Source organism: Sphingobacterium sp. MYb388 (assembly GCF_037479535.1).
Classification (GTDB): Bacteria; Bacteroidota; Bacteroidia; order Sphingobacteriales; family Sphingobacteriaceae; genus Sphingobacterium; species Sphingobacterium anhuiense.
Genome location: NZ_JBBGYV010000001.1, coordinates 1,095,755 through 1,153,425, shown reverse-complemented (window position 1 = coordinate 1,153,425; position 57,671 = coordinate 1,095,755). Strand labels below are relative to the sequence as shown.

The following is a 57,671-nucleotide window of genomic DNA, read 5'->3' as shown; positions in this document are numbered from 1 at the left end:
AATGCTGCCCTGCAATATCAACACAACCGTTATTTCATCCGTGTTTACTCGGCTGCCGAGCGTGACTACATTGTTGCCAAGGCAAACGGATCAGGACAAGTTGAAGGCTATGAAAACAAAGCCTCCTACCTCACACATGACAACGGGATGTCCTCACAAGCACATATGGTCTACAGCCCCGAACATCATAAGCTGTTGCTAGTGCAGAAGATGTCCAACCAGATTCGCTGTCTTGATACTAATCTGAACCTTCTGTATGCAGCCAAGACCATCGATACATTTAGTCTAGCCAATATAAAGGAGGTCATCAAGGAAGAAAAAAACAGTAAAGTTGGTACGCAGTCCGCACCTCCGCGCTATACCAATTATGCTGTGGCGATATCAGGTAACCAACTATATTGTTACTCTAAGCTTACTGCAGATAATCAACCCGACAGGCTTGCCACTATAGATGTTTATTCAATCGGCAATGGTAACTATGAGTACAGCTTTACCTTACCCCAAACCGAAAAACAAAACCTAGTTGATTTTAAGATTTTTGAAAATCGTCTGGTTGCATTGGTCGGCAATGGTAAAAAGATATTGACTTATGAAATCAAAGAACAAAGTTTAGCAACAATAAAAAATTTATAGGCCATATAAATATCAGGAACAGCCGAACACCTGTAGAAAACAGTAGGCAATATCTATTCACCCTAAGAACCATTTACCTTGTAAATGGTCGATAGTACGTTCTTTCTTTTTTAAACAAACAAAAAACAACTATTATGAAATCCAACAAATTAAAAATCGGATTCGCCGCAATGGCATTTGCTCTAATCGGAGCAGGATTTACAAGCGCTCAAGCTGATGAATTTTGGAGACCGGATAAAGAAGATCCTAGTGCAACACAAATCCAGCTAAATCAGTGCACAACCTCAAATCCAAATTTGTGTGCCACCCGATACGCAAATGGAAGTGATCTACCAATTGCTGAAATCCACGCGGTTTTTGTACCATAGGTAATACAATTGTATTTACAGAAAGAATAAACAAGGATGTCAAATTCTCTTTGACGTCCTTGTTTTAAAACTAAAAATCAACATCACTTCTTACTACTAGAACAGGTACTATACGCTTTTCCTTTTTTAATTCAATACCAAACTTTAATAGTGCGTTCTGCACTTCCTCAAAATTTGTCATTTTGCAATCAAGTCTCATATTAATTGGGCCATAATAATTAGTTTCGTCTATTAATGGATCATCGAGTTGCAAAGAATACCATAGCGCTTTTTTAAGATTCAACATTCTAGAGTCTTTTAAAGTTATTCCCAAATTTCCTGGAACGTTTTCTGATTTACTGTAGATTTCTTCACTACAAATCTTAGTTTTATCCTTTATTTTTAAGACATTCGTATTTTCTTCCCTTGGAATAATTGCTGAATAAAACCCAGTCCATAACTGTAATTCCTTTTTCATTATATTACTAATAATAGTGTTTAGTTCTAGCTTCGTCCAATCATACTTTGGGCCATTGTAATAATCATAAAATACTAGTTCAAAACAAAATTGATTTTCTGCATAAAATTCTTGCATTAAATCATTTTCTTTTGGAACATCATAAAACGTATTGATTCCTACTTCCCATTTTAGTTTATTATTAGGAAAAGGTGTTAAATATTCTCCGGAAGCAAGGTTGTCATATTTATAAGCACTTTTAAAAAGATTTTCCAAAATTGTATTTGTTGCAATCACTCTTCCTGTGAAAGTTTTAATGATGCTGGTCAACCCGGGAACTTTTTTTGTAATAATCGTTTTGTATCTTATTCCCCCATCAGTAACACTCTCATTTACGTAGATAGGTTTGGCGACTTTTTCAAGAAAAAAAGGTTCATCAATATTAATGTCATTACGAGTATTTCTATCGATTTTAGGTTTTAAATTAACAACCTTCCTTTCTAAAATTTTTGTTATGTTTTCTTCAGTTAATTCATTAGACTCAGTTATCGCTATAACTTTCCGATCTTCACTTATCCATACCAGATGAGAAATCGTTTGGTGTGGGAAATAGTTGGCCAGCACATTATCATCCGTTTCCGTAGGAAAAACTAAATTTAGATTTTGAATTTCGACTCGCTGTTTATAGAACGTCTCAATCAATTCAACCTTTTGGTCTGTTACCCCAATAATCTGAATTTTATCTTGAAATTTCTTTTGTAATTCATTTAGCTTAGGTAAGGCTGCAACACAAGAGCTGCACCAAGTTGCCCAGAAATCCAGAATTATCAATTTTCCTTTAAAGTCCGACAGTTTCAATGATTGCTTTTTAGCATTAACTAAGGAAATAAACTTTAAGTCAGGAACTTGTTCTCCTTGTTCCAGCGCTTGAACTTGCTTAGATAATGAGTCTGTTCCTGAAAAGCTAACATTAGCGATCAACCCAAAAGGATAACAAAATATATAGTTAACCAAAATCAATATTTTACACATTTTCATAGGGCTTCAGGATTAGAATGTAATAGTTGTAACATATTTGGGGATTGGAAAAACATAACTCGGATCATTTGGCTGTAAGGTGTAAGTTTGTCCATTTAATTCTCTGGTCAAAGTGACTTCAAAGCGCGAATCCTTATTCAATCGTCGTAAATCTGTCCAGCGCAAACCTCTAAAGAGCAATTCCTTTCTGCGTTCCAACAACACTCTCCTTAATAAAACCTCTTGATTGGTTATATTTAGAGGAACAAAAGATGTATTTTTATATCGTTTTTTTAGTAGTTTATTTAAACCTTCTAGAGCCAATGAAATATTATTTTTACGGGCATTGCATTCTGTCTGTACTAATAATATTTCATCAGTTGCAATTCCTCCGAAAATTGAATTTATCTCTACACCGTTGTAATTCCCTTTAAAGCCGAAGCTTCCATCATCTCTTTTAAAAAACAGGATATTCCTTCTTAGATCATTTGATTCATATAAATCAAGTAAAGAACTATTAATTCTCAATACGTTTCTTGAAAGCAAATGATCGTAAGAAATACTACCTTGAAATAAAACTTCTTTATTGAATTGATTAATTGGATAATCTGAATTTTCATTTAAATCATTAAAATCCATTAAATCGGATTTCATAGAAAGACATGAATCCGCATATATCAATGCATTTGTATAATCACCCTTTGCTAAAAACACTCTTGCTAACAATGCATATGCCGCTGGCTTCGACGGTCGTGTTTTGTACAATTGACTTTCAGGAAGGAGGGCAGATGCAACCTTGAGATCGTTAATAATAAGTCCGTAAGTATCACGAACAGAACTTAAGGGGTAATTAATGTTGATATCAGAAGATGTACGCAATGGGAGTGCTGGTTTATCCAAATTTGCCTCGTCATAAACTTGTGCGAACTCTTCAGCTAACATAAAAAAACTATGTGCTCGATGAAACAATGCCTGCCCTTTGACATTTTTAAAAGGTTCATTACTTTCTAAAGTACGATTAGAAATTAACCCATCCAAAACAATATTACACTGAAGAATTCTTGAGTATGAAGTATTCCAATCAACAAAGTATGGGTCGTTTAAATCTTTAATATTCCATACATATACTTGAGATGTCAAGGGCGTAAAATTCGATTGATAATCTTGATAATCAATATGGTAGTCGGCACAAGCAATTTCGCCATAATTAACATATGATACGTTGAATATTCCATCTGTATTATCTAATAATCCTTGAAAATCATCAAGAGTTGACGGCACAACACGTGACAGATCAGGTTTAATATCCAATTTGTTACATGACTGAAATAAACAAAATAAAATTATTGTGTATTTTATATTTTTCATGATTCTAATCTTAAAAGTTACACTGTAAACCAACGGCATAGGTAGTTGGATTTACAAATCTGTTAGACACAAAATCTGGATCAATTTTGGTATCGGTACTTCTCCAAAGTATGCCCACATTATTAATGTAGGTATATAGATTAATACTTTTTATACATCTTAACTTTCCGACCGGAACATCGTAAGCTACCCGAATATCCTGCAATCGAATATGATCCCCTTTTTCTACTAATATTTCAGAACCACTAAAAAAGTTATTTCTATTGACATTTAAAGGATAGGTAAAAGACGGAATATTAGTTTTGTTCTCGTCTCCAGGATGTTGCCACCGCTGGTTATAATCGCCATGTCCTAGCCAAGAGGCTGCAAGCGATGTATAATTGATGGATGGCCTCCGGAAATAATAATTAAACTTGTAGGTCAAGTTTACCGACAATGAAATTCCTTTGTAAGCTATGGTATTTCGAAACGCCCCAAAGTGTGTAGGACGGGCATTTCCATGATACACCAAATTAGAGAAGTCTGTAGATGAAAACAACAGACTGTAATCCTTATTGGTTCCATCTGTAATTTTAACCAACGGATCTCCATTTTCGGGATCTAAACCGCCCCATGGATAACTGTAAATACCATAAATCGGTTGTCCTACAATTGGTGTAAAAGTACTGTTGGTTCCTAATTCCCCAGCTGCACTTTGCATATATGTACTCAGATTAACTTTTCTATCATATTCTGACACCTTATCCTTGGCAATACTAAGTAGTAAGTTACTTGTCCATAAAACTATTTTGCCTTTCCTGAAAGTTAGATCTACATCTAATCCATTACCAGTAATATTTGCTACATTTCCTTTAAATTGATCCATACCAACTGTCGGATCTATTGCGGCATAACCTAACATATCTTTTCCTCTCCGATTATAATACTCTAAACTACCTGAAATCATCCCTTTAAATACCGAAAAGTCAGTTCCTATATTCCACATAGCAATACGCTCCCATCGCAGTTCAGGATTAGGCGGCGTCTGAAGCCAAACAAATGGAACATTATTTAAATAGCTTGTTGCATAAACTCCCGTGGCATAAGCAGATACCGTTTTATCAATATTGCCATTGTAACCAAAAGTGCTTCGTACTTTCAATAATTCAATCCAATCATTTTGCAGAAAACTTTCTTTGCTAGCTATCCAAGCTCCACCAATAGACCATAACGGAACTGATTTTTGATTTGTATTTACACCAAATAGGTTACTTTGATCAATACGTGCGCTACCTGATGCTGTATACCGACCCTTGTAGGTATATGCCGCATTCGCGAAGTAGGAAAAATAGATATCGGTCAATTTATTGTACCGGTCCAGATAAGGTATTCTTCCAGAAGCTGCGAGATTACCATATTTTGGATAATTCATTTCATAGTTTACTGCCGTGGACGTACCTGTCTGTTCCTTAAAGCCATAAAGCCTCCAAAAGTTTATATCCGTAACCACCTCTTTTCCATCAATACCTGCTATAGCAGTTACTTCGTGATCATTCCCGAATTTTCTATCGAGATTAATCTGCACACGGATAGACTGGCTGGTCATATCGTTGCTACTTTGGTCTAGGATACTGCCTTTGGGCACACCATAGGTAAAGGCACCGCCAGTTCCGACCTGCGTATTTAGGTTAATCAGGTTGCGTGTAAAATAGCTCTGTTCATTTTGCAGATTAAACGTGCTGGCGTTTTGCTTTTCTAACTGGTATCTTGCTTCTACACTCAAGCCCGGTATAAAGGTAAACTTCAAGCTTGTGTTCAGTCTTGTATGCATGCTCTTACCTGTATTGTCCGCATTGTTGAGTTCATCAACAGGTCTGTATTGCCAGTCCAGCAATCCTGTATTTGATAAACTTTGTATGTGACTTAGTCGATAATCTTTTGGCAATGCCAAGCTATTGCCTTGATCATCTACCATACGGGCATAGGGATAATAGGTGTTTCTGCTGATGGTCGTGATGTTGCCCGGATTATTGTTCTTGTTGTTACCTATAATGTGCATGATACCTACTGTCGCTTCCAACTGTTTTATAGGGCGGAATATGGTATTGCTGTTCAAGCTGATCCGCTTGTAACCGTTTCCCACATTCACAGATGGTGCATCATCATAGCCTGCCGAAAAGTAATAGCTCACCTTATCTGCGCCTCCGCTCAGATTCAAGGCATACTGCTGCGTACCTGTACTACGATAAAAATATTTGGAGAGGTCGTCCCTAAAGTCATTATTGCGGTATACGTCCATCTGCGCGTTTGCTTCGGCTTCCGTTATTACATTATTCCGTTTGTTGAGTAGTATTTCGACTATAGGCGACAGTGTTGGTTTGCGGACATTTGTTATGTTTGAATTATAATAGCCCTTATCGAACAGGAACTGCTCGGCATCAATAAAACTGGAGGCGTCCAGAAAATTCTGTCCGTAAAAGATATCAGGCTTTGTGGTGTAGGTAAAGTTGGAATTAAAGCTGATGTTCATCGGCTGGTTCATTCCGCCTTTCTTTGTGGTGATAACAATGACTCCGTTACCTGAACGTGCACCCCAAATTGAAGATGCTGCCGCATCTTTTAAGACTGTGATATCCTCTACATCGTTCGGGTTGATATTGGACAGGTCACCATCGAAAGGGAAATTGTCCACAATAATCAATGGCTTGGTATCGGCAAAGATGGTACTTAACCCACGCACATTAAAAGGAGAAGAGTTGGCTCGGTCTACATAGTTACCGTTAAACATCAGACCACTCGTCACACCTTCCAACCTGTCGAGCACATTCGTCCCTACCCTGCGGTTGAACAGCTCGTTGTCCACTTTTGTGAATGAACCTGTAGAACGTTCCTTGTTCATGGTCTGAAAACCTGTATTGACCGTTACGTCCACTTCTGCAATTTCATTGATCGTATAGTGCATGGCCACATTGACCTGATCACTGGTCACGACCGCTTCAAAAGGACTATGACCTAGGTACCGAAACTGCAGGGTGTTACCTATGGATGCCAGAACTTCAAAGCTTCCGTACTGGTTTGTACCAACAGTTATACCTGTTTCCATTACAATTACGGTTACACCAGCCAATGGATTACCCCCGGTATCCCTGACCGTTCCCCTTATCGGTTGTTGGTTGTTCGTAGTGGGTGCTCCAATCCTATTCTGTGACCTTGGTATTATTGCTCCTGGAAAGTCCGTAACCACAATGGTTTTGTCCTGAATTTCATACCGCAAAGGCTGTCCTTTAAATATCTGATTCAGAGCTTCCTTTAGTTCCGTATTCCTGAGCTTAAGGGTAACAGGCAGAGCCTTGTCCATCAGTTTTTGCGGAAAGACAAAAGCATAATCACTCTGTTTCCTCAGTACCTTAAAGACGTTAACCAGTTTTTCATTTCTGACATCAAGGTTGACCTGTTGCGCTGAGACCATACCAGCAAAGCCCAGAATTAAAACGGTCATGGTAAATAGTTCCCTACTTTTCGGAAGCATGGAACAGTCCGGCTTTATCAAAGGCCTCAGGAGCCGCTTAAATAAAGGGAGTAGATGAATGTGTACATTCATAATTTTAGGGTTAGCGGTACGCTCCTAACCATTCTTCGCTACTTGAAATTGAAGCAAATAATAGTTATGTTTGTACCGTTGGTTAAAAAAATATTAGTTGTCGAGATTAAAATTTTGGAACCTGACACCCGCCAATGCTGCGCTAACAGCATTGGCATTTTTATTGGTGTCCGGCCAACATAAGAAACATCTTACTTTAAAATAGAGACCCTCCTTCCTTCGATTTTAAATTTGAGTTTGTTGAACTGGCCGATGGCTTTAAGTATCTCGGACAGCTTACGGTCACGTGGTAGCTCCGCATAAAATTTTTCCGTCCCGACCTGTGGCGGATAGGTAATTTCTACATCGTACCACCGTTCCAGTTGTTTGATTATTTCGGATAGCGGCAGTTCGTTGAACACAAATGTATTTTGTGTCCATGCTGTATATTCTGTCGCATCTACATGTCTGATTGTGAACCCACCATTTTGCAGACTGGCCTGCTGGTTGGGTTTTAGGACAATTGGATTCGTGTTGTCTTTGGCACTGTTCAGCTTTATGCTCCCTTCTGCCAGTGTCGTTTCTGTGCGTTCATTGGGATAGGCCTGTACATTGAAATGGGTACCCAATACGGTTATCGTCTGTGTACCACTTTCAACCATGAAAGGTTGCTGCGTATTCTTAGCTACCTCAAAATAGGCCTCACCTTCCAGCTTTACGGGACGTTCTTTTCCTGTGAACTTTGTCGGGTAGGTAATAGATGATGATGCGTTCAGGACGACTTTCGTCCCGTCCGGTAGCGTTATGCGGTACTGTCCGCCGTTTGGTGTTGCCACCGTTGCCATAGTTGCATCCTGCACCTTTGCAATAACACTTCCGTCGCCATACTGTATGCCCTGTCCATTGACGTTTATACCGTCCTTGTTATCGTTCAGCTCATAGCGGCTTCCATCGGACAAGGTAATGGTTGCGCGATTTGTTCCTGGCAATACGTCGTTGCCGTAGGCACTATATAAATCTGTGGAATTATCTTGCTGCCTTAAAATGAAATACGCCGACAACGATACTAAGACAAGGATACAGGCCGCTGCATAAGGTATCCATCTTCTTATGATAGGCTTCCTTCTGGTTTGGATTTTCTCTCTTAACCTAAGTTCCACTGCATCCGATATATCTATAAGGATTGTTTCCGACACATCGCTTTCTAAAGCATCTTTGCTCATGGCCTCGCGGAACATCCGACGAAACTCTTCGTCATCTGATTCTATGGAATACTGCAGCAGCTCCTCGTACTCCTCCTTTGTGGTGGAATTTTCCAGATACTTGCTGAACAACGAGCGGATATGTGGGTTTACTGCCAAAGCGTTTTTATTGATATGACGCCCGGCTCTATAATTCCAATAGCTGTGTATGTGAATAAATTTTTAAGTGGCTGTATTTCAGTTATTTTATTTTTCAAAATATACCACCTAAAAAGGAGGTAGCGCTAGGAAAGGACAGACATAATGCAGTTATTCGCCAGCACTATGACTTGAGAGCTAAAAATATAGACAGCATTAAAGGTGCGACATGTGCATAGTTTGTTTTCAGGAATTTATTTGCCTTCGTGATGTGGTCGTTGACAGCTGCTACAGATATGCCCAGCAAGGTACTGACCTCGTTATAGCTTTTGCCCTCCAACTTGCACAGCATAAATACCCTTCTGCGTTGGGCTGGCAGATTGTCGATCAGGCTGTACAGTGCCCTATCGACTTCTTCATCTGCAACCCCTTCAAAGGGATTATAGGTGGTCACCATATTTTCCCATACATGCCCGGCCAGTTTCTTGTCCCTTGCCATCTTACGGAAGTAGTCATAGGCCAGGTTTCCAGCCACCCGGTGCAGGTAGGATTGTAGGGACTGTTCTATATAGATGCTACTATGTTGCTCCCATACTTTCAGGAAAAGGTCCTGCAAAGTTTCTTCTACAAGTTCCCTTGATTTTAATATCCTGAAGAGATTAACTGAAATGGGCTTACTGTAACGTCGGTAGATAATTTCGAATGCCGCATAATCCCCGTCCCGCAGTTTAACCAGCAGGTCCTTTTCATCATATAGGGGTAATAAGGTCATTGTATATTGGTCGTTACAATTTCATATAAATATAATGATAATTTGTATAATCTGCGAATTTGTTTCCTTTTCTTGTTGAATTGTTCCAGAAGCATTAATATCGTTCCCCAAACAGATAAATAAAGACCTTTATGAACAAAGCAGATTTGATTACAGCCATAGCCGAGGCATCGGGCATTACCAAGGTACAGGCCGAGTCGGCCCTTAATGCATTTACCGATTCGGTTGGGAGTTCCTTGAAAAAGGGTGAACCTGTGACACTTGTAGGATTTGGGACTTTTTCGGTTGCTGAACGTTCGGCACGTACCGGTCGCAATCCACAGACAGGTGAGCCATTGAAGATCAAGGCCAAGAAACTTCCGAAATTCAAGGCAGGTAAAGGTCTTAGTGAAATCGTTGCTAAGGCAAAGATGCCAAAGAAATAGCCAGGGCATTAGTATTACTTATGGGCATAATATAAAAGGAAGCCATCGAGCTTCCTTTTATAATTTCATATTTGCAATAAACCAAATTGGCATCAGCAATCTATTTACTACCCTAGCCAATGTCACAGCCTCTTTCGGCAATTTCTGCAATGGAAGAATGGAAAGAAAGAATATTGACGAATGTGGCTGTACCGTTTCCGCCATTTGTATTTCACCTACGCTGGAGGTGGTATGCCAATGGCAAAGCTAAAAGCTTATACGAATCACATTAATACCATAATCAACGCCGCAGCTTCTTTCGGTAATCTCTGTAATGGAAGTATGAAATGTAAGAGGATTGACGAATGTGGCTGCACCTTTTCCGCCATTTGTATTTCACGGACGAAGGAGGTGGTATACCAATGGCAAAGCTAAAAGCTTATGCTAATCGGAGGTGATACCATAATCAATACCACAGCCTCTTTTGGCTAATTTTGTGGGTGCATTGCTGAGTAGGAAATTTGGCGAATGTGGCTGTACCATATCCGCGAGTCAATTATTCCGAAGCTATGAGGGGTTATTGGCGAGCCGCCCGCGATGGCTGTCAGGCGACTTTAATAGGCTGGGCATTGAAGGTTTGCAGGTTTAAGAAGAAGCCCCTGTACTCGGTCATTCCATTGCGGAACAGATTCCATAACAGTGAGCAACCCATCTGAGCAAGTGATGAATTGATAAACAAGTCCTGCTTGTCCAAAGCTTCCGCCAGACTACAGCTCGGTGTGTCGTCCTGCTGTTCTGACTGCTTCAGTAGTTCTCCGTACTCGTCCGTAATCAATGGTAGATTAGCGACAGTAACATACTTTTCGGATTCGGGTTGTTTTATGGCTCTTACTGTGGACAGTATGACCTGCCCTGTATCACGGCTGTTACCAAAGTCAAGGGCATAGCTTGGACGGTGCAGGTAATAACTACCGCTCTCCAACTGCTTTAGTATATCAGCAATGGCGAACCTAGACTGCACACTGTCCACACACGAAATAAAAATAGATGCACTTGCACTATCGGGCATCTTGTCCAAACTGTTCTTTTCAAACTTTACGCTTTCGGCTTTCCAGTCCGTACCAAAAAAGCGGTTGGTACGGTTTATCAAGGCTACGGATTTGTAAAGCCCTAATTCGCTTTCCGCAAATAACTGTCTGCCCAGATTGGCTTCCATCACTTTATCGTTGTCCCATAGCCGCACCTGCAAACCTGCGTGTTCCAAGGCTACTAGAGCATGGTTCATCCGTGCCAAGGCTGTCAGGACCTGAGAGCCTGTGCCCCCTGCTCCGATAAGGTTTACAGTAACGGGATTGGTAGGATTTAATAGGTAATTGTCCGTAAAGTGCACGGCTGTTTTTATGGTGTTCATAGCAGTTGATTTAAGGTTGTCGTACTCCGTTTCAATACGTCCATAGGAAAAGGTAAGTGCGTATTTACGAGGCTGTCCCATAGCAGTACACAGTTGCCCTCAATAGGATTGTAGTTCTGCATCAGATGGCTGAAATAGGAGTTAAAAAAATTCTGCTCCCATGCTGATGTGAATACATTCAAGGAAGAAGATTTTTTAATGGCTATATCCACATTGCCCATACATACATTGCCGTTTTCGTAGACATTGAAAAATGGTGCGTTGTACAGCTTTGTGGTCTGTGTTGGTCTGCGGTTACTTCGTAATCCAAATACATAAAGCTGCTGTCGCGTAGCTTTCCACAGCATAGGCGGGACATTAGCCAGACCGTTGGCTATGCCCAATTTTTCCGTAAAAAACAGTTCCCTACGCATGGCTTTGGTAAACCATAATGCCTCACCCTTTTTTGGGTCAACATGTAAGACGTTGTTTGATAGAATACCTTCCATTTTCAGGAAAGGTTCGTCCTTCTCCCTTACTGTTATTAGGGATTTGGCAAGTCGGTTTGCTTCCCTTGTCGTCAAGGGATGGGCATTGATGGGTATACCGTTTTTGTCCATATCAAAATGCTCTACATAGACTTCTCCCTTTGTTCCTTGCGCTTCATAGAAAACTAAGGCAGACTTCGGACTAAAAAGGTTCGTGTAAATGCTTGTTATATCTTTCATCGTTCAAAAGTTTATAGGTCGTTCACTATACAAATAAGTTCTTCAATCAAGGGAAACAGAAGGCTTTCAAAATCAAGACTTTTATACGCACTTTCGTTACCATCAAACCGTTTGCTTATTGTTGGCTCCTGCATTCCTGCACAGTTTTGGAACTCCAGGTTGACGGACTCAAAAAGCTGTTCGAAAAGTTTGCCATTACTGTCCGCACAGAAAGAAATATATTTTGCCATTGCTATTATTCGTTCGCTGTCGTCTTCTTCAAAATCATCGTCGTCGTCATCATCATCTTGTATACTAATCGGTATACTTCTAAACATTGTTTCATTGGGGTATTGTAATAGCAGTTGGTAGAAATTGTTGGCTATATCCCAACATGCTTTGTCCGTATCCCCTTTGATTTTGAAATTGTCCAAGCGATGCTTAAATCTGTCCAAATTGTGGTGGCTGTACAGCTTGCGTTCTATAAACTCCCCTATATAAACTGACTGCTCTATTTCCTGCAACAGCTCTGCTCCTTCCTCCGTTTCTTCGTCATCTGTCACCCAATCCTTCAACATTTCGTACGTCCGATAGAGGTAACTATTTTCATTTCCGTGGTAGGGAACAGCAGCTACATGATAGAGGTAGGCATAAACCGACAATAGTAATTGTGCGGTGTGTTTGCATTTTGGACCTTTTAGCAATCGGAATAAAGGTGCAACGGGAATATACAGGAGCGTTGTCCCCATACTATAACATTCAGTTGTTTCCAGATACGATCCCCTACTGTCCTGTAGGAAACTTAACTGTTCCCAATTGCGCACTTTATCTTTTAACTGTTGCTGTATATCATCCAAAGCCAATGCGATATTGTAGGGATAGCCGTAGGATTTGGAGTGCATGGGATGCAGGTTATAATGCTGTGCCAAGTGGGAAAGGGAATTATAAAAATCCCTTTCCGTTCTTTCTGTTCCCTGATAAGCCTGTACCGCTTGTCCTGCTTCCTGCTTCGGAAGAAACTTACAGCTTAGAAAACCATCGGTAACTGGTCTATTGGTACGGACTTCTTTTTGTCCTTCCTTATTTCCCCTGCATCCTTGGGGCGCTTCAAGAAATGGATAAATTCGTCCAACTGTCGGTATAGCACCTGTTGCTTTGGCTCTTTGGGTAATTGGAAAGTGCCCGATATGATATGGTGTTGCATAGTTCATTGTTCTTGATTTTTGATTTATCCTTTAGTTCCTATCACGCTCTCAAAACGGTACTGTACCTTATCTTCCTTTATAACTGGTGCAGATACTTTTGCGGTCGTCAGTATGGGATAGGTGTTGGCATAAAAATTCAGTACCGCCTGTACGCTCCATTTCGGCTCGGGGTCTGTCAATCTTCTCTCCTGCCCTTTATCCTCAAAGAGGAATAGTCTGTCTAATTGTGTTGCTACTAACATGATTGCTCTATTTTAAAAATTAATACGGATTGTTATCGTCTTCTGCATATTCATCATCAAGCTCTTCCTGCTCCATTTCTTCATCATCGACATTTTCATCTGCCATTGCTGAAAGTGTATGTCCATCAAGGTTTCCGCTTGTTGGTAGTTTTTCCTTTATGGGTACATTGACCGCCATTCCAAAAAGGTCGGGTGCAAATTTCTCAGATAGTCCTGCTTTACGCCTGCGTATCTCTTCCGCCTTATCGGGATGGTCTGTAGTCTCGGGTACTTTCATCCATGCGTCACGGTGCCTGCCTTCCTTTTCCAATTCGTCCACCTTTGTCATGGCATCCTTGTATTTCTTGTCCTTGGCTTCACGCTCCTTGTTCTGCTTGTCGGTTCTGCCCTTCTCCATTACGGACTGCTTCTGCGCTTCATCAAGCTGTCTTACAAAAGCTTCCATATTGTCCATCAGTCCCGAAGCCTTTTCTATCGGTGTTGTGATAGTCGCTATATAACCTTCATCCAATTCCTGCGCTGTACCTCGGAGCAAAAGCGGTACTATCAGTTCTTTTGCCTTATCTCCGCACATCGGATTTTGTAGGAGCGTGGATACAATCCATACATTGTCCTCACCCTTTGCGATTACAATTTGTAAATCCCCTGCAAATCCAACCTGCTCTATCTGTTTAAAAAAATTCGTGTCCATTGTTTCTGTTTTTAAAAGTTTTTAAAATGATTGTTTACTCTTTATTATTGGTTTTATTTCCCTGCTCTCCTACATGAAAGCCAAGCCCAACAAGCCCCACACGATTAGTGCGTATGCTATGCAGTTCAATACCCATTCCACGAAAAGAGTAATCAATCCGATGAAGTAATTAGAGAAATGCTGTAAGCCCCCTATTCCTCGGCGGTTAAACTTCCGCATACCGATGATAAGGCGTAAGGCTATACCCATCAGCAATAGTCCTATGTACGGTGGGTTCTGTATGATGTTCGTTATAATATCCATGTCAATTTTGTTTCGTTCTTAACCGTAATAGTTTTTTGTGTATGTCCTGCCAATATGCTTTCTGTTTCTTGTCGAAATCGGCAAAATATTTGTCCTCATGGTGATATTTCAAAAAACGTGAGGCTTGTCCTATGGCTTCATCAAGGTCTGTCACCTCGATAGAGCAACCGTTTAAATCTGTAATGCTCAACATGTCTATGATTTTAATGGTTAGTCTTTTAAGTATTTGTCCATTGGTTGGATAAGCTCCATATTGTCCCATACGTAGTTGAAAATTTGCTGTATCTCGCTGTCCGTAAGCTTTCGCATTATCAGCGTATGGCGGTACTGCCCATCTATAGTTACCTCACGATTTGGGAAATGGACTGTTGCTATTTTACATGCGGTTCTCCTGCTTCTGATACATAGGTGCAATACCGTATCGTTCCAACCTTCCTGCCCTAACAGAAGCGTTTCTTCTAAAGGAACTGCTCCTGCTACCTCCTTGTTTATGCCGTTGTCGCCGAAAGAAACTCGGGCAATGCGGTTGAAGGAATTTATCCCTAAATGTTCTGCCATCCGATTGGCAAACAGAACATGTTCGATTGCTCCTTTCGGGTTTTCGATACCGTACAACAAGCTTTCGACTTGGAATGTGAATTGATTTTTCATGGATTAGTTTTCTAGGGTTATGGATAGGATTTGTTTATCTCCGAAAAGCAGGTGTATAGCCTGTTTCAGATTTTGGTTACATGCTTCTTGGTCTGAAAATTTGATAAGGCTATAGATAAGGAACAAGGCGTTATATCCGTCGAACAATTGGTCAGAAAATACACGGGGGCTTTTGTGCAACATGACGTTGTTACGCTTTATCACGCCTTCCACATTGTCCAATAGATTATACCAAAAATCAGCTGTAATAAAAGAGCCTGTCCAAATGCTCCGTATATGCTTTTCCTGTTTTCTAAACCGCCCTGCTTCCTCCACTGTAAAGGCTATCAGCTCTTTGAGGTTGTCGGGAAACAGCTTGGCTAACACATATGCCTTTTCAACGTTGTTCATTTCTTCCAATGCTTTCATGGTATTTGATTTTAGTGATTAATAAAAATTGTTTCAATTCTAATGGAACTGTTGATTTTCCTTGAAGCCTTACAGTTCAATTTCTTGAGTTGTCATATACCCTATCTATCAGAATGGAACTTCATCTAAATATCCCTGCCGTTCAATATCCTTTAGCCATTTGTCAGCAGCCCTTAGCTGTCCTTCTTGCAAGCCCTTGTCATATTCGCAGAGCCAACCGTTTTCTATAGGTATGCCCACCTGCATGATTTTCGAAACTGTTTTATGGAACTTATAGGGAAAAATCCTGACCAAAGCCCAAGCCATAGCATCACCTTTGCGGTTATCGACTATTATAAAAAACATTTCAAGTAGTATCATCAGGTCTTCATCCTGTTCGTAACCGTGTCTTAGGCTGTACACTTCAGCAGTACCATGTGGCGTTTTTATGTCCCTGCCAATCCTTTCGAGAACAAGGTTTAGAAAAGGCTTATTCTCGATTTCCAAACAGTCCGAACCATACATGATATCAATCAGTTTAAAAAAGATTTTCTTTGAGGCATTGTTAAGTGATTTCATATCCGTTGTTTTTTGTAGGCAACCACCCTAAGGTGGTTGCCTAGTTGTCATTAGTTAAATGGGAAAATGGCTGTACCTTCTTTTGCAAAGTCGGTGCATAGGTCAAAGGCTTTCTGCGCCCTGCCCTGCGCCGTTCCGCCCATGACGATGGACTGAAGTTTGGCTTCATCGTCCCTGAACTTCCGCACATTTTGGTAAAAGCCCGTCACCGCATTGTATGCGCCGAACAACTTGCCCTTGGTGGTGTCCATTTGCTGTGTATCACTTGTCATTGCATAGGCAAATGCATCCTCTACCGTATTGGTAAACACGCTCGACAATTGGTCTGTCTCACCTTTGCGCAATAGCTCATACGTTTCCTTGTTGGGGCAAAGTGCCAATTGGATTAGCTTTTTAACATCCTTGTCCGTAATGTCCACCTTAGCCCATCGGTTGAATATCCCTTCTAGTTCCATGCTGAGGGTATTGGCAATGCCCATCACTTTATGGGCATCTGCCAAACGTTGTTTAGCACCTGTGGTATGTTTGATGCGTACCACATTGCTCATGCTCCTCAAGGATGCGTTGAGCGTATTTTGGCACACGATACGGATGGGTGTAAATGCCGCCGTGATGCTTCCGCTACCATCGTGCGATGTGGTGAGGAAGATATACTTCTCTGTTACGTCCTCGCCATTACCCACACGTATATAACCCGGTAGCTTGGCAGTAATGAAGATGCGTTCGCCCTGTCCCAATGCCCCTGCCGTTTCGTAAAGAATGCCGTCAGCGTTACCGACTATGGCATCGAAAAATGAGAACGCCTCGTTGTTCTGTACGATTTGGTAGTCCTTGCCCACCACACCCAATACTGTATTGTTATCGCTACGGATGTTTGCAAAATTGTTAGGTACTTCTATTTCTGAACCGTCCATGACCGTACCGTCCTCTGCTATGCCCATGCCCTGCGCCCTTGTAAATAGTGGAGTTTTAATGACCTCATAATCCAATCCTGCGTGGATGATGGCTTCTTTACTTGTCGGGTAGTCCGTTACGATTTGTCCCAAGCCGTGCCATGCCTTTTCCTGCACGCTAAAGAAAGAATACTTTCCTGTCCTCTCGTTGAAATTTAGATTGTGTCCCATGATATTTGTGTTTTTGATTAAAGAATTGTGTGATTGAAAATTGCCCGTGCAGTGATTCCCTTAAAACTTAAAAAGGTAAATCGTCTTCTTCCCTGCTGTCGCTGGTTTTGCTTGAACTGTTTTGCGTGTTGCTCTTTGATGGCTCTTCTGTGAAGGACTTTTTTCCGCTGTCGTGGAACTTGATTTTTTCGGTACGGAGTTCCAAGTTGGTGCGTGTTTCACCGTCATTGCCCGTCCATGCCCTTGCATCTACCCTGCCCGTCAATTCTACCAAACGCCCCTTGGTCAAGGCTTTGGCAATCTTGTCGGTAATCCAATAGGCACAGCGGTAGAATGTTGCCCGCTTGACCCATTCGCCCGTCTGTCTGTTCTTGTAGTCGTGGTTTTCCGCTACCGTGAAATTGACAACCTTCCTGTCGTTACCAAGTGTGTGGACCTTTGCGTCCGCTGTAATTCTGCCGATGATTTGCATAGCTTGAATTTTTAAATTGTGCATAATCTGTTTCGTTTCCCTTCCCTGCCAAAAACTATTTTCCAAAAGAAAAAACGGCAAAAAAGAAAGCAATGAAATAGTGGGGCGATAGCGAAGAGCCAAAAGGAAACGGAATAAAGGAAGGCCATGTGCGGTGGGAGAAAATGCCCATTCCGCTGAAAAGAAAATAAAAAAATAAATGGGCATTGTGTTTATGCCGTAGTCTTTTGGCTGGCCATGTGCGGTGGCCGCCACACTACATTAGCTGCCTTTTTAGTCCGTTGTTCTTCCCGGAAAATGAGCTAACAAAAAGCTCAAGATTTTAAAGAAGCTTAGGTATATAAGAAGGGCTTGAAAAAAACGGCAGAGCAAAAAAAAAAGCCTGCAGTATGGCAAGCTTTATAGAAGGTCCTAAAGATCACTTTGGATGGGAACAACATGTCTATTATCAACACATCTGATTTGTCGAATCCTCGGAGCATTAGGAATAGGGATAAAAAAGAAATAGCCGGCCTGAATACAGACCGACTATAGAAACCCTATCATCATGAAAGCATAAATGTATCTAAACGTATTAAGTATTAATCCAGAATAAGCCTGCTTAACAATTCAATAACTGGCTTAAGAAAATAATAAGTTAATGAAAATAGCCAAAACAATTCCACAAGAGATGGCAGCGGCATCCTTTTCCTTTTCGGAAAAGATATAGCGAACAGCTCGGTCCTACTTTAGGAGGATGTGGCAATATTTTGTAATTTTGTGGTACACAATAAATTATAATCCATGAAAACACTAGCAATTGTAATTGGCAATAATAATTATCAGGCAAATGATAAGCTTACAAATGCAATTAATGATGCGCAATCTCTTGCAACAGTCTTTAAGCGACTTAATTACGACGTAATTGAAAGGACAGATCTAAATAATGAAGGATCAGGGAATCTTTTGAATGAATTCAGCGAAAAAATTTCTCAGTACGATGCCACTATTTTTTTCTTTGCTGGCCATGGATTCGAGTTAGATGGTGAAAACTACCTAACAAATGTTGAGTGTCAAATTCCACCATCCAATCCTTATTATGCCAGAATGAATAGCATAGGCATGTCCGAACTACTCAAATTATACAAGAATCATCCCAATAAGATTAATATCCTAATAGTAGATGCTTGCCGCAAATCATTTGGAAGAGGTGGCGTTAATACATTTGCACCAGTGAAAGCGCCTAAAGGAACGCTCATAGCTTTTTCGACATCGCCCGAAGATGGTGCATTTGACACAGGGCATTATCCCGAAAATAGTATTTACACCGGTACCTTATTGAAGTACATCGGCAGAGAAATGCTTTCAGTTGAAGAGCTATTTAAGAAAGTTCGCAAAACTGTGCATTACTTATCTAATGGAAGGCAAACCCCTTGGGAACATACTTCACTTATTGATGACTTCTATTTTAACGATGGTCAGTTGGTCCATTCTATTTCTATTCCTTATAACGAAGAAGTAGTGAAAGATGCGAATTTCCAAGGTAAGCAAGATGAAATCAGCCAATGGATTCGCGAAGTACGCATAATTGATTGGAACAGACAAAATCCTGCATTCAACTGTTTGTTGACCATGAATCCAATTAGCCTTGATAAAAATCAGCAATTTATTCTTGGACGCAATTTGTTACAGGCTGGAGATGCGGCTTATGAAGCGGTGGGATTTTTCGAGAATATTAATGATAATCTCTCCCGTTATAATGATGCAAATGGAGAAAATCATGTTTTAAATGGTATTCTATTTGAAATCTACTTTAATAACCATGGCGAATTCCGTAAAGAAAATTTCAAAATGCATAATTTTGAGAAAATAATTACGCTTCGAAATAATCCAAAATATGATAAATCATTTGAATTCATTAAGCAATTATTAAAGAATTATATGGAAATACGCCCGTTCTGGATCCCAGAGCGAGAAGCAGGACCAATTGATGTAAATGTTAATGTCACTCAACATAGCAGTACAGACTTTCTTGGGAGGCCCTTACAATTCGACATTATAAATTCTATTAACGCTATGTCACATGAACTTCTTGAGCCGCTACAGAGATACCATATAATAGGCTATGGAGAACCTGCCCTGAAGAATGCATTAGCTAATTATCTTGCTGCCCCAATTGGTTTAATTGAAATTCATTCATCAAAACCCATAAACAATATTGCTTTCCCTATAAAAGAAGAGTTAGAAACTTCTTTTGATATTTAAAAATGTTTGGGGAGTTATAGCGATTATCTCCCCAAACATTCACAATGTAAATTACCATAGCTATTTGCAGCAGACATAATTTCTTATAGCTACTTTCTTCAATTGTTCAAGATTGACAATTGACTAGCGAGTACATGTTTATTTTACTTTAGTGGAGATAGTAAATGCAAGATTTAAACCAACGTCAACATTGATAATTTGCATTTAAATTGTGCGCCTATTATTTGTTTTACAAAATCTAGTTAATCACTTTGTTGCTTATCACCAGATATGCTACTATCCATAATGCTAACATTAATATTTGGTACCAAGCCTTTGCTGAATGTTCCTTACCTAACCACAACTCATGCAATATTACCAAGCTAACTACTATAAAGGTAAAAAACGCAATCAATGGTCCTGTGCTTGTAAATAATGTCGTTATGAAAATAATCAAAAGAGGTTGAAGACTCCATTCTGTTAATAACTGCAAGAACTTGGGCATCTTATGTTCATAAGACGTATCTAACCAAATGTCAATATCGCCTATTGTGTCATTTCCTGCTGCAGCCTGTTTTTCTAATTCAGCCCGCTTTTCATTTCTCTTGTAACCTTGTTTTCCGAAAATTATAATCACCGGCAAGATTATAGAGAATAATCCTCCGATAAATAGATACAGAGTTTCCTGATGGTACCAAATCATATTTTAAAATCTATTTATTGACCAATTTCTGATTCTAATATCTCTCTCTTGTATTATTTTCCTCCATAAATAATAAGAACTTTTTTTATTGAGATTATTATCCTCAAATTCAAATAATTCCTTTGAAATACCAGGCTGACTTAACGGGGTAAAATAGGAAATAATTTCGTTATCCCGATACGGGAAAATGGAAATTTTACATAATAAATTAATCTTTATTAAATGTTGCAAGAGGTCATCATTACTAGCAACAATGTGATCCTGCTTTATTAAATAAATGTCTTTTTGTGATTCTGGCCGATTCGTCCAATCAACAACAAAATCATCATAAAATGTCTTATTTATATCTATTTCATCAAATTCTTGATTCAATAAAGGAATATGAAGCCAATTAAAAAGTAAAAAAAGAGATTTTACAGAGTTAAATGAAAATTCGTTTAAATCCCGAATGCACTCGTAAAAACCTGCGGATACTTTAATATTTTCTTTATTTAATGCATTTATAAACGAATCCTTCGATGCCCCTCGAATTCTTTCACTAAAATCGTTCAATGACCCAATATCTGGCAATAAAAGATAATTTTGCCTATCGATTGATATCTGAATATTGTCATTTGAATTATAATTAAGGTCACCCTTTAATTCAACTTCTAAATTTTCGAAAGAAGCATTTTTATAATACAAAAATTTATTTGCGTTAATCTTTATCTCCATAATTTTACTTTACAATTTCATAAAAGCTCTGACAACCTGTGTCAGGCTATAGAAATTGAATGATTGCTAAATTAAGTAAATCTTTTACAATTAATGAACAGTGATTAAATGTAATTTGCAATCAATATTATATTATTAGATCCTGGTCGCTAATAAACTATCAGCATCACTCACTTCTCGGGTCCTGCTTCAATGGCATCTTCCCGCACTTGGATATCGTAATCGAAGGGCATCCAAATTCATTGTTGACGACACCTTCCAGCAGATAGAGACCAGCACCTCGTAAAGGATATTGTTTTAGCGATGGTGGGAAGTGCACCGTATCAAAGAATACGCCATGTTCGTCCAGAAAGGTACCGAACTTCATATAGTCACCATGCTTTGTTCTAACAGTTTTATCCGCAACAAAATCACCTACCATCCTTACCGTACGCCCGACATACTGCAAGAGGTCCTTTGCCGCAATGTCCCCACGGTATGGACTTCTGGCCAATTCAAACAGGTTCTTTGTAACAGGAAAACCGATCAGTTCTATTTCGTCGTACAGGTCTTCCAGTACCGATGTCTCCAGTTTGGGCAGTACCGGTTTGCGTGTCCCACTTTCAAATAACTGACCTTCGTTGTTCTGCTTCTTAACGCCCGACAGAAGCAGGTGTGCTTCCCAGAGCAGTTCCTTTTTACCCATGCCTGTAAAACGTAAAGCCCCTACCCTAATGAGTACAACCAGTTGCTCCAGACCGGTACCAGTGCGCATCACAAATTGTTCCAGGCTTTTATACTCACCATTGATCCTGCGCTCTTCAGGTATTCTGTAACCCAGCTTTTCTTCCATATTCAGCAAGCTATCAAAACCGAGATAAATGTCGTCCCCATATATACAGGTGTTGAACACACTTTTGTTCACGCAGGGCAGGTTGATATTTGCACCAGCCACCATAGCCTCGTTTACATAAACTTTGCGATTATAAAATCCACCATAATTGTTCAACACAGCTACCATGAATTCCTTTGGATAGTATGTTTTCAGAAACAGGCTCTGATAGCTCTCCACAGCAAAACTCGCACTGTGTGCCTTGTTGAAACTGTAGCCTGCAAACGATTCCATCTGTCTCCAAATTTCCCTACTCGCACTTTCGGGATAGCCCTTGGCCTTGCAGTTCGCAAAATATTTGTCCTCTATCTCTATCAGGTGGTCCTTGCTCCTGTACTTACCGCTCATCATCCTGCGCAGCACATCTGCATCCCCCATATCCAGCCCGCCGTAGGCATTGGCAATTTTCATCACATCCTCCTGATAGACCATAACGCCATAGGTCTCTTCCAGCTGCTCCTTGAACACAGGATGCGGATAGACGACCTTTGATGGGTCATGATGGCGTTTTATAAATTCCGACATCATACCACTGCTGGAGACGCCGGGCCTTATGATTGAAGAAGCGGCCACCAAGGTCAGGTAGTCGTCGCAGCGCAGTTTGGTGATCAGCTGGCGCATGGCAGGACTCTCGATATAGAAACAACCAATGGTATTGGCAGATTTTAATTGTGCCGCAATTTGAGGATTCTTAAAAAAACGTTTCGGGTTTTCCGTGCTTATGGTAACGCCCCTATTCTGCTCCACGATCTGCCTGCAGTCCTTGATATGGCCTATGCCCCTCTGGGAAAGGATATCAAACTTTTCAAAGCCTATATCTTCCGCTACGTACATGTCGAACTGCATGGTGGGCAGGCCTTTCGGCGGATAGTCCAGAGCCGAGTAACAGGTCAGCGGCTGTTCGGATATCAGTACACCACAGGCATGCATAGTCCGCTGGTTCGGAAAATCCTCCATACGGTTGTACACGCCAAGGATCATGTTGGTGACCTCATTCTTGTTGAGCATATTTTCCGGTTCCGTGACCAGTCGGTCTATCTCCCCTTTGGGCAGACCATACACCTTACCCAGCTCCCGGAGTATGCTCCGTGAGCGGAAAGTGCTCATGGCGCCCATCATGGCGGTATGACCACTTTGGTACCGGTTGAAAATATAGTCGTAAACCTCGTCCCGCTCGTTCCAACTGAAATCAATGTCAAAGTCGGGCGGGCTTTGACGCTTAGGATTCAGGAAGCGTTCAAAAGGTAATTTCAATTCAATAGGGTCCACATCCGTTATACCCAAACAATAGGCCACGGCGCTGTTGGCACCACTTCCCCTGCCCATATAATGAAAATCCCGGCTACGTGCATAGCGGCAAATATCGTCCGTGATCAAAAAATAACTGGAGAAGTTCAGCTTTTCAATCACCTCCAGTTCCCGTTGCACCCGCTGTATGGCGGCGGTATCGGTGCGTGCATAACGCCTGCCCATACCATCGTTGGTATACTTGAGCAGGAGCTGTTTGTCATTGTACCTGTTGCCCGTAAAAGTAGCCTTGTTCTTCATTTTTTTAAAGTCAAAATCGAAGGAGCACTTTGCCAGCAAACTGTTGGTGTTGCGTATCAATTGTGGCACATCCTTATACAGTTCCATCAGCTGCACACGTGGTATAAAGACCTCCTCCCTTGTACCGGCCATATCCTTTGTCAGTTGAGAGATCAGGATGTTATGGTCGATGGCTCGGAGCTGGCAATGGAACTTAAAATCTTCTTTCTTAAAAGAAACAGTGGCCATTATTACATAGCGTTCCATATTGGCATGCCGATCCAAGCGGATAAAGTTTATTTCCGATGGTCTTATGCCGATGTATTCATTGTCCTTCAATTGCGATGGCTCTTTGGCACCATAGGGATAGACGATGTAAACATCTTCCAAAGATGGCGCATCTTCAGGCAAGGGCCTATGTTCCTTATTGGCTTTCGTCATCAGTTCATTTAGTGCCCTGAAACCTGCATTGTTGCGGGCAATGCCGATGTACAAAAGCTGGTCCCCATTACGGAATTCCATACCTGCAAGGATATTCAGCCCAGCCTTGCTGCCCCTCTTCAACAGGTCGAGCGAACCCGTACTGTTGTTGATATCGGTCAGCACTGCGGTATCGTAACCGTTGTCCTGCATACCTGAAATGAGTTCCTCCAATGAAAGTGTACCATACCGGAGGCTGTAATAGCTATGCACGTTGAGCAGCATGGCCACCTCCTTCCTCTTTTTCAGGGAGACAAATCCCTTTCATTATATATTGCGCACCATAACGGTTACGTATCCTGTCCAATGCTTCCATCAGGTTCATGTCCTCCAACGTATCATTGAACAGATCGACCTGGTAGCTGCCATGTATAAGGTTGCTGAATTTGATACCGATCAGACGGATCAGCATCCTGCGGCTGTACAGTTTTTTAAAAAGCCCCAGTACCTTTTCGATTATAATCTTATCGGAATTGGTGTAGGCGACCTTTATCTGTTGCGTATGGGTATCAAAATTGGAATAGCGGATTTTTAAAGTGATACATCCTGTCAGTTTCTTTTCGTTGCGTAAATCAAAGGCCAGGGTATCCACCATACTGTACAGCGTCTTTTTAAGCAAGGCCATATCGATCGTATCCTGTTGGTAGGTCGTTTCTTTCGACATGCTTTTCTGTTCGCTAAAAGGAACTACAGGAGCGGTGTCTATACCATTGGCCTTGTTCCAGATGGAGACACCGTTTTCTCCCAGTACACGTCGCATGGTAAACACTTCCATTTCTTGTAAGGTGTGGATCCTACTGATACCCATATTGCGGAGCAGGGTGTAAGATTTTTCACCTACCATAGGTATTTTACGGATTGACAATGGTGCCAAAAAACCTCTCTCGGTACCGTCGTCCACTTTGAGTTCACCACTGGGTTTTGCCTGTCCTGTTGCAATCTTGCTGACCGTCTTGTTGACGGACAGACCAAAAGAAATGGGCAGGCCTGTTTCTTTTATAATGCGCTGCCTCAGTTCCTGTGTCCACTTCCAACAACCAAAAAACTTGTCCATACCGGTAATGTCCAGATAGTGCTCGTCTATACTGGCCTTCTCCACCATCGGCGCCTGTTCCTCGATAATTCCGGTGACCATCCCTGAATATTTACTGTACAGGTCATGGTCACCCCGCACCAGTACAGCTTCAGGGCATAGCTGCCTTGCCATCCGCATCGGCATGGCCGAATGTATCCCGAACTTTCTGGCCTCGTAGCTGCACGATGCTACGACACCCCGGTCTGAACTGCCACCTATCAATACAGGTTTGCCCTTGAGGTCGCTGTTGAGCAACCTCTCCACCGATACAAAGAATGAATCCAGGTCACAATGAACAATACTTCTTTCCATCAATTATCAAAATTATTTACTACTTTTGTTATTAATAATAACAAACAACTGTTATCAATAATAGCGAATGGAAAATAAACATCCAAAAATATTTTTTGCAACGAACGTTAAATACCTGCGCGAACGTAAAAAACTAAGCCAGGAAACGGTTGCCGAAAAGCTGCAGATCACGAGGGCCAAGCTGGCTTCCTTAGAAGCGGGTAACACCAGAGCTCCCCAGCCGGAGGATTATATCAACTTTTCAGATTTCTTCAAGGTGAGTGTGGACAGTTTATTGAAGGTGGACCTTTCGAAACTTGGAGAACTCAAACTGCGCGAGCTGGAATCCGGCAACGATATTTATATAAAGGGCGGAAATCTTCGTGTCCTGGCCATTACGGTAGACAAGCGGAACACAGAACATGTGGAGTATGTGCCCATCAAGGCCAAGGCCGGATATTCCTCTGGTGGCTACGGTGATCCCGAATATATTGCTACTCTGCCCAAGTACCACCTGCCCAACCTACCCAAACAAGGTACTTACCGCATCTTCCCTATCACAGGGGACTCCATGCTACCTATACCGGACGGCAGTGATATAACAGGACAATATGTCGAGGACTGGTTGGGGATCAAGGCAGGAACACCCTGCATTGTGATCCTTAAGGGTAACCAGGATTTTGTGTTCAAAATGGTGACGTTGCAGGCTGATGGTCAGGTATTGTTGACATCTTTGAACCCGGAATTTCATCCCTACACATTGCCATTGGGCGAGGTACTGGAGATATGGAAGTTTCACAGCTTTACCAGCAGGGAGATACCGGAAGCTGTAACGGATTTGGGCATGGTTATTCGGGAGATCAGGGAGTTGAAAGGAAGCCTACGATCATAGTAGAGCTTCCCATCATGTTAAAAACAAAACGTATCTACTGCTACAGTCGTAAAAGTAATTTTTGAACAAACTTTATCGTTAACTATTTGCATTCATTAATTCTGTTTCCGAATCGGCGAATAAAAATTCATGGTATTCTGAAGCAATTTTACCATTTAGAGCAACCGCTTCATATTGATTGATACATTTATATTGATATCGATCTCCAGAGTCAGAGAAATCTATTATGAGTGCGTGTTTAGGTGAAATTGGATAATAAAAAGAAAGGTCTTGAGTATATCCATCATTATCTTTTTCGTTACCATGTAAATTTATTACCGGCTGGTCACTTGTTATGAAAGTAATCTCATCATTTAGTATCTCAAGTAAACAGAATCTTATTTTGGGATCAAATGAAATATTTTGTGCAACTCTTGCAGCTGAAATAACAGACAGTATACTATTTATATTCTTAATATTTAGCGACGTATCCTTAAAATTTTCAATTTGAATATCTCTCTGTTTTTTCGTTCTAAAATATTGAAAGCATATAAACATCAAAGTCTCAAATTTTGACATTGGATCTTCCAGAAAAAGTAGATCACTATAACTTCTACATTGAATTATTTTTTGTCCATGTTCTTCAATGATAGTGTGAAGTAATTCGAAGCCATTTTTTTCTAATTCTTCTAAAGGTTCAGGAGTAGCGTCTGTTATCTGCTCCTGAATCTCTTTAAGGTCATTAAACAGATTAATATCATAAAGCAAGTCGTCAAGCATAGACTTAATTGGTCCCTTTACTTCTGAAACCATATGATTTAAAAACTTCTTGTCAATTTCAGTTAACTTGTTGAATTTATTAAAATATCGTTGCTGTGCCACATTCATCAAATCGGTTAAAATTATTTTTTGTTGATTTTTAAGGTATGTGGTTATTTGCTCGTCCTTGGCCCAGGCTCTTAAATAATTCCTCCATACATAGTGCTGTTTTTTAGTGATGTTTGTTGCCATTTAATAAAAAATCGTTTCTTCAAGCTACGCATATTGTCTTGGTTTTTTGCAAGGCAAATGGAAGCGCAAAATTTCAACTTCGTACAAACATATAATCGAAGAACTGTCATTTAACTTTGCCCACTCCACAGTTGCGAAACCCTTATTAGCAGCTTATGCTTTCGTTAGTTATTTTTTAAGTTGATTTTATATATAGTCGGAAAATTACAAATATTTGTCAGTTCGCCTTGAATTATTAGTAAATCAGCCGTTCCTTTTTGTTCGTTATAATTGTATAAACGATAAAGATAATAATTGTCTTTCTCGATTTTACTTCGTTCGAGTTCATTTCTTGTTATAAAAAAAGTTGAATTTTGTCTGCCTTTAGTTGTTTTAACCTCTATAAAAATTCTATTCCCATTAATATCGAATGATTGAATATCAAAGCCCGTTCCATCGCCTTCGTCTTTTGAAGTGTGTTTTATTTGTTTTATCAAATTGTGTTTATTTGCGTTTTTCAGTTTTTCAATTTCGTATCTCATCACCCACAATTCTCCGATATCTCCTAAACGTTTATTTTCAATTTCGTTTTGAATAAAGTTCACAGTTTTTCCACGAAAACTTATTTGGTCACCAGAATTTGTCAAATCTGTTGATAAAATATTCGTTTCAGTAGTTTCGATTGGAGTTGGTTTTTCGACTAAAACTACTCGGTCTAAATGTCTTGCAACTGCATAGATAAAATCTTGTGTTAGAATATTTAGACTTTCGTCATAATAACAGTCGGCAGTAATCCTGTTTTTATGAAGTTTTAAAATTTCTTGGTCAAGCGAAAGTTCAAATCTGATAAGTTCACATTGGCTATTAAAATGTCCTATATTTTCAAGATGACCCTTAACTGGTTTGTAAATTAATGATAATTTATCTGAAAATTTTTTGAACATATCAAACTTATAAAAAAAGTATCTTTCAGGAAACCGTAGAACTAAATAAACGATTATAGCTCTTTGGTCTTGATATGATTTTTTGTTTTCAAATAGCTCGATATTTATTAAGTTGATGCCAGTTTGGAAATTTTGTATTCGCTCAAACAAATCTTCCTCTTCGTTATATAAATCTTTAAAAAGTTGTCGAAGTACAGTTGGTCTTTGTTCAGCATACTGAAGTAACATTCTTAAAGGAAAATATTGTCCGCTGTTCAATAAATTCTTAGTTTTACTTAAAGAAGCCAACAACATTTCATAGAAATTATCAGCTTCAATATCCCAATTATCTTGGTAACATTTTACAGCTTTCCATTTGTAAATTTCTTCTTGATTTACTCTGTCGAAATTAAGTTTATATTCTTCTATATAATGGGTTAAAATTTGTTTGTTCATTGTTCATGGTATGTTGTGATACGCTTGCTATTAACTCAAAAATAAGCGCAATCAATCTTCAAAGCAAATTCGCGGAACGTGATATTTCTAAATTATAAATAAATGTAGGCTCAGTTGCAAGGCCCTAAATCTTTCACTAATAGCACACTTAATTGCTATTAGTGGTTCACAGCTTAATCCCAATTGGAAAGCATTCAAAAAAATTCAGCAATGGAGGTGGAAAAACTAAAAAAAGTGCTTGCTTCAAAAAAAATAGTGCCAGCATAAACTTAATTTATGTCTGAAACTTAAGATGAGCAGAACTCATCGCTAATAAACAGTACCGCAACCAATCAAGTAATAATCTACATTTCAAACAATTTGATTGGGCTTTATTTGCTCAATATTACTTGAACGAAGCCAGAATCTAATGACTCGGTCACCAATATTGGATGTGCATTATTAGCGAAAATGTCCGCAATTACCCTTGTAGAAGGGTGGGCATAGCTGTTAGTCTTCCCTACAGATATGGGACAGAAGTAATGTCTTCCATCAAAGAAACTTTTATTGAAACATTTAATGTCCCCATGATGTGGAATTTGTACTGTGCCAACCATCTGCCAATATTTGCTAAATAAGACCCTTATATCGATAATATTAAAATCGGCGTCTCCAGAATATATACATGCAGGGCGATTTCCTAAAGCTTCAAATATCCAGCGTTTATGATAATGACGAATTTTTCTAATTTTCTTATCCAATGGGCCAGAAAAGAGCACCATAGAATTTTGATTTATGTTACCAGCAATTGCGTCATATATCTTTTTAATCTTATTCTTATTTGAAATGGCATAACTAAGATCACTCTGGAATTGATCAATATCGAGACCGTGTGATATGAACAGGGCCTTTAATTGTAAATTTCTGTCCTTATATTTATAATTGAAAGGAATATAGAACCAGTCTGCTGCCTTTACCTTTATCTTAGTACTACTTGAGATTTTTATTTCTCCTCCACCTTGAAGTTCTTCTATCTCCACCACCTGTCCATCCCCTCCCCCTTCAATTCCCTCCCCTGCTTCTACCAATATTACATTAGTGTCTTCCCCAAAAAAACCTTGAGGATTAGTGAAAATCTCCACGGCATCAGTGTTTCCAATTGCTAGATAGAAGTTCAGCAAAAACTGTACTTCATTTTCATGTAAAAGCGGCATTACAACATTCCGAATTTGATTGCAGTGATCTTTTAAAACAGAAATTTTGTTGACATGATCGGCGTCAAAATGAGAAATAAATAAGATGTCAATAATTTCATGCTCCGTAAAACTTTGTTTGACTACTTTATCCGCCAATTTGGTATCCTTCCAATTTCCACAATCGTAAACAATATTGTAATTAGCATGTCTTTCAGCGTAAAAAGCCCCTTGGCCTATGGGATGAAACACTCGTATTGTCATAAGCTATATCAGAAATTATTATTAGGTTAAACATTGTTTTCACGAAGCTGTATACTAAACTCGTCAGCAGTTGCCTTCCTTGATTGAGCTTGCTTATAAAAACCAACAATATACTTATCATTTACTTCCAAATCACGTAAGATTTCCTCCAATTCTGGTTTTAGTATTCCTGAATCGGATTCTAAAGCGGAAAAGCTTAAATTTAATCTCACACCTTGTTTCAACTGTTTTGCCAGAATTTCTTTGACCTTATTTTTATTGTCCAAAATCATCTTAAATTTATTGAAATTATTATTTAAGTTTTAGGAATGCTTTCCTACTTACGGTACTTCCAGTCTATCTCTTTTTTAATTTGGTTACCTGAAGCATTTTGTGTGCTTACCTCAATAAATAGATTTTTAGTGGTATCAACTCTTGAATCTGTTGCAAACGTTACATCAGGTACTTTTCCTTCATTAGTGGTTCTAACATTTAGAGCATCTGTGAAACTGCCAACAGGTTCTCGTGTATTTGTAGATGAAATCTGATAGGCATCGAAGTTTACTCTTAAACCTTCCGATATACCGAGCGATTGCATGTTATCAAATAATACAGTACTTATCACTACTGATTCTGAAAGATTGTAAAATGCTTTGTTACTTTGAACCAAAATCTGAGATGGATATGCTGGGCTAAGCTTATAAGCAACTGATTTAAGAGCGATGGTAACATTATTCTTCTTTACAGTGGCACTGATATGATAATTTCCTGTTTGTCGACTTACTTTTAAATAAGTTACCGCCTGATTACGGTCGAACTCAACATCTGAAACTAAAATAGTCCCTGCGGTACTGGTAAAGGTAACTTTAGCACCTTCATAATTTTCACCTGAACCTTCCAATAATAGTTTCACTTCGGACTTACCATTGGCAGTTACAGCTGCTGTGTCTAGTAGGATCAATTCAAAAGAATCAAGTGGTTTTCTTGCCACATAAAGATTTGTCTTTTCAGTCAAACTTTTCCCTGAACCATCCTTTATTATTGCTTTTAGATAGTATTTATCTTCTTTTTCATCCAGTTTCAAATAGGTATAGGCAAAGTCACCTTCGAATGTCACGTTATCAGATGTTAGCATACCTTTATCGGATGAAAACGTTACAGTATAGCCGGAATTTGTCTTAATTAGTTTTTTTACAGCAAGTTTCACTACAGATTTACCATCTGCTAAAATTCCTGCGGTATCCAAAAGAGTAAACTTAAACGATTTATCCACAGAAAAGTCCTGCTTTTCCTTATTACATGCGCCAAAAGCTAAGATCAAAGACAAAATTAAAAACAGTAAAGGCTTGTTCATTTAAATTATTTTTTGGGTTGATAATGTCAAAGCTGCCGATAATATCACTTCATCAGCAAGTTCCCTTAATTCAATTTCAAAAGTTGCATCTACTTCCACTGGCTGCTTTAATTTTTTCAAGTTAAAAGGTATAAACTTAATGATCTCGCTTCTGATCACTTCGCAAGAAATGCTCTCGCTACCATGTTCAACTTTTTTATCTTTTACATTTAAAAAAGAATAGTCCAATGGCTCTAGACATGTTACTACGATTTTAAATCTGGAGGAACTGATCTGGTCCATACGTTTCGACCAGTCCACTCTAAAATAAAGAAGTCCTGTTTCACTATCAGAAGATTCTGACAGATACTTATGACCATCCTTCTCCAGCACCCTTTTAGATTTGCTATATACTTTTATATTCATGACTTTAGGTTTTAGAGTTTAAATAAATCAGCTACCGTTCCGATTGCTTTCAAAAAATTTATATCAATTCCAGCAGATACATATACTGACGGTTTAACGTGATACTTATCTAAAAGAGGATTATCCTTATTAGTTTTATAAAGGATGGTACCTGCATTGATTCTTAATAGCTTAGTAAACCGCATACCTACTCCCAACATCAGATCTCTGCTACTGTTATCACCAAAAATGGAATGGCTGTATTCAGGCCTTTTGCCCAAAAAATTGGCTATGCCCGCTTGGACACTGAACATTTTAAAGAATTTGTTCCATCCTTTGAAACTATTAAGCGGAGCATTTTTATTAATGGGTACGAAATAGAAATTTGCCACATAATAACCGAAAGCTGAAGAGTAGCCCGTTGCCATACCAATTCCTGTTTCGATACTGATGTAGGGTGATTGGGCGGTTTCTACTTCTGGAATAGTGATAACATCCTGGGTAATGCTTTGCGCAACAAGTATTTCAATAGTGATATCCTTTGTGGAAGCTACAGCTTCTGCAATATCCAAATCAGCCGCAGCAATATCATTATAATCGTTCATCATCGATTTGAACACACGAAAAGAAGAACTGAACTGTTCATCTGTGAACAAGACATTCAAATTACTGTCTATCGTATATTCAACAATTCCTTCATTTAATATCTTCAACAGTGAAAAAATAAATTTCACTGATTGCATATCTATAGCCTCAGTCTTTACAATTTCTTTGTCTTCAATTTTTTTATTCCCCACCAAGATCTCATTCAACGTATATGGTTTATTGGCCAGCAATTTTAAAATCTCAAGCCCATCATTGAGCGTGTAATCCTTAAATTGATTTAACTTTACGTCAACCGGAAGTACCATGGCTTTTTTAAGTTCACTACTCCAGATTGTTTCTTTTGCTTGGAGTTGTGGTAAGCTATCAATAATAACTTTTGCTACTAATCCAAATTTGGTCAAAAGCAGTTCTGCTCCCGCTGGTCCATTAATATTTGTGAGTGCTGAAATTCTTTTATTATGTGCATCCCTTAAAAGGCTGTAAGCAGCCTGATAATCTTTATTTCGTGTTTTATATTCTGTATTAGGGTCATCTTTCCTAACTATCTTTTCTCCTGGCTGGGTTGCGACATGCTCTTTGATGACTGCATCAATTTCTTTGTAAAGTTCTTCCCTGTCTTCAGGTATTATTTTTTTCGCAGCATACTTCTTCGTAAATCTTGAAATACTATTGCCGATTTTATTACGTAATTGTTCCCGGTACAAGTCCTCTTTTGGTAAGGTTTTCAAAAATTCAAAAGTAAAATCATAAGCTACATTAGGATGAAGACCGGGACAGTATAAGGTAGCTTTATTATTCTTTACGTTCACTGTTGGGGAAACGTAAGTCTTATTTTCATCTGATTCGACAAGAGGAAAAGTAATCCAACTCTTCTTTCGTAATAGGATATCTTTGATTTGATAACTAAAAGATATCGTAGAAACATTCTCTAAGTCGGTCACCTCAATATAGAAAGGCACATCAAAAGGCAATTCTTTTCTGTTTAGGTTTAGATCATTAATGCTAATACTTATTTCATCTAATTTACGACCAGTTTGGGCAGAAAGATTCTGAAACAAGAAAATCCAACAAGTAACGATGAGCGTGAATTTTTTTAAAATCATAATTATCTAAGATTTAAAGCTCGATCAGAATTTCAGATCGTTTCAAATGTAAACTTCATTTTTTGGCAAAATAACAAGTAATCGATTACAGGAACATCTTACTTGGCAATTGGTTAATATTCTGTAAATGTATTAGATATAAACCGAATATACAATACCCATTAACGGGTATTTTTGAATTAAATATTATTTTATAATACTTAGTCTCTTATTAACTGTTATTTTAGTTATTATATTTTCTGAAATAGTTATGGATGTTTGAAATCAGATAATTTCTGAAATAGAGTCATCCAAATGTGAGTATAAGTTGGCAATACCAAATTTATTTTGGGAATGAAAAAGATATCAACTAAATAAGCAGTTATTAGAGTTAATGTACTATCGTACTTCCTACCTTTCCATCCATTTAATAAAATCGCCCACATAATAACGGGACACTTCATCTTTCATATTAAGTGGTGGACCAAGTTGAATATCCAGTTTACGGTTCAGACCGGGCTTAAAGGATTTACAAAGTTTATAATTGACGATCATGCGGGCATTGATTTTAAAAAAGTAATGATCGTTTACCGCTCTGTATGCAACAGCTATGGACTGTTTTATAATCATGGTGTTCCTGTCAAATGTCCGGAGCAATACCATATCATCCTGTCGAAAGATGGCCGCTATATGCTCCTGAGGGACGGGAATAGTCCCATCATCGGTTTCTGCCAAGAACAGCTCCTTACTATTTTTGCGCGGCTCCAATATATCCAGTGGATTATTGTCCTGAAGCAAGGAACGTTCTTCGGGTTCATGATTAACATTTGTCGATTCCTCCTTGGGATCGTCATCTTGGAAAAGTTGAATTGGTGCATCTGTCTGTTGTGCCCTCTCCCTACTTCTGACAGGAATGATCCAGAGATACCAGGCCATGTAATAAACATTTGCGAGCAGGATCAACATGCGGGCCATTGGAAAATCCTTGGCTACATATTCTGTTTCCGAAATATCAATCTGGAAGATCAATCTGAAGAAGATGGCTACGAGTATATATGTCAACATTACCGGCAGGGCATAGCCCCAACCTACCTGGGCAAGGATGCGGCGAAAAGGGTCTTCCCGCCAAGGATATTTACCATCGAGAATTTTGGATATATAGCGTATTCCCCAATACAGCAACATACACATCACAAAACTAAAAAGAACCGAGATCCAGAAATTGACATCAAATATGGCCACATGTAAATGATCGGATTCACGGAAAGTGGTCATATACACCGCACAGAAAAACGAGATGCCTACACGCAGGTATCTGTCCTTGTATGCCGGTCTTGGATTCCGGCTTTGGCCACGGCTATTTTTCCATTTCTGGTTTAGGTTATCCAATATTTCGTTTTTATAGTTGGTATTCGTAAATTAATTAAAATATATATGTTTATCAAATAATTTCTTACTTATGGGAAATCCAACACTATCAACTGCAGGAGTATCGGAAAAACTAATTGAACTTTATGCATTACCGGAGGTAGCGCTTCAGAACGAAATCGACCTAATCAACACTGATATAAAGGGTTGGCTCATCGACAGCTTCGACACCACGGTCGATCAGGAAAGTTTTATCAATGGCCTGAGTGCAGGATTTACGGAAGTCCTGACCGGACAGTTAACCCGCACCCTAGCGCAACGCTGGCCGGTAATTTTTCTGCCGGAGACAGCAGATTTTGCTAAAAGAAGTTCTAAATGGATTAAGAGCAAAGAAGAAAATGAGGCAGGCGAACCAGCTACTAACAAAACAGCCATTGTAACAGGTAGCCTTACCATCACAACAGGCTATTAGCACCAACAACCCGTATTTTAGCAAAATCAAAAAGCGATACATTCATGACGGATGTTCGCTTTTTTCGTTTTTTAGCCCAAAACCATCATTAACTACCCATCAAGTGGTTGTACCGTTTTTCTGAAATAGGTACCGTTTTTCTGTCCCTGCGTACCGTTATTTGGAAATTTGTACTAAAAATGATTTTTGGCATTTATGGAAGGTAGTTTTGCTGTACCAAAAAAGGCACAATACGTACTATTTCCCCCTCAAAATGTACTGTAATTTCAGCATATGTACCGTTAGTGTTTTACGTTGGCAGAACATAAAAACTTAAGCCATCCTGGCTAACTTGGTCTAAAAGAACACCTAAATTTTAGGCCAAATTAAATGTGTATGAAAAATATTGTCCGTATCAGGCTTCCACCTCAGGATCGACCTTAATTATTTTTAAAGGTGCGGGTGCACACCGGTAAAGCACCATGGTAACTAACCAAAATAAAATACCATTATGAAAATATCATTAACATATTTCCTTGCGTTAGCTGTAGCTATTGCAGGATCCTCCTGCCAAAAAAAGAACTCAGGTCTTTTTGGCGACAACGACAAACTAAATGATGTCAATTTAAACAGTATATCGGTTACCTGCCCTCCTACTGTTCTTTCCGGCACTTATACCTCACCATTGGTATTGAGTACCGGTAACTCCTATCTATTACGCGGCAATGTGGTTATCAGCAACACCAGCATAACCATACCAGCCGGGGTGGTCATCTACGGCGAGTCTGCTACCAACGGCGCTTTGGTAATATTACCAAATGCTACCATCAATGCAACAGGGACTTCCACCAACCCTATTGTATTTACGAGCGATAAAGCTCCAGGCACACGTGCAGCCGGTGACTGGGCAGGCGTCTATCTGTTAGGCCAGGCACCCAATAACCAAAGCAATGCTTTGAGTATATTGATTAATGGAGCGAGTTATACGGCCGGCGGTAGTACTGCTGCCAGCAGTGTGGGCACATTCAAGTATGCACAGATACACTATGCCGGTGGTGGCGGCGGTGCAGGCAGCGATAGAAAATCGGAAAGTTCTTTTGTTATGGCCTCTTTGGGTAGCGCAAGCGACATTGAGTACGTCCAGGTCAGTGAATCCGCCCGAGACGGTATTGCGCTATTTGGTGGTACGGTATTTCCAAAGCATGTTATGGCCAATAAAATTCGACGTACAGATTTTATGGTTTCCTACGGCTTTCAAGGTAAGGGTCAATATTTAGCTGGTGTAAAAAGTAATGCAACCGTTAACACTACCAATGCTTCAGCCTATGCCATGGACATCAGTAATGTATTACTTTCCGAGTCGCAGACGGCAACACCACTAACAAATGGAATTTTCTCCAATGCATCATTCTTAGGTTGGGAATTTTGTGGTGTTAATGTTCCTAATGCCGACGCCATTGTTTATCAGAGAAATGGTAATAGTAGTATTTACAATTCAGTCATTTCTTCCTTTAGTCAGGATGCCCTATTTCTTAATGGCAACAATGTTATTGCTCATACCTCCGGAAGTCCGGAATTGCAGTTTGCCTACAACAGCTTTCATAATATCGGAAGTAGCCCTGGTTACAGAGATTTCAAAACAATCCCTTGGTCTGGTTGTAGTACGGATATGACTAATTGGATTGAAGGGTTAACGAGCTTTGGTTGTGAAGAACAGGGAAACCAATTTACAGTAACTACACTAGGTCTTCCAACTGGAGATGTTTGTGTTTCCTGTCCCAACTTCCCAGACTTTAGTTTGAAAACTAATACATTGCAAGACCCTGAGTTCGACCTTTGGGATACTGGGAATGCATTTGATCACCCTGTATATCGCGGCGCATTTGGTTCGACAGCTTGGTTTACCAACGGGTGGGCAGATACCTGTCCGCTAAGTGTAGATTATTGTCTCTAAACTAAAACTACTTAAAAGTGAATTGGCGATTCATATAGTCGCCAATTCACTTTACTTTCTTATCAACTAACGTATCAATACTATGTCACCTTTACATATTCTGGTGCGACCATTGGGATAATCAAGTTGGATATGGTAGTAATACGTACCCACATCGCATGCCTGTCCATTGTAGTTTCCGTCCCATCCTTTCGTGGCATCTATTGTGGAGAAAACCAACTGACCGTATCTATTGTGGATGTTAAACGCTCTTACTTTTTGGTAATGGGCACCCTCGATATGGAACACATCGTTTACACCATCCCCATTAGGCGAAAAGGCATTTGGGACAAAATCAGGCATCGTAAAATCAATATCAACATTGATATAGCCAGTATCACGGCAACCAAAATCATTGAATCCAATAACAAAATAACCTGTTTGTTTAAAGGGGTACGCAACAGGACTGGCTACGGTTGTGGTATCAAGGGATGCTGAGGGGAACCAGGTATACATCGTACCTCCTGAAACGTTTAACCTGACGCTGTCACCATATCGTATCATTGTATCTGTAGGTGTTGTAATTATTTCCGGAGAAGGATATGCTTCCGCGATTACCGTCATAATGGTATCACAACCTTCTTCATTTGTTATTCGAACCGTATAATTTCCTGAAAACAAACCCCTGAATGTATGCCCGACACTGCTTGATGCTGCCTGTTTATGTTCTGTCTCCATATTGGTCAAGGTGTAATGAAACAAGCTATTATTCCCAGCTTCATTTTCTATTTTAAGGGAAATTTCACCTATGCATCCGTAAATTACTTCCGGCACTTGAGGCAACCTAAAAAAGGAAATATGGTAGGTATCCACAATTACATTGCAATCAGCATAGTAGTTCACGAAATAAGTTCCAGGTTCTCTAATTACTTTAGCCTGTGCTATAGTTTCATCATCCCATGTATAACATTCAAACCCATATTGCGCATTGATCAAAAAAGTATCTGCAAAACAAGCACTAAGGCGAAAAGTCTGCCCTATAATTGTATCCGGATTTCCATTATAAACTTTGATATCATGTGGTAAAGGGTTGTCGGACGGTGAGGTCGAGAAGCCTGCCCCATAATCCATTCCATTCTGAGCGTTATATATCGCATTGATGATTGGTTGACAGGCCAGACCAACATTATTAGGTTGCTCAATCACATGAAATGCCATACCTGTTCCTGAGCATACTGGTGGGTGGTAGTTTAATAAGTACAGCCTCCCATCGGGGGCAAGGCGAATATCTCCTAAGACCGCGGGGTTGTGCGGACAACTAGCAATATCCTCAATTGCGAGCGGATTTTGGATTATTAAAGTCTTTGATGCTGAAATTGCAGGAATATTAATAAGTGACAAATCAAACTGAAACAGATAACCTCTAAATAGGTTTAAGATAACATGTTCCACACTTCGTGTAGCATATAATTTTAAATTATCAGGCGAGAAACAGACTCCAATATATCCTCCAGTGTCGATAATACGCGTATTCTTCAACTTTCCTGAACAGGGTTCGAAATCATACAGTTCCAATATCCCAGAAATGGAATCAGTTATATGCTGATGTTTTACTACTCCAGTTGCTAATATACGCCCATTAGGCGAAGCTTTTAAAAACCCATGTGAATTGTAATCACCCAGCGTCGGTGTACCTGCTTCGGAAAGAACGGGTACTGAATTTAAACCTTGCCTACTCACTAAAAAGCTTTTATAACCATTTGCATCTTTGTTCCTAATGACTAACCAAACTCCGTTGCAACCAACTACTGATGTCATACGATCACCGATTACTGTATTGTATCCACTGATCAGGATGTTATGCTGGCCAGAAACAATATTGCCCATTCCGTTATTGAGTGACATATCAAAAAGACTATATAGTAAACCATTGTTGCGCACATAGAAAATATAATATTGTTTGTCATTTCCAGGATGGGGAATCACCAACGGTGCCCCATTTACTGGCAAAGTATTCATCATTTGGGAACCTTGCACAGGCTGTATATTCCTGTCGTAAATCATTGGCGTGTTGGGCGTCACAATATTACCTGGGGCTGTACCACCCCGACGCATCATAACAAAGAACTGCAGTTGTCCTGCACTATTGGAAACAGCTATCGATTGTCTATAAATAAATTCCAATTGTGTACCACCTAGTTGATTATTCAACATCAGATCGTCCTTCAAGGTCGGAGGGCTTGTGTTAAAATCCAAGGAATACCATTTACCAAATGTCCAGATATTGTTTTCCCCCTGAGCATGCACATCAGCTGCAACAATAAGAAATACAAATACTATGAAATACCTGATCATCTTTTTCATACAACACAAAATTTTAAAGGGAAATTTAATCTTAGTCTTTAGCTAGTTTTTGAACACCTAATAAGTTTCCATTGGCATCAAATACTTGCAGGAAATATAGACCAGAAACCAACTCGTTACAGTTTAATCTATGATTGCCTTTTAAAAGCTTTGCCTTTACTTGTATCTGGCCAATACTGTTCGTCATAAGAACTGTTGCATCATTTGGCAATTGCATATACAACTCCTCCTGTAGTGGGTTTGGGAAAACGAGCACACCATGATCAGCAAGATGATTGCAGATGCCTGTTATATTATCGACAGTCAAATTGGGTGAAGTACCTATACATCCGTTTGTATTTGTTACCGTAACACTGTATTGACCATTTTCTGTGACCAAATGTGTAGCCGAGGTCGCACCTACGATCGGGTTATCGTTCAAGTTCCATTGATAGGAACTAAAAAGTTGTGTTGTGTTGAGTACATTACCATTTCGAACCAATTGTGGTACAGGTAAGGCATTGACCGTAACATTTAAGCTGACCGTATCACCAGGCCCACAATGATTAACAGCAGCGACCATGATGTCACCACTAGCAGAACCTATAATAACGACAATACTATCCACTTCGCTCATACCCACCCATCCATTAGGCAGAAACCATTGGTAAGCTGTAGCTCCATTCACTACAGTGGCATAATAGGTTATGGTATCACCTGCACATACAGTCGCTGATCCCGTAAGAGCAATTGGCGCATCCAAAAGTTCACAGGTATTTATTTTAAGAATAAACCCGTCATAGCCGCCACCTAAAATTGTCTGTCCTGTAGTTGCCATATCTAATGTGCTGTTCGTGCGACCGCACAGATACAGATTACCCACCCTGTCAGCAGATACATGATAGCTTTGGTCCACATTGTTGCCACCCAAATAGGTAGACCATTCCCTTGTTCCGCTCGTGTCAAAGCGTGCGAGGAAGGCGTCTAGTTGTGTCCCATTCAAAGCAGTATTTATTCCATTAGGTGTAGCAATACCGTTAGTACTGTTGGTACATCCTTCCAAGTATAACTTACTGTCCATTCCGATAACTAAACTTGGCGCCATTTCAGATAGGGTTCCGCCGTAATAACTGCTCCAAAGTAACTGTCCATTTGCAACATCCATCTTCGCTATAAAAATATCCTGTGCACCTCCTAATGTTGTTTGGTAGGCATTGGCAGTAGCAATACCGGACGTACTGTTACTGGTACCTGCTATATACAGATGACCAAGTTCGTCGTTCTTTATCGAGAGGATAATATCATTAGATGGGCCACCCAAGTAAGTACCCCATAAACGTTGTCCATTTGGGTCAAACTTAACCACAAAGCCGTCGTTCGTACCACCACCAAAAATTTCCTGATGTGCACCTGTGGTTGTCATACCAGAGGTGCTGATGGTGTTACCAACCATAAAGATGTTGCCCACTTCATCAGTGCCTAATGCCTGTGGCGTTTCGTTGGAAGATCCACCATAATATGTTGACCAAACCAAATTACCAGCAGTGTTAAATTTGGCTAAGAATCCATCCATGTTACTCGCCTTTACTGGCTGAGAAGCGCCAATTGAAGCAATTCCAGTATCGCTTATGGTATTACCTGTCAAGTACAGATTGTTGAATTTATCGCAATGGAGATCAAGTGATGTATGCCCATCCTGTCTTTCCCCACCGAAATAGGTTCCCCATAGGCGCTCGCCCAAACTGTCAAATTTTGCAATAAATGCATCGTCAACTTGGATGCCCCCACCAATGGTTTGCTGATACGTTCCTGTCGTGGCAATACCTGAAGGACTCTTTGTTTTTCCTGCGATATAGATGTAGCCTAATGTATCATAGGTTATAGCCGATGCTGCATCAATGTCAGATCCACCATAATAGGTTGACCAAAGTTTTGTACCGTCTGTAGCAAATTTGGCAAGGAAAGCGTCCGCACCCGCAGATGAGGAGCCTCCACCAAAGATAGTCTGGTGACTTCCTATCGTGGCTATGTTATCCAGACTACTGGTGGCACCAGTGGCGTAAAGATGGTTAGCTTTATCGGTTATCGTTTTCTTGATATCATCATTCTCAACACCTCCGAAATAGGTACCCCATTCAACTGTAGGATCAATTACCAAGGTACCCGTATATTGCGAAGTTGAAAATGAAAGTAGGTTGTTGTTCAGCACATATTTAGACTGTATACTTTTTTTATTTTCCTTCTGGAAAGAAATTGGTGCCTGCTCAGTGATGTTGCCCATCGGTGTTACAGCATTGAAAGAACCATTTAGATTTAATTCCAAACTTATGGCTCCGCTATACTTCAGTTGTATATCATTCACTCTACCTCCTGGCCGCACTATGAAATCATGCTCCAAATTACCATGCGTATTGAAGTAGAAAACCCAGTCAATGTTAGGATAAACATTGTGGTAGGTAATCTTGCGGTAACTGAATGCCTTGGCACCGTTTAGTCCCAGCGTATAATACCGTTCATAAAAATTAGTGGGCAATTCTACCGTATACGTTGCATTGGGATTGGCCCCTACCAACTGTACATCCATCCTGTACATCTCCATTGGGTCATTGTTCAACAAATCATCAGTTGAAACAGCTATTGGACTCATCTTGCTACCTGCCTTTGCCCATTGATAGTGTATTGCATTGCTACCTATAAAAATATTAAGACCGTTACCTGTGGCCATCTTAAAATCTATATCATTACGACTATGACCATGCTGGTCCTGTACCTGACCAATATTTTTTACAAATAGCAAAGACACCCGAGCATTAGCTTTATTATAGGAATTACAAATGAGTATAGAGGCCAACAGCAATAAGGAAACAATATTGTAGCGCTTCGTCATAGTAGAGAAATTTTGGGATTAAAATTTAGGTTGATGGAAAAGGAATTCCCATTGTCGTTGACAAAAGAAAAGAAAAAAACTCCATAATTCAAAACAGATTTTTGTCGAATATCAACATCGAAAACCATTATAATTATGGAATAAATCTTAAATTGCATCTTAAAAAAGTCTATGTACAACGCTAGGGAAGACATTGTAAATTTGGTTCAAAGCCTTAACAATGGCGAGAAGCGGCATTTTACAAACAGCATCAGACAAGATGGAACTGTTCCCCTTTACGCGCAGCTATTCTATGAGTTCGAAAAGGGCAAAAGTTCACTTCCAAAAGAGCTTTTAGGTATTGATGCCCGTTCGTTGACCTCTGCAAAGCGTAGACTATACGGGAATATAATTGATAGTTTGATTTCCCTACATCAGGATTCTTCCATCAATTTATCCATTCAGAAACAGCTGTCCTCTATCGAGATACTATACCGGAAAGGCCTTGCCGAACAAGGTCTTGTTATCTGGCACAAGGTTTACAAAATAGCTTTGGAACACGAAAAACTTGCCTTACTGTTGCAGGTACTCGACTGGGAGAAAAGGCTGAACATCGTTATAGATAAGCCGAGCAGGACATCTACGGAAATAAAAAAAGAAGAGAACGAGGTACTGAACAAACTTGCACAGATCCTTAAACTTGAAAGCCTGTACAGCCATATCATGGTTTTCAAGAAGCAGTTCGGTTTTGCCAAAGGCGCACTGAGAGCACAGCTGGAGACAGAGACCATAGCCTCACCGGAAATGCCCAAACTAACGGAATGTTTAACCAATACGGCTATATTCTATTACAACCTGATCCATTCCGTCTACCATTGGATGGTATTCGGGCATCAAAAAGGCTTTGCGTACAGCAAGAAGACAATAAGCCAAAGTGCAAACAATATCCTACCTAACGATTACATAGCGGGCATCATGCAGCATATCACCTCAAGTGTATGCATGGGCTACTTTAAGGAAACATTGGATGGCATCGAACTGGGCAATGCCTTTATTGAGGAATATAAACTTAATCAGTCCAATGTATTTAGAAGACTGATGTTTGCCTACCAGAGTACCTACCGCATTGTCGTCTATAATTACATGGGTAAAAGAACGGCCTTAAAGCAAACTGTAAAAGATACCGAACACCTATTGCTCCAGTATGACAATTTCCTCCCTCTTGAACTCCGCCAGGTTATCACTGGAAATCTTATGGTCGCCTATATTGGATTAGGAAACCTGGATAAGGCAGACGAACTGTGGTCCTTAATGATGGACAAACAATTTAAGATTGTTAGACAGGACATCAATGCAGACCTATACCTGTTCCGCTTGTTCAGTCTGCTTCACAGCAGGACTTATTCGTTGCTACCTTCCGCAGCACTATCTGCCGTCCGGTTCTACCGTAAGGATGAACATGCGCAACAACGGTTTGACGTGGAGCTGCCCATAGCTATGCTCCTGCAAAAAGAGCGCGACTATAGCAAACCTAAAGTCATTCGGGAAATAATGGAAGCTGCGAAAAAAATTGTCCAGCAATTTATAGGCACACTCAAAGGAATCAACAATTTTCAGGAGCACTATACGAGGTATATCATCTGGTGTGATGCCATTATCAATGACGAGCCCTATTATGAAGCTGCGGCACGATGGTATAATAGCTATACTACTAAGCAAATGCAGCTATCCGGCTCCTCAAAAAAACGACTGAAATAAATCGATCGTCTCACCTATCCAACCATTCCTTAAAAGTCCGTGCCTTTAACTGGCTCACTGTGGTAGGCACATCAGGCGAGGGTTCTATACTGAGTTCCAGCTTACCATAGCCAGCATCTGAATAAGCGTTAAAGGCTTTGAAGTGCACAATAAGTTTACGGTTGGCACGAAAAAAGTTACGTGGATCCAACTCATTTTCCAGTTCGTCAAGTGAGTTAGAGAGGATATAGGCCTGTCGGTCGTAGGTTCGTGCAAAGACGACGCTGTTTAGTATAAAAATACACCCAATGTCTTCCACCAACAGTTTTACATTATCTGAACCTTTGAGCGCCAGGACAAACTCCCGATACTGCGTCCCGACCGGCTCTGTAGTACTTTGTTCTGCCACAGGTAATACATCTGTTTTCTGAAGTGAATCTATATCCTGCTCCAATTGATGCAGGGGCTTCTCTTTTAATGAGGAGAGAAAAGCAGGCACTGTTATATACAGAAAATTCAGTAGGCTGATCAGCACCACTATAAAAGGATAAGCATAGTACAGGTAATCCGTTTTATGGATGTTCAAGCCATGAGCAAAAAAGTAAAGGGAGGCCAGCATGTAAACGAGTAGCGCAGGGGCGATAAAAGTGAGCAAAATCTGTAGCAGCAACCGTTCGGTAGTTGCAGCACGCCAGTCAAACTTACGTTCTAGCCAGTAATGGAAGTAGTGCACCCATTCTACAATAAGGACCGTAATAACCAGTGTAGTAGCATATTCATTATAGAAATCCCAGGTGTGCAGCCTCAGGAAAAGATTGGTCGGGCTACCATATTCGGATACCAGCAATGATACTGTTATTGCCAAGACAAATCTTATCCACCATTTACTAAACAATTTACTTTTATTGTACATAAGCAGGTTTATATTGAAGGGGTTAACCCTTTATCCTATAGGTACAAATTAAAAAAAATTTCTCTAATACATTAATTAATTTCATATATTGTTTTAGCTTCTGTTTTTTACAGGGGCTACTTTTTACATTCTAAACCAATTTTAAAAACTATGTTACATATTTTTGATGAAGACGGGCTGGAAGATCTGATGGTTGACCTGTATGCCCTTACCGATGCAGCCCTCCTGTTGGAAGCCAAGGTCGTATCCTCAGACTTCTCCGGATGGGTAAATAACAATTTTATACTTACTGCAGACCAGCAGGCCTACCTGGGCACGGCTTCTGGCTCGGTCCTATTTTTATGGGGTAACCTCTTTGCTGCCGCTATGGTGTCGCGGGGTACAATTTGGATGCCTACACCGATCAGTAATCCCGCACCACGCCGCACCAAGGAGCTTCGGCATAACATCAACGGTTCCCTAAAGTACGATGATTCCAGTAAGGTTATAACGGGCAATATCAACATCAGCATGGACTGGGCGCTACTTTAGACTTATCATTATTTAAGGGATGAGCTTATATTTCATCCCTTACAAGTTTACCAGCCAACTTCAGGGCCAGCATCGCCAAACTGACCCATGGGCTTACCATCAATTTTTAAAAGCACTTGAATGATTTATACCTTACAACTGTACTAGCCCCAACCTTAATGCCTGCATCGCCAAACTCACCCTGGATCCTACCTTCAGTTTTTTAAAACACCTGGACTTATAGGTCATTATGGTATTGATGGTTACCCCCATCCTAGCGGCAATCTCCAGCCAGGTCTCGTCCGTCGACGCATATACCATAAATTCTTTCTCGCGTGCAGATAGACGAACTGTACTAATGCGCTTTGACCGTACACTCTCAAATAGCGCCGGGTCAGCAAGTGCAGAAAATGCAATACCATTTTTGTACACTTCCCGGACAACACGGTAAAGCTGCCTATGGTCCTCATGCTTGCTGATGTATGCATTTGCGCCGAAGCTCAGGGCTTTTACCACCGTATTAAAATTACGGTGCATAGAGAATATGATACAGGGCAGGTCCCTGAACATTTTTTTTATCTTTTTCAACAAAGAAATGCCGTCGAGTATAGGAATACTGATGGCCATGATACAGATATCGGGAAGTGGCAGGCATCTTTTGAGGAACTCCAGCAGTTCATAGCCGTTGTCTGTCTGCAGGACGACTTCCATTTCGCCGTATGATTCAAGGTAGTCACAGACGAGTGTACGCAGGCCTGTATGCTCTTCGACATAGGCGACTTTTAGTTTACGTTGTAGGAACATAGAAATTTGTTTTCGTGTGAAGGAAAGTCTAATTTAGGAATGGGATCAGTTCTGTTGTGGTCGGAACCGATGACAGAACCTAAATTAATTTATCCAATTTCCGGTATTTGGGCGATATTTAAAATGTTCAACAGAAAGGCTCCTTCCCATGACCCAATGTAGCTAGTCTATCTGCTGAGCTATTTCGACTGCGATGTGAACTAGTTCAGGCCCCAATATCACTAGTTCACCAAACCAACAGGCCCAATGATTGTGGTTTAAATACCATTTCTATAAGTTTGTCCTGACCATTCATAGTCGAATTAACAGAATCTGGAACCAAACACCGTAGTCATGGACCAATACACGACCACACTATACAACCAAATGGAAAAGGGCCTACAGGAAGCAGCCATTGTCCCGCAACGTCCCATGGAAAAGGCCAAGGCAAGCTTTGAGATTGCCGAGGGCATTATGGAGCAGTTAAAGGAATTTATACGGGGCTATACCTTTGCAGACCGCATGGAGGAAATCCGTTTTTTCAAATTCATCAAGCCCAAATTCCACCGCTACCTGATCTACTTCTCGGAGCTTATCTATATCGAGGCCGAGCAACCAGCCGCCGACAGAAGGAACCGGATAGCGTTCTATAAATTACAGATTGCGCGTAACCTCAGCTTTATCGCCCGGTATAAATCGTTGCATACCTATGTCAGGCTGGGCAATGAAGCAGAAGATGAAATTCTCTTTATCAGGGAGCATGGCGGCCAGCATGTCTATCCTGAATATGGTGGTGATATAGACAGGTCCTTTTCTACCCTCAGTAGCTCCAACCTTGCCAAGCTACAGGCATTTGATATGATCAACAAGTACCTGTCCAAACAGATTGACGAGGTAAAGCAGCACAGGCATAGCGGTGTTGCCCCGCAGCAAAAGGCGACAACACTGGTATGGACGGACAGCAAGGCCGATCTGGTGGAGCTTGCCTATGCCCTATATTCCAAGGGCAGCCTTAACCATGGCAAGGTAAACATCAAGGATATTATCGGCACATTGGAAAACACTTTCGACATCCGGATTGGTAACTTCTACCGGATCTATACGGACTTGTCCCTAAGGAAAAAGTCGCGTACACCGTATACCGACAGTATGAAGGAATATCTGGAAAGGCGCATGGACAGCACGCTTTAATACTGTAATTTTCTTAAGACTTATCATCGGGCAACATCATTTGGTGTTGCCCGATTTTTTGTTTTATGGGTATATCATTTTCGTAAAACAACCATCCGTCAACAAAATATTTCAAAAAAACCTCAAAAACCAAAATACCAAGGTGGGGCAAACTTTGAAAAAATATTGGTAGGGATTTACTATTGAATTTATGCTGTAGCTATCTGTCCATTTGCTGAAGCCCTTCCAGCGCTCCCCCCCTTTTATTCCACCATTTGAACCTATAATTTCTCGAAAAAATAACAGAAAATAAATCTTCCCCAGCTTGGTCTGTATTGTGAAAAATGACTTTGCATCCTTGCCACTTTTGCATTGTAGAAAGGCGGAAAGCTTTTCAGTTAATCAAAAAACAAAGAACAGATGCTAGAAGAAATTACATGGGAACAATACCTGACAGCAGTAGGCATAGCCACGGCTGCCTACTATACCGTTATCGGACTAAATTATTACCGTAAGGAACTGGGCGAAAGGTTTAGAAAGCCAGGAACGGCAGCAGATAATATAATCCCGGAAGCTAAGGCAACTCAGACGAAGGAGCAGGACGGAGCAGGATTTGAGGAACTGGAGGAACTGGTGAACGGGATAAGGTCAGGCATACTGGAACAGGCGGGCGAACAGGCGACCAAGGAGCAGCTTATCGAACAGATAAGCGCACGCGTCGCAAGCTTTAGTGGGTTACACAAGCCCGCCTACCGGTATGCCCTTACCAATTTTATCATACAGCACAGCATGGTTATCTGCGGGGTGGTGTTCAGTGAGGCGGAACTGGAGCAGGTATGGGATACACTGCCCCGCTAATTATGGACAACAGTATGTACCAGGTGATAAGGATTGGTGGGCAGGATGGTGCATACCAAGGGAGTGGCAGCCATGTGTTTTGGGATGGTGTTTAGGTTAGGGCTGCCCTCCCTTATTTAATTGAAAATAACAAACGATTTAATAAGCGAAGATGGAAAATGTGAAAAAAGGGATTAAATCTATCCCAATGGGCAAGGCACTTGCCGCGGCGGCAATTTTAATTATGGCCACCTATCAGGTAAACGCGCAGAACGGACAGGCGGGTATACAGGAGGCCAACACCCTTGTAAGGGGTTATTTTGATTCCGGAACGCAACTGATGTACGGCATAGGTGCGCTGGTCGGACTTATCGGTGCAGTCAAGGTTTACCAGAAGTGGAATGCCGGAGATCCCGACACGTCGAAGGTTGCGGCAGCATGGTTTGGTAGCTGCATTTTCCTAGTGGTCGTAGCGACCATCATCCGTTCGTTCTTCGGCATCTGATATTATGGGCATGGAACAGTACATGGGTATAGACGCTTTGAGCAAAAAAGAAAAACCGGAGCAGGAAACAAGGGATTTACCCTTGTTCCAGATCGGTGGTACCGATTTCTTTGTGGATATACAGCAGCACCAGCTAAGGGAAAAAGACAACCCGCATAACCGCATGACATTGGGAAATGTAAAAGAAGAATACGGTTTTTCTTTCTTCTATTATGATACCCTAACAAAGAACCGCTACCATGATGGCACAGCAGATCTACCCGAAAGGGTCATGCTGATTATCCTACCGTCACTTAAGGAGCTTGATCCTGTAGGTCTGGCCAGAAAGCACGGACTACAGGACAACCATTATGAAAACCGCCGTGACAAAAGGATTGCGGAAAGCTTGCCACAACTACGACAGAGCACCACCAACAGGCAAAAACAGAAATCTACAAAAATCAAATAATACAAGATGCACCAACAGTTAAAAGAAAAGCTATGGGCCTATATCGTCCATAACAATCCGGACGAGATGTTCCGGCTACAGGACGAATACAACGTAGTACGGTACCTGGAAGAAAAGGTAAGCGCTGTAATGCCGACAGCCTTACGCCTATTGGAAGAAGGAAGAGATGGACACGCCATCCACGAACTATGCCTGAACGAGATGACGGCAGATTTGAAGCCGTCACGTTTCCATTATATCACGACGATTTTGAATACTGAGTTTGAACAGGACTACACCAGATTAAGGGAGAGCGGACTGCTCACCTATGAAGCGGTAAACCTCATTGCCCATTGCAAAGCAACTTTCGATGCCCTTCATTTCAGTGAAGCAACAGTGGACGATAGCAAGACCTATTATGCTATCACTGGTCAGATTCAAGAATACCTACAAGAGCAGAAAACCAAAGCTCAATAATTTCCAACAACAGCATTTAGACAGGAGGAGTGTGCAGAGATGGCTTATCATGCGTTACATAAATTACAGGACAATATCGTCGCCTTGCGGACAGCCTTTGCACTTGCCCATGACGAAGTTCCTACAGCTGATGCCGTTGTTTTACTACAGCGCTACTCGGGTTTTGGCGGTATTAAAGCTGTTCTTTACGGTGATGGCGATGCCACAAGCTGGATGACCAAAGGGGCTACAGATGCGGATATGCGCCTGTTCGATTCTATGCAGGAACTTTATACGCTTTTACGTGAACATACAGATAATGCGCAGTACGAAAAAGTGCTCGATTCATTAAAAACCAATATCCTTACCGCATTCTATACCCCTTTCTTTATACCACAGACCTTATACAAGGCACTTGAAGATACGGGGATACAACCCAAAAGTCTTTACGAACCATCAGCTGGTGCCGGTGTTTTTATCGAAGCGGGTATCAGGACATTTCCAACGCTTGAAAAGGTAAGGGCTGTGGAGAAAGACCTGCTGACAGGCAGGATACTCGGTGCTATAAACAGAAGCTACCCTGTACCAGTAGATACATTGGTCGCAGGTCTGGAATACAGCAGCAATACCGATGACGGTACTGCCGACCTGGTGGTGAGCAATATACCGTTTGGTAATTTTAAGGTATTCGATCCGCTATACATCGACAAAGAAAAAGTACTGACCGACCGGATCCATAATTACTTTTTTGCCAAAGGTCTTGACAAGCTGGGTGATGGCGGGCTTATGGCCTATATCACGACAGATACTTTTCTGAACAGCCCTGGTAACAAGGTTGCACGGGAATACCTGTTTGGTCAGGCCGACTTTATCTCACTCGTTATGCTACCTGAAAACCTCATGCACAATACGGGCGGTACGGATGCGCCATCGCACTTATTACTTGTACAGAAGCATAGCGATAAAACAGTATTGTCCGCTGAAGAACAGCAGTTATTGGAGACCGTAGTTAAGGAAAACGAATACGGAAGCTATACCGTGAATGCGTTTGTGGTGGCCCGTCCTCTGCTTATGCTTGGGAATTCCATCACCGCAGGACACAACCAATATGGTAAGGCACAACTAAAGGTGAGGCAGGACGGGGACATCGAAACAATTGCCCCTGCCCTCTCCTCCCTACTGACAACAGACCTTAAGCAACGTTTATCGTTACCACGGTTTGAACAATCCTTGTCGCGGGATGTGGAAGAATTCGCTGGTCTGGCGGCCGTCCGCGCAACACTAGGTCCATCGCTCCACCTGTTACCCATGCCACCAAAAGGAGAATCAGAAGTTACAGGGGCGGTACAGCTAGGACTGTTCTCTACAACACCCCTTGAAAGCTCAAACCGTGGGCAGGACTACATCTCGCCTTACGACGAAGGTCTAGTGCTGAAAAATACAGCGCGACTGTTGGGCACCATTAAAACCGAACAACGAATCGACCATGAACTTGCTGTGCTGGTAACGGCAAAACATAAGAACAGCAATAAGTTTCTGTACAAAATGTACTTCAATGCCGAAGGTAACTGGGGTACAGCTTCCTGGATGAATGCAGATGCACTATCCAAACAGGCGAAAGTATGGAACGAGCAGTTACTGGGCTTCGGTCACGACTACAGGACGTTTGGGGATGAGGCCATAAGAAACCTTTTTCCGCTGGACCGAAAGGATTATCATCAGTTCAACAACCTACGGGATTTTTATCGCGAAGGAACCCTTGTGCTGCACAAAGGCAGGATCGGAACAATACATCGTATCCGTGCCGACCGCAGCAGTGCCGAGTTACAGGATATTTCCGACCAGCGCTATCTGGGCTTCTTTGCCGATTACATCAAGTTAAGGGACAGCTATCAGGAACTAATGGATGTGGAACGTTCGGGTATGGAGGACAGGACAGGACTGCGTTCGGCCATGAACCATCACTATGACAGCATCCTGCGGGATTATGGTCATCTCAACAAAAGGGAAAATGCCTTACGGATTCTTAAGGACGAAGCATTTGGTAAGCATATGCTCGCTTCCTTGGAACGCAAAACAGAAACAGGATTTGAACGCTCTGATGTCTTCAGCATAAACCTGTTTGCCCCAGCCGAAGCATTTAAAACGGATGATGCTTCAGAGGCCCTTGCGCACTGCCTGAACGAAAAAGGTAGAGTTGATCTAAGTTTTATTGCCGATACAATGGCGCTCGATACGCAGGAGGCACAGGAAAAACTAGGTGACCGGATTTACTACAATCCTATTGCCTTTATATGGGAGGCAGCGGATGCCTACCTCAGTGGCAATGTGGTAGAAAAACTCAGGGACGCAAAACGCCTGCTGGAAGCCGATCCGGAACATATACAATTACAGCGCAGTGTAAAGGCACTGGAAAGTGTGCAGCCTGAAAAGATACCATTTGAACTGTTGGATTTCAACTTCGGGGAGCGCTGGATACCACAGGACTATTACGAACGCTTTGCAGAAACGGTATTTGACAGCCCTACCAAGGTGGTGTACCTGCGTTCGCAGGATATCTTTAAGGTAAAACCGGAACAGCAGAATGCGAAGGTAACGGATGAATACGCCATCAAGCCCATAAGTGGCCGTAACATGTACGGCTATACACTGATGGAACATGCTTTGGAGAATACTTCGCCTTTCTTTACCTATGAGCAAAAGGATATTGACGGTAGTACTGTACGCAGACCAGATAATGATGCCACACAGTTGGCACATCAGAAAATAGAATCAATCAGGCAGCAGTTTTCTGTATGGTTAACAGAGCTTAATGAGGTTGAAAAGCAGCATCTGGAAAAAGTCTATAACGATACCTTCAACTGCTACCGCTTACGTGAATACAATGGTAGTCATTTGACTTTCCCGGGTCTTGACCTCAAAGCCTTGGGTATATCAGGGCTGTACGATTCACAGAAAGATGCAACCTGGCGTATTATACAGAACCGTGGTGCCTTGGTAGACCATGAAGTAGGATTGGGCAAGACACTTACAATGGTCGTATCGGCACAGGAGATGCAACGTCTGGGCATTATAAGAAAACCCATGATCGTGGCCATGAAGGCCAATGTATCCCAAATTGCAGAAACTTACCGCACTGCCTATCCATCTGCCAAAGTACTGTTTCCGGGCAAGGAAGATTTTACACCCAAGGAGCGCAACCGTATTTTTCAGGAGATCAGGAACAACAACTGGGACTGCATTATTCTTACCCACGACCAGTTTGGCAAGATACCGCAGTCACCAGAGATTATGCAGGAGGTATTGAACCAGGAGCTGGACAATGTGCGGGCAGACATGGAGGTCATGCAGGACATGGGTGGCGATATCGGGAAGGCTATTCTTAAAGGTCTTGCCGTGCGCACACAAAACCTGGAAGCGAAACTACAGGAGACGCAGTTCCGTATGGACAACAGGAAGGATGCGGACATCGACTTTCGCAGTATGCAGGTAGACCACCTGTTCCTTGATGAAAGCCACAAGTTCAAGAACCTGACTTTTACCACCAGGCATAGCCGCATTGCGGGGCTGGGCAACCAGTCCGGTAGCCAAAGAGCACTGAACATGCTCTATGCCGTTCGTGAATTGCAGTCCCGCTTTAATGCAGACCTATGTGTCACGTTCCTGTCGGGTACACCCATTTCCAACAGTCTTACCGAACTGTACCTTTTGTTCAAATACCTACGACCAAAGGAAATGGAACGTCAAGGTATCGAGAACTTCGATTCCTGGGCAGCGGTATTTGCCCGCAAGTCAACAGACTTTGAGTTCAGTGTGACCAATGAGATTATTGCCAAGGAACGTTTTAGGGAGTTTATCAAGGTACCGGAGCTTGCTATGTTCTATGCAGAGATTACCGACCACAAAACAGCCAAACATATTGCACTGGACAAGCCTGCCCTAGAAGAAGTGTTGGTTAATATTAAACCCAGTGAAGGACAGCAGGATTTCATCCATAGCCTGATGGCTTTTGCCAAGTCCGGTGATGCAACCTTGCTCGGCAGGGAACCTTTGAGCCAAACGGAAGAAAAGGCAAAGATGTTGATTGCCACCAACTACGCTTCCAAAATGGCTACGGATATGCGGCTTATAGATGAAGATAGATTTGGTGACTATGAGGACAGCAAGGTCAATTCCTGCGCTAGAAAAGTAGCGGACATCTACCATGAAAGTAGTGCCCATAAAGGCACACAGATTATTTTCTGCGATATGGGCACTCCGGGCACTCAAGGTTTTAATTTGTACGCTGCGTTAAAAAATAAACTGGTAAACGATTTGGGTGTGAAAGAGCAGGAAATTACGTTCATCCACAACTGGCCCGATCATAAAAAACCGGAGCTGTTCCGAAAGATGAACAGCGGTGCTATACGTGTGCTTATCGGTAGCACAGAAAAAGCAGGAACAGGATTGAATGTGCAGGAGCGTATTGTGGCCATGCACCACATGACAATCCCTTGGAAACCATCGGAGCTGGAGCAGCGGAATGGACGTGGCTCACGCCAAGGTAATAGAATTGCAAAATTGCATTATAACAACAAGGTTCGTAACTACATCTACGCAACAGAACAGTCGCTGGACAATTACCGCTTTAACCTATTAAAGAACAAGCAGAGCTTTATCAGCCAACTGAAGAACAATTCGGTCAGCATCCGTAAGATTGACGAGGGTGCGCTGGATGAGCAGTCAGGTATGAACTTCGCAGAGTACACCGCCATCCTATCGGGTGATACTACCCTACTTGACAAAGCTAAGCTGGATAAAGAAATTATGGCTCTGGAAAGTCTACGATCCGCTCACTATAGGGAGCTATCAAGGACCAAACATAAACTGGAGCAATTGGTCAAAGAATGCGATAGCGACAAAAACATCCAGCAACATTTAACCAAGGACGAAGCTGCTTATCGTCAGGCCCTCACCTACGAAAAAGATGGAACCAAAAGCAATCCAATAGGGCTGGATGCCCTGAAAAGCGCTGATGCACAGTTGGTGGGCGAACAGATCATCAAATTGTATAAAAATTGGAAACCCGGACCAGGCTCTCCTAATGAGCAGGGCGTCGGTCGATTGATGGGCTTTGAGCTGCGCATACAGCACCATGTATCCAAGGATTATTCCGGCAAAGTAGAAAATAGGTACAACACGCTTTCTGCTGTCAGCCCGCATTCAGGGCTGCGCTATACCATAAACCAGGGCACACCGAACACGGACAATCCTAAACTGGCAGCCCGATATTTTTTGAACGCCATAGACCGGATACCCGACCTCAAAACAAAGTATGAAAAAGAACTTACGGGCAAATTGAAGGATATTGAAATGCTCGGTGCTATGGTGGGCCGACCATTTGAAAAGGAGCAAATCCTATTGGACAAGCGCCAGGCCGCGGCACTTCTGGAGCAGGAGATAACGGCTTCGATACAGGCCAGACAGCTACATGAGCATGGCCATGCCCATGGTGAGGTAATGTATGGTGAAGATATAACTAACGAAGTGCTGAACAAAGGTGGCGGGACTGAGCTAATCGATCCTAAGACCAGAGGTTCACCTGATAAAATATCCGAGGTGGAAAAACGATCTGATGTAAGTCCTATCGTCCCTATACCGCCAAGGACTAATGAGGAACAGTTTATTCAGGTACTAAAAAAGAAAATGAGATTATAATGGCTATCAGTATCTATCAGATCAACAAAGGAATTAACAAGAGTATCGAGTTCAAGGGACTAAAAGCACAATACATCTGGTACATGGGTGGTGTGATGGTCGGACTAATTATCGTGTTCTCCATACTTTACTTCATAGGGTTCAATCAGTATGTATGCCTTGGTATTATTGGCATTACGGGCTTTGTATCCGTTACAAAAATATTTTCGATGAGCAGGAAATATGGAGAGCATGGCCTGATGAAGACGATGGCAAAAAGGATGGTGCCCAAAGTAGTGAAGTCGGGACAGGGTGTTTTTAAAAAGCCGGTCAAAAATGGAGGTGTGCATTATTCCGTTGAATCAAGTAAGTGAAGTATGGAAAATGAAAAAGTATTTGCGGTGGTCGAATTTGATGACGGGCTATGCTTTAAGGTGGACTTCAGGAATATGAAGTTGATCGAGGTTGACAATCCGGAGAATACGATGAGATTAAATGATATGCGGGATAACGGTGAAGGATATGAGTTTTACTATGACCCCAGAACCAAAAATATCGCGGAGGTTCCCGAAGGATTTGTCGAAGGAAGGACAGGACCTTATGCAGTCCAGCTCAGCTACCTGACAACTTTCCACCCTTACGCCATGAGCCTAGCCCACAATGTCCCGATCGGATCGGTGAAAGGCAAAACGGACCAGGAGTTCCTCAAAGATAAGCTACGAACGCAAACGAAAAAAGAAACCCGGGCGAGGATATGGGGTAAGGGATTGAAGAGGTAGACATTACTATTTATTAACAAGGAAATGAGGTATGATGGAAAAGATGATGAAGGATATATTTCCAATTATGGATGTAGAGCACGACTGCATCGTGTCCAAACATGGTGACATAACTGTAGCTTATACGGTAGCGCTGCCAGAGATATTTACTTTGAGCGACAATGAATACGAGGCGTTCCACCAAGCTTGGGTCAAGGCTATAAAGGTCCTGCCCAAAGACAGTATATTACATAAGCAGGACTGGTTTTTGACCAGCAGTTATCAAGCGGATTTTGTAAAGGATGATACCAGTTTCCTCTCTAGAAGTAGTGAACGCTTCTTTAATGAGCGTCCATTTTTGGACCATCACTGCTACCTGTTCCTGACAAAAAAAACCGAAGGACGAAAGGCGGGCAACAGCCTATTCTCCAATCTGCTCCGCCCTTCCCTGGTACCCAAACAGGTACTTGACAAAGCCTCGCTTCAAGATTTCCTTGATGCCTGCGGACAGTTTCGGCAGATTATACAGGACAGTGGTTTTGTGAAGATGGAAAGAATCAGGGAAGATGGTATATGGAGCAATCCAAATGGCACAGGACTACTGGAACGTTACTGCTACCTGAACGGACAGGGGGAGAAAATGGTACGTGATATTTCATTTGGTGATACCATGAAAATAGGAGGAAAATATTGCCAGACCTACACTTTGGGGAATGCCGAGGATCTCCCTGCCCTGTGCGGCAGTAGGATAAATTACGATAAGTACAGTACCGACAGGACCAAATTCAGTGTGGGCTTTGCTTCCACCTTAGGTCAGCTCCTACCCTGCAACCATATCTACAACCAGTACATTATTATTGAGGATGCGCAGCAGACTATCAAGAAACTGGAAAGTAAAAGACTACGTCTACAGAGCCTTTCGGCCTATAGCAGGGAGAATGCAATCAGTCGTGATGCGACAAACGCATTCCTTAACGAGGCAATCTCGGAGCAACGCTTACCCGTGAAGGCACACTTCAATGTGATGGTGTGGACGGAGGACAGGGAGGAGTTAAAGGACTTAAAGAATATGGTTTCCTCTGCACTGGCGCAGATGGATGCCACGGCCAAAGAAGAAACGCTTGGTGCCGCACAGATTTTCTGGGCTGGAATACCCGGAAATTCAGCAGATTTCCCGCTTAATGACACCTTTGATACCTTCGCCGCGCAGGCCTCTTGTTTCCTCAACATGGAAACGGGTTACCGATCCTCGTTAAGCCCGATGGGCCTACGATTGGGAGACCGTCTAACAGGAAAGCCGGTACACGTAGATATTTCAGATGAAC

General features: G+C 41.2%; 52 protein-coding genes (2 of these 52 running past the window's edge). 19 read left to right on the top strand and 33 right to left on the bottom strand.

All coding sequences use genetic code 11. The features are described 5' to 3' along the window. Together WH188_RS05110 and WH188_RS05105 are read left to right on the top strand one after the other, a co-directional pair. Window positions 1-633, top strand: the 3' portion of a protein-coding gene (locus tag WH188_RS05110; RefSeq protein ID WP_339423431.1) for a hypothetical protein. It extends 399 nt beyond the left edge of the window; 633 of the gene's 1,032 nt are visible here — the last part of the coding sequence; its start codon lies off the left edge, out of view; the stop codon is at window positions 631-633. A gap of 134 nt (window positions 634-767) precedes the next feature. Then, entirely contained in the window at window positions 768-1,001 is a 234-nt protein-coding gene (locus tag WH188_RS05105; protein WP_339423430.1) for a hypothetical protein, read from the top strand. 70 nt (window positions 1,002-1,071) lie between these two features. Here WH188_RS05105 and WH188_RS05100 read toward each other — a convergent pair whose 3' ends face one another. The 5 genes from WH188_RS05100 to WH188_RS05080 all read right to left on the bottom strand — a co-directional run bounded on the left by WH188_RS05100 (window position 1,072) and on the right by WH188_RS05080 (window position 9,493). After that, the gene (locus WH188_RS05100; protein ID WP_339423429.1) at window positions 1,072-2,469 is read right to left on the bottom strand and encodes a TlpA family protein disulfide reductase; all 1,398 of its coding nucleotides are present in this window, start codon (window positions 2,467-2,469) and stop codon (window positions 1,072-1,074) included. 18 nt (window positions 2,470-2,487) lie between these two features. Continuing rightward, window positions 2,488-3,822 (bottom strand): RagB/SusD family nutrient uptake outer membrane protein, encoded by a 1,335-nt coding sequence (locus WH188_RS05095; protein ID WP_339423428.1) that lies wholly within the window; start codon window positions 3,820-3,822, stop codon window positions 2,488-2,490. Between the two features lie 10 nt (window positions 3,823-3,832). Continuing rightward, entirely contained in the window at window positions 3,833-7,402 is a 3,570-nt protein-coding gene (locus tag WH188_RS05090; protein ID WP_339423427.1) for a SusC/RagA family TonB-linked outer membrane protein, read from the bottom strand. 191 nt (window positions 7,403-7,593) lie between these two features. Then, window positions 7,594-8,619: a FecR family protein gene (locus WH188_RS05085; RefSeq protein WP_339423426.1), complete on the bottom strand. Its 1,026-nt coding sequence runs from the start codon at window positions 8,617-8,619 to the stop codon at window positions 7,594-7,596. 286 nt (window positions 8,620-8,905) lie between these two features. After that, on the bottom strand, window positions 8,906-9,493 hold the full coding sequence (locus WH188_RS05080; protein WP_339423425.1) for an RNA polymerase sigma factor: 588 nt from the start codon (window positions 9,491-9,493) through the stop codon (window positions 8,906-8,908). Between the two features lie 131 nt (window positions 9,494-9,624). Between WH188_RS05080 and WH188_RS05075 the strand changes: the two genes are divergently transcribed. Beyond that, window positions 9,625-9,918, top strand: a complete 294-nt coding sequence (locus WH188_RS05075) for an HU family DNA-binding protein (RefSeq protein ID WP_339423424.1) — start codon at window positions 9,625-9,627, stop codon at window positions 9,916-9,918. Between the two features lie 119 nt (window positions 9,919-10,037). Next, the gene (locus tag WH188_RS05070; RefSeq protein ID WP_339423423.1) at window positions 10,038-10,190 is read left to right on the top strand and encodes a hypothetical protein; all 153 of its coding nucleotides are present in this window, start codon (window positions 10,038-10,040) and stop codon (window positions 10,188-10,190) included. Between the two features lie 311 nt (window positions 10,191-10,501). Here the strand turns inward: WH188_RS05070 and WH188_RS05065 are convergent, their stop codons facing one another. From WH188_RS05065 to WH188_RS05010, 12 genes are all read right to left on the bottom strand, one after another. Then, window positions 10,502-11,308, bottom strand: a complete 807-nt coding sequence (locus tag WH188_RS05065; RefSeq protein WP_339423422.1) for a PRTRC system ThiF family protein — start codon at window positions 11,306-11,308, stop codon at window positions 10,502-10,504. Next, window positions 11,305-12,015: a PRTRC system protein B gene (locus WH188_RS05060; protein ID WP_339423421.1), complete on the bottom strand. Its 711-nt coding sequence runs from the start codon at window positions 12,013-12,015 to the stop codon at window positions 11,305-11,307. Before WH188_RS05060 ends, WH188_RS05065 begins: the two co-directional genes overlap by 4 nt. Window positions 12,016-12,026: 11 nt before the next feature. Next, window positions 12,027-13,205 carry a hypothetical protein gene (locus tag WH188_RS05055; RefSeq protein WP_339423420.1) on the bottom strand — a complete coding sequence of 393 codons (1,179 nt, stop codon included), beginning with the start codon at window positions 13,203-13,205 and terminating at the stop codon, window positions 12,027-12,029. A 17-nt stretch (window positions 13,206-13,222) separates the two neighbouring features. Beyond that, entirely contained in the window at window positions 13,223-13,441 is a 219-nt protein-coding gene (locus tag WH188_RS05050; protein ID WP_339423419.1) for a PRTRC system protein C, read from the bottom strand. Window positions 13,442-13,460: 19 nt separating this feature from the next. Beyond that, window positions 13,461-14,132 carry a PRTRC system protein E gene (locus tag WH188_RS05045; protein WP_339423418.1) on the bottom strand — a complete coding sequence of 224 codons (672 nt, stop codon included), beginning with the start codon at window positions 14,130-14,132 and terminating at the stop codon, window positions 13,461-13,463. A gap of 69 nt (window positions 14,133-14,201) precedes the next feature. Continuing rightward, entirely contained in the window at window positions 14,202-14,435 is a 234-nt protein-coding gene (locus WH188_RS05040; RefSeq protein ID WP_339423417.1) for a molybdenum ABC transporter permease, read from the bottom strand. A 1-nt stretch (window position 14,436) separates the two neighbouring features. Beyond that, the gene (locus tag WH188_RS05035) at window positions 14,437-14,628 is read right to left on the bottom strand and encodes a hypothetical protein (RefSeq protein ID WP_339423416.1); all 192 of its coding nucleotides are present in this window, start codon (window positions 14,626-14,628) and stop codon (window positions 14,437-14,439) included. Between the two features lie 17 nt (window positions 14,629-14,645). Then, a complete protein-coding gene (locus WH188_RS05030) occupies window positions 14,646-15,053 on the bottom strand; it encodes a hypothetical protein (protein ID WP_339423415.1) in 408 nt (135 codons plus the stop codon). 36 nt (window positions 15,054-15,089) lie between these two features. Further along, window positions 15,090-15,494, bottom strand: a complete 405-nt coding sequence (locus WH188_RS05025; RefSeq protein ID WP_339423414.1) for a hypothetical protein — start codon at window positions 15,492-15,494, stop codon at window positions 15,090-15,092. A 108-nt stretch (window positions 15,495-15,602) separates the two neighbouring features. Continuing rightward, the gene (locus WH188_RS05020) at window positions 15,603-16,052 is read right to left on the bottom strand and encodes a DUF6908 domain-containing protein (protein ID WP_339423413.1); all 450 of its coding nucleotides are present in this window, start codon (window positions 16,050-16,052) and stop codon (window positions 15,603-15,605) included. Between the two features lie 50 nt (window positions 16,053-16,102). Then, on the bottom strand, window positions 16,103-17,176 hold the full coding sequence (locus WH188_RS05015; RefSeq protein WP_339423412.1) for a DUF932 domain-containing protein: 1,074 nt from the start codon (window positions 17,174-17,176) through the stop codon (window positions 16,103-16,105). A gap of 67 nt (window positions 17,177-17,243) precedes the next feature. Then, complete coding sequence (locus WH188_RS05010; RefSeq protein WP_339423411.1) at window positions 17,244-17,903, bottom strand: single-stranded DNA-binding protein; 660 nt, start codon at window positions 17,901-17,903, stop codon at window positions 17,244-17,246. Between the two features lie 528 nt (window positions 17,904-18,431). Here WH188_RS05010 and WH188_RS05005 point away from each other — a divergent pair. Further along, window positions 18,432-19,892, top strand: coding sequence for a caspase family protein (locus WH188_RS05005; protein WP_339423410.1), 1,461 nt, complete (start codon window positions 18,432-18,434; stop codon window positions 19,890-19,892). A 238-nt stretch (window positions 19,893-20,130) separates the two neighbouring features. Here WH188_RS05005 and WH188_RS05000 read toward each other — a convergent pair whose 3' ends face one another. The 4 genes from WH188_RS05000 to dinB all read right to left on the bottom strand — a co-directional run bounded on the left by WH188_RS05000 (window position 20,131) and on the right by dinB (window position 25,553). Continuing rightward, window positions 20,131-20,574 carry a hypothetical protein gene (locus tag WH188_RS05000; protein ID WP_339423409.1) on the bottom strand — a complete coding sequence of 148 codons (444 nt, stop codon included), beginning with the start codon at window positions 20,572-20,574 and terminating at the stop codon, window positions 20,131-20,133. A 3-nt stretch (window positions 20,575-20,577) separates the two neighbouring features. Continuing rightward, window positions 20,578-21,288, bottom strand: coding sequence for a hypothetical protein (locus WH188_RS04995; protein ID WP_339423408.1), 711 nt, complete (start codon window positions 21,286-21,288; stop codon window positions 20,578-20,580). 166 nt (window positions 21,289-21,454) lie between these two features. After that, entirely contained in the window at window positions 21,455-24,340 is a 2,886-nt protein-coding gene (locus tag WH188_RS04990; protein ID WP_339423407.1) for a DNA polymerase III subunit alpha, read from the bottom strand. Window positions 24,341-24,371: 31 nt separating this feature from the next. Then, the gene (gene dinB, locus WH188_RS04985; RefSeq protein ID WP_339423406.1) at window positions 24,372-25,553 is read right to left on the bottom strand and encodes a DNA polymerase IV; all 1,182 of its coding nucleotides are present in this window, start codon (window positions 25,551-25,553) and stop codon (window positions 24,372-24,374) included. Window positions 25,554-25,620: 67 nt separating this feature from the next. On the opposite strand from dinB, the gene WH188_RS04980 reads away from it, so the two are divergent. After that, window positions 25,621-26,424, top strand: a complete 804-nt coding sequence (locus tag WH188_RS04980; RefSeq protein ID WP_339423405.1) for an XRE family transcriptional regulator — start codon at window positions 25,621-25,623, stop codon at window positions 26,422-26,424. A 78-nt stretch (window positions 26,425-26,502) separates the two neighbouring features. Here WH188_RS04980 and WH188_RS04975 read toward each other — a convergent pair whose 3' ends face one another. The 8 genes from WH188_RS04975 to WH188_RS04940 form a co-directional block, all read right to left on the bottom strand. After that, complete coding sequence (locus tag WH188_RS04975; protein WP_339423404.1) at window positions 26,503-27,414, bottom strand: DUF4238 domain-containing protein; 912 nt, start codon at window positions 27,412-27,414, stop codon at window positions 26,503-26,505. A gap of 164 nt (window positions 27,415-27,578) precedes the next feature. Continuing rightward, window positions 27,579-28,772 carry a DUF3883 domain-containing protein gene (locus WH188_RS04970; protein WP_339423403.1) on the bottom strand — a complete coding sequence of 398 codons (1,194 nt, stop codon included), beginning with the start codon at window positions 28,770-28,772 and terminating at the stop codon, window positions 27,579-27,581. Window positions 28,773-29,143: 371 nt separating this feature from the next. After that, a complete protein-coding gene (locus WH188_RS04965) occupies window positions 29,144-30,208 on the bottom strand; it encodes a hypothetical protein (protein ID WP_339423402.1) in 1,065 nt (354 codons plus the stop codon). A 26-nt stretch (window positions 30,209-30,234) separates the two neighbouring features. After that, on the bottom strand, window positions 30,235-30,474 hold the full coding sequence (locus WH188_RS04960) for a hypothetical protein (RefSeq protein WP_339423401.1): 240 nt from the start codon (window positions 30,472-30,474) through the stop codon (window positions 30,235-30,237). A gap of 50 nt (window positions 30,475-30,524) precedes the next feature. Continuing rightward, the gene (locus tag WH188_RS04955) at window positions 30,525-31,541 is read right to left on the bottom strand and encodes a hypothetical protein (protein ID WP_339423400.1); all 1,017 of its coding nucleotides are present in this window, start codon (window positions 31,539-31,541) and stop codon (window positions 30,525-30,527) included. Then, window positions 31,542-31,946 (bottom strand): hypothetical protein, encoded by a 405-nt coding sequence (locus WH188_RS04950; RefSeq protein WP_339423399.1) that lies wholly within the window; start codon window positions 31,944-31,946, stop codon window positions 31,542-31,544. 11 nt (window positions 31,947-31,957) lie between these two features. Further along, the gene (locus WH188_RS04945) at window positions 31,958-33,634 is read right to left on the bottom strand and encodes a hypothetical protein (protein ID WP_339423398.1); all 1,677 of its coding nucleotides are present in this window, start codon (window positions 33,632-33,634) and stop codon (window positions 31,958-31,960) included. A 390-nt stretch (window positions 33,635-34,024) separates the two neighbouring features. Next, the gene (locus tag WH188_RS04940; protein ID WP_339423397.1) at window positions 34,025-35,002 is read right to left on the bottom strand and encodes a LytTR family DNA-binding domain-containing protein; all 978 of its coding nucleotides are present in this window, start codon (window positions 35,000-35,002) and stop codon (window positions 34,025-34,027) included. A 70-nt stretch (window positions 35,003-35,072) separates the two neighbouring features. Here WH188_RS04940 and WH188_RS04935 point away from each other — a divergent pair, with 70 nt between their 5' ends. Together WH188_RS04935 and WH188_RS04930 are read left to right on the top strand one after the other, a co-directional pair. After that, the gene (locus WH188_RS04935) at window positions 35,073-35,453 is read left to right on the top strand and encodes a hypothetical protein (protein ID WP_339423396.1); all 381 of its coding nucleotides are present in this window, start codon (window positions 35,073-35,075) and stop codon (window positions 35,451-35,453) included. Window positions 35,454-35,943: 490 nt separating this feature from the next. Beyond that, window positions 35,944-37,386: a hypothetical protein gene (locus WH188_RS04930; protein WP_339423395.1), complete on the top strand. Its 1,443-nt coding sequence runs from the start codon at window positions 35,944-35,946 to the stop codon at window positions 37,384-37,386. Window positions 37,387-37,452: 66 nt separating this feature from the next. Here the strand turns inward: WH188_RS04930 and WH188_RS04925 are convergent, their stop codons facing one another. Together WH188_RS04925 and WH188_RS04920 are read right to left on the bottom strand one after the other, a co-directional pair. Continuing rightward, entirely contained in the window at window positions 37,453-39,729 is a 2,277-nt protein-coding gene (locus tag WH188_RS04925; protein ID WP_339423394.1) for a gliding motility-associated C-terminal domain-containing protein, read from the bottom strand. 31 nt (window positions 39,730-39,760) lie between these two features. Next, entirely contained in the window at window positions 39,761-42,595 is a 2,835-nt protein-coding gene (locus WH188_RS04920; protein ID WP_339423393.1) for a DUF7948 domain-containing protein, read from the bottom strand. A 783-nt stretch (window positions 42,596-43,378) separates the two neighbouring features. On the opposite strand from WH188_RS04920, the gene WH188_RS04915 reads away from it, so the two are divergent. Beyond that, window positions 43,379-44,332 carry a hypothetical protein gene (locus tag WH188_RS04915; protein WP_339423392.1) on the top strand — a complete coding sequence of 318 codons (954 nt, stop codon included), beginning with the start codon at window positions 43,379-43,381 and terminating at the stop codon, window positions 44,330-44,332. A 10-nt stretch (window positions 44,333-44,342) separates the two neighbouring features. Here WH188_RS04915 and WH188_RS04910 read toward each other — a convergent pair whose 3' ends face one another. After that, window positions 44,343-45,224: a LytTR family DNA-binding domain-containing protein gene (locus tag WH188_RS04910; RefSeq protein ID WP_339423391.1), complete on the bottom strand. Its 882-nt coding sequence runs from the start codon at window positions 45,222-45,224 to the stop codon at window positions 44,343-44,345. Between the two features lie 150 nt (window positions 45,225-45,374). On the opposite strand from WH188_RS04910, the gene WH188_RS04905 reads away from it, so the two are divergent. Further along, window positions 45,375-45,755, top strand: a complete 381-nt coding sequence (locus WH188_RS04905; RefSeq protein ID WP_339423390.1) for a hypothetical protein — start codon at window positions 45,375-45,377, stop codon at window positions 45,753-45,755. 132 nt (window positions 45,756-45,887) lie between these two features. Here WH188_RS04905 and WH188_RS04900 read toward each other — a convergent pair whose 3' ends face one another. Next, window positions 45,888-46,538, bottom strand: coding sequence for a response regulator transcription factor (locus WH188_RS04900; protein WP_339423389.1), 651 nt, complete (start codon window positions 46,536-46,538; stop codon window positions 45,888-45,890). Between the two features lie 366 nt (window positions 46,539-46,904). Here WH188_RS04900 and WH188_RS04895 point away from each other — a divergent pair, with 366 nt between their 5' ends. From WH188_RS04895 to WH188_RS04855, 9 genes are all read left to right on the top strand, one after another. After that, complete coding sequence (locus WH188_RS04895) at window positions 46,905-47,708, top strand: RteC domain-containing protein (RefSeq protein WP_339423388.1); 804 nt, start codon at window positions 46,905-46,907, stop codon at window positions 47,706-47,708. A gap of 399 nt (window positions 47,709-48,107) precedes the next feature. Further along, the gene (locus WH188_RS04890; protein WP_339423387.1) at window positions 48,108-48,545 is read left to right on the top strand and encodes a hypothetical protein; all 438 of its coding nucleotides are present in this window, start codon (window positions 48,108-48,110) and stop codon (window positions 48,543-48,545) included. Window positions 48,546-48,732: 187 nt separating this feature from the next. Continuing rightward, window positions 48,733-49,029 (top strand): DUF4134 domain-containing protein, encoded by a 297-nt coding sequence (locus WH188_RS04885; protein WP_339423526.1) that lies wholly within the window; start codon window positions 48,733-48,735, stop codon window positions 49,027-49,029. Between the two features lie 10 nt (window positions 49,030-49,039). Beyond that, entirely contained in the window at window positions 49,040-49,477 is a 438-nt protein-coding gene (locus tag WH188_RS04880; protein ID WP_339423386.1) for a hypothetical protein, read from the top strand. A 66-nt stretch (window positions 49,478-49,543) separates the two neighbouring features. After that, entirely contained in the window at window positions 49,544-49,933 is a 390-nt protein-coding gene (locus tag WH188_RS04875; protein ID WP_339423385.1) for a DUF1896 family protein, read from the top strand. A gap of 39 nt (window positions 49,934-49,972) precedes the next feature. Continuing rightward, window positions 49,973-55,609, top strand: coding sequence for a helicase-related protein (locus WH188_RS04870; protein ID WP_339423384.1), 5,637 nt, complete (start codon window positions 49,973-49,975; stop codon window positions 55,607-55,609). After that, on the top strand, window positions 55,609-55,962 hold the full coding sequence (locus WH188_RS04865; RefSeq protein ID WP_339423383.1) for a DUF4133 domain-containing protein: 354 nt from the start codon (window positions 55,609-55,611) through the stop codon (window positions 55,960-55,962). Before WH188_RS04870 ends, WH188_RS04865 begins: the two co-directional genes overlap by 1 nt. Before the next feature lie 3 nt (window positions 55,963-55,965). Next, the gene (locus WH188_RS04860; RefSeq protein ID WP_339423382.1) at window positions 55,966-56,367 is read left to right on the top strand and encodes a hypothetical protein; all 402 of its coding nucleotides are present in this window, start codon (window positions 55,966-55,968) and stop codon (window positions 56,365-56,367) included. A gap of 31 nt (window positions 56,368-56,398) precedes the next feature. Continuing rightward, window positions 56,399-57,671, top strand: partial view of a TraG family conjugative transposon ATPase gene (locus tag WH188_RS04855; RefSeq protein WP_339423381.1) — the 5' portion only. 1,211 nt of this gene lie beyond the right edge of the window; 1,273 of the gene's 2,484 nt are visible here — the first part of the coding sequence; the start codon lies at window positions 56,399-56,401; the stop codon falls past the right edge of the window.

Coding starts and splice junctions, on each gene's coding strand:
- WH188_RS05105 (WP_339423430.1), top strand. CDS start 768: ATGAAATCCAACAAATTAAAAATCGGATTCGCCGCAATGGCATTTGCT.
- WH188_RS05100 (WP_339423429.1), bottom strand. CDS start 2,469: ATGTGTAAAATATTGATTTTGGTTAACTATATATTTTGTTATCCTTTT.
- WH188_RS05095 (WP_339423428.1), bottom strand. CDS start 3,822: ATGAAAAATATAAAATACACAATAATTTTATTTTGTTTATTTCAGTCA.
- WH188_RS05090 (WP_339423427.1), bottom strand. CDS start 7,402: ATGAATGTACACATTCATCTACTCCCTTTATTTAAGCGGCTCCTGAGG.
- WH188_RS05085 (WP_339423426.1), bottom strand. CDS start 8,619: ATGTTCCGCGAGGCCATGAGCAAAGATGCTTTAGAAAGCGATGTGTCG.
- WH188_RS05080 (WP_339423425.1), bottom strand. CDS start 9,493: ATGACCTTATTACCCCTATATGATGAAAAGGACCTGCTGGTTAAACTG.
- WH188_RS05075 (WP_339423424.1), top strand. CDS start 9,625: ATGAACAAAGCAGATTTGATTACAGCCATAGCCGAGGCATCGGGCATT.
- WH188_RS05070 (WP_339423423.1), top strand. CDS start 10,038: ATGTCACAGCCTCTTTCGGCAATTTCTGCAATGGAAGAATGGAAAGAA.
- WH188_RS05065 (WP_339423422.1), bottom strand. CDS start 11,308: ATGAACACCATAAAAACAGCCGTGCACTTTACGGACAATTACCTATTA.
- WH188_RS05060 (WP_339423421.1), bottom strand. CDS start 12,015: ATGAAAGATATAACAAGCATTTACACGAACCTTTTTAGTCCGAAGTCT.
- WH188_RS05055 (WP_339423420.1), bottom strand. CDS start 13,205: ATGAACTATGCAACACCATATCATATCGGGCACTTTCCAATTACCCAA.
- WH188_RS05050 (WP_339423419.1), bottom strand. CDS start 13,441: ATGTTAGTAGCAACACAATTAGACAGACTATTCCTCTTTGAGGATAAA.
- WH188_RS05045 (WP_339423418.1), bottom strand. CDS start 14,132: ATGGACACGAATTTTTTTAAACAGATAGAGCAGGTTGGATTTGCAGGG.
- WH188_RS05040 (WP_339423417.1), bottom strand. CDS start 14,435: ATGGATATTATAACGAACATCATACAGAACCCACCGTACATAGGACTA.
- WH188_RS05035 (WP_339423416.1), bottom strand. CDS start 14,628: ATGTTGAGCATTACAGATTTAAACGGTTGCTCTATCGAGGTGACAGAC.
- WH188_RS05025 (WP_339423414.1), bottom strand. CDS start 15,494: ATGAAAGCATTGGAAGAAATGAACAACGTTGAAAAGGCATATGTGTTA.
- WH188_RS05020 (WP_339423413.1), bottom strand. CDS start 16,052: ATGAAATCACTTAACAATGCCTCAAAGAAAATCTTTTTTAAACTGATT.
- WH188_RS05015 (WP_339423412.1), bottom strand. CDS start 17,176: ATGGGACACAATCTAAATTTCAACGAGAGGACAGGAAAGTATTCTTTC.
- WH188_RS05005 (WP_339423410.1), top strand. CDS start 18,432: ATGAAAACACTAGCAATTGTAATTGGCAATAATAATTATCAGGCAAAT.
- WH188_RS05000 (WP_339423409.1), bottom strand. CDS start 20,574: ATGATTTGGTACCATCAGGAAACTCTGTATCTATTTATCGGAGGATTA.
- WH188_RS04995 (WP_339423408.1), bottom strand. CDS start 21,288: ATGGAGATAAAGATTAACGCAAATAAATTTTTGTATTATAAAAATGCT.
- dinB (WP_339423406.1), bottom strand. CDS start 25,553: ATGGAAAGAAGTATTGTTCATTGTGACCTGGATTCATTCTTTGTATCG.
- WH188_RS04980 (WP_339423405.1), top strand. CDS start 25,621: ATGGAAAATAAACATCCAAAAATATTTTTTGCAACGAACGTTAAATAC.
- WH188_RS04975 (WP_339423404.1), bottom strand. CDS start 27,414: ATGGCAACAAACATCACTAAAAAACAGCACTATGTATGGAGGAATTAT.
- WH188_RS04970 (WP_339423403.1), bottom strand. CDS start 28,772: ATGAACAAACAAATTTTAACCCATTATATAGAAGAATATAAACTTAAT.
- WH188_RS04965 (WP_339423402.1), bottom strand. CDS start 30,208: ATGACAATACGAGTGTTTCATCCCATAGGCCAAGGGGCTTTTTACGCT.
- WH188_RS04955 (WP_339423400.1), bottom strand. CDS start 31,541: ATGAACAAGCCTTTACTGTTTTTAATTTTGTCTTTGATCTTAGCTTTT.
- WH188_RS04950 (WP_339423399.1), bottom strand. CDS start 31,946: ATGAATATAAAAGTATATAGCAAATCTAAAAGGGTGCTGGAGAAGGAT.
- WH188_RS04945 (WP_339423398.1), bottom strand. CDS start 33,634: ATGATTTTAAAAAAATTCACGCTCATCGTTACTTGTTGGATTTTCTTG.
- WH188_RS04935 (WP_339423396.1), top strand. CDS start 35,073: ATGGGAAATCCAACACTATCAACTGCAGGAGTATCGGAAAAACTAATT.
- WH188_RS04930 (WP_339423395.1), top strand. CDS start 35,944: ATGAAAATATCATTAACATATTTCCTTGCGTTAGCTGTAGCTATTGCA.
- WH188_RS04925 (WP_339423394.1), bottom strand. CDS start 39,729: ATGAAAAAGATGATCAGGTATTTCATAGTATTTGTATTTCTTATTGTT.
- WH188_RS04920 (WP_339423393.1), bottom strand. CDS start 42,595: ATGACGAAGCGCTACAATATTGTTTCCTTATTGCTGTTGGCCTCTATA.
- WH188_RS04915 (WP_339423392.1), top strand. CDS start 43,379: ATGCCCAAACTAACGGAATGTTTAACCAATACGGCTATATTCTATTAC.
- WH188_RS04910 (WP_339423391.1), bottom strand. CDS start 45,224: ATGTACAATAAAAGTAAATTGTTTAGTAAATGGTGGATAAGATTTGTC.
- WH188_RS04905 (WP_339423390.1), top strand. CDS start 45,375: ATGTTACATATTTTTGATGAAGACGGGCTGGAAGATCTGATGGTTGAC.
- WH188_RS04900 (WP_339423389.1), bottom strand. CDS start 46,538: ATGTTCCTACAACGTAAACTAAAAGTCGCCTATGTCGAAGAGCATACA.
- WH188_RS04895 (WP_339423388.1), top strand. CDS start 46,905: ATGGAAAAGGGCCTACAGGAAGCAGCCATTGTCCCGCAACGTCCCATG.
- WH188_RS04890 (WP_339423387.1), top strand. CDS start 48,108: ATGCTAGAAGAAATTACATGGGAACAATACCTGACAGCAGTAGGCATA.
- WH188_RS04885 (WP_339423526.1), top strand. CDS start 48,733: ATGGGCAAGGCACTTGCCGCGGCGGCAATTTTAATTATGGCCACCTAT.
- WH188_RS04880 (WP_339423386.1), top strand. CDS start 49,040: ATGGAACAGTACATGGGTATAGACGCTTTGAGCAAAAAAGAAAAACCG.
- WH188_RS04875 (WP_339423385.1), top strand. CDS start 49,544: ATGTTCCGGCTACAGGACGAATACAACGTAGTACGGTACCTGGAAGAA.
- WH188_RS04870 (WP_339423384.1), top strand. CDS start 49,973: ATGGCTTATCATGCGTTACATAAATTACAGGACAATATCGTCGCCTTG.
- WH188_RS04865 (WP_339423383.1), top strand. CDS start 55,609: ATGGCTATCAGTATCTATCAGATCAACAAAGGAATTAACAAGAGTATC.
- WH188_RS04860 (WP_339423382.1), top strand. CDS start 55,966: ATGGAAAATGAAAAAGTATTTGCGGTGGTCGAATTTGATGACGGGCTA.